48 protein-coding genes and 1 pseudogene (1 of these 49 running past the window's edge) are annotated in these 57,671 nt (G+C 42.9%); 31 read left to right on the forward strand and 18 right to left on the reverse strand.

Annotated elements, in window-relative coordinates; all coding sequences use genetic code 11:
* Positions 1-560 precede the first annotated feature (560 nt).
* The 9 genes from BCT34_RS24660 to BCT34_RS16850 all read left to right on the forward strand — a co-directional run bounded on the left by BCT34_RS24660 (position 561) and on the right by BCT34_RS16850 (position 9,164).
* Complete coding sequence (locus tag BCT34_RS24660) at positions 561-1,139, forward strand: hypothetical protein (protein WP_241902824.1); 579 nt, start codon at positions 561-563, stop codon at positions 1,137-1,139.
* A gap of 376 nt (positions 1,140-1,515) precedes the next feature.
* A complete protein-coding gene (locus BCT34_RS16820; protein ID WP_076651689.1) occupies positions 1,516-2,232 on the forward strand; it encodes a hypothetical protein in 717 nt (238 codons plus the stop codon).
* Positions 2,232-3,410, forward strand: coding sequence for a hypothetical protein (locus BCT34_RS16825; protein ID WP_076651690.1), 1,179 nt, complete (start codon positions 2,232-2,234; stop codon positions 3,408-3,410). Before BCT34_RS16820 ends, BCT34_RS16825 begins: the two co-directional genes overlap by 1 nt.
* Positions 3,392-4,792: a hypothetical protein gene (locus BCT34_RS16830; RefSeq protein WP_076651691.1), complete on the forward strand. Its 1,401-nt coding sequence runs from the start codon at positions 3,392-3,394 to the stop codon at positions 4,790-4,792. The genes BCT34_RS16825 and BCT34_RS16830 overlap by 19 nt, the downstream gene beginning before the upstream one ends.
* A gap of 147 nt (positions 4,793-4,939) precedes the next feature.
* Positions 4,940-5,551, forward strand: a complete 612-nt coding sequence (locus tag BCT34_RS16835; protein ID WP_076651692.1) for an LPP20 family lipoprotein — start codon at positions 4,940-4,942, stop codon at positions 5,549-5,551.
* 78 nt (positions 5,552-5,629) lie between these two features.
* Positions 5,630-7,084 carry a transglycosylase SLT domain-containing protein gene (locus tag BCT34_RS16840; RefSeq protein WP_076651693.1) on the forward strand — a complete coding sequence of 485 codons (1,455 nt, stop codon included), beginning with the start codon at positions 5,630-5,632 and terminating at the stop codon, positions 7,082-7,084.
* 64 nt (positions 7,085-7,148) lie between these two features.
* On the forward strand, positions 7,149-7,319 hold the full coding sequence (locus BCT34_RS24480; protein WP_086713668.1) for a hypothetical protein: 171 nt from the start codon (positions 7,149-7,151) through the stop codon (positions 7,317-7,319).
* On the forward strand, positions 7,319-8,128 hold the full coding sequence (locus BCT34_RS16845) for an ETEC_3214 domain-containing protein (protein ID WP_083702770.1): 810 nt from the start codon (positions 7,319-7,321) through the stop codon (positions 8,126-8,128). Before BCT34_RS24480 ends, BCT34_RS16845 begins: the two co-directional genes overlap by 1 nt.
* A 58-nt stretch (positions 8,129-8,186) precedes the next feature.
* Positions 8,187-9,164 carry a DHH family phosphoesterase gene (locus BCT34_RS16850; RefSeq protein WP_076651695.1) on the forward strand — a complete coding sequence of 326 codons (978 nt, stop codon included), beginning with the start codon at positions 8,187-8,189 and terminating at the stop codon, positions 9,162-9,164.
* Positions 9,165-9,214: 50 nt separating this feature from the next.
* On the opposite strand, the gene BCT34_RS16855 is transcribed toward BCT34_RS16850, so the two are convergent.
* Together BCT34_RS16855 and BCT34_RS16860 are read right to left on the reverse strand one after the other, a co-directional pair.
* Positions 9,215-9,967, reverse strand: a complete 753-nt coding sequence (locus BCT34_RS16855) for a DeoR/GlpR family DNA-binding transcription regulator (RefSeq protein WP_076651696.1) — start codon at positions 9,965-9,967, stop codon at positions 9,215-9,217.
* Between the two features lie 9 nt (positions 9,968-9,976).
* Positions 9,977-10,681 (reverse strand): glycerophosphodiester phosphodiesterase family protein, encoded by a 705-nt coding sequence (locus BCT34_RS16860; RefSeq protein ID WP_076651697.1) that lies wholly within the window; start codon positions 10,679-10,681, stop codon positions 9,977-9,979.
* A gap of 274 nt (positions 10,682-10,955) precedes the next feature.
* Between BCT34_RS16860 and BCT34_RS16865 the strand changes: the two genes are divergently transcribed.
* The 6 genes from BCT34_RS16865 to BCT34_RS16890 all read left to right on the forward strand — a co-directional run bounded on the left by BCT34_RS16865 (position 10,956) and on the right by BCT34_RS16890 (position 17,344).
* Complete coding sequence (locus BCT34_RS16865; RefSeq protein ID WP_076651698.1) at positions 10,956-11,969, forward strand: C4-dicarboxylate TRAP transporter substrate-binding protein; 1,014 nt, start codon at positions 10,956-10,958, stop codon at positions 11,967-11,969.
* Positions 11,970-12,076: 107 nt separating this feature from the next.
* The gene (locus BCT34_RS16870; RefSeq protein WP_076651699.1) at positions 12,077-12,541 is read left to right on the forward strand and encodes a TRAP transporter small permease; all 465 of its coding nucleotides are present in this window, start codon (positions 12,077-12,079) and stop codon (positions 12,539-12,541) included.
* A gap of 9 nt (positions 12,542-12,550) precedes the next feature.
* The gene (locus BCT34_RS16875; RefSeq protein WP_076651700.1) at positions 12,551-13,834 is read left to right on the forward strand and encodes a TRAP transporter large permease; all 1,284 of its coding nucleotides are present in this window, start codon (positions 12,551-12,553) and stop codon (positions 13,832-13,834) included.
* A 35-nt stretch (positions 13,835-13,869) separates the two neighbouring features.
* Positions 13,870-14,655: an HAD-IIB family hydrolase gene (locus tag BCT34_RS16880; protein WP_076651701.1), complete on the forward strand. Its 786-nt coding sequence runs from the start codon at positions 13,870-13,872 to the stop codon at positions 14,653-14,655.
* A 259-nt stretch (positions 14,656-14,914) separates the two neighbouring features.
* Positions 14,915-15,841: a LysR family transcriptional regulator gene (locus BCT34_RS16885; RefSeq protein WP_076651702.1), complete on the forward strand. Its 927-nt coding sequence runs from the start codon at positions 14,915-14,917 to the stop codon at positions 15,839-15,841.
* Positions 15,842-16,090: 249 nt separating this feature from the next.
* Complete coding sequence (locus BCT34_RS16890) at positions 16,091-17,344, forward strand: D-amino acid dehydrogenase (RefSeq protein WP_076651703.1); 1,254 nt, start codon at positions 16,091-16,093, stop codon at positions 17,342-17,344.
* Between the two features lie 117 nt (positions 17,345-17,461).
* On the opposite strand, the gene BCT34_RS16895 is transcribed toward BCT34_RS16890, so the two are convergent.
* Positions 17,462-18,241: an ABC transporter substrate-binding protein gene (locus tag BCT34_RS16895; protein WP_076651704.1), complete on the reverse strand. Its 780-nt coding sequence runs from the start codon at positions 18,239-18,241 to the stop codon at positions 17,462-17,464.
* A 500-nt stretch (positions 18,242-18,741) separates the two neighbouring features.
* On the opposite strand from BCT34_RS16895, the gene BCT34_RS16900 reads away from it, so the two are divergent.
* From BCT34_RS16900 to BCT34_RS16925, 6 genes are all read left to right on the forward strand, one after another.
* The gene (locus BCT34_RS16900) at positions 18,742-20,376 is read left to right on the forward strand and encodes an ABC transporter substrate-binding protein (RefSeq protein ID WP_076651705.1); all 1,635 of its coding nucleotides are present in this window, start codon (positions 18,742-18,744) and stop codon (positions 20,374-20,376) included.
* 55 nt (positions 20,377-20,431) lie between these two features.
* A complete protein-coding gene (locus BCT34_RS16905) occupies positions 20,432-21,406 on the forward strand; it encodes an ABC transporter permease (protein WP_017071753.1) in 975 nt (324 codons plus the stop codon).
* A gap of 8 nt (positions 21,407-21,414) precedes the next feature.
* Positions 21,415-22,404 (forward strand): ABC transporter permease, encoded by a 990-nt coding sequence (locus tag BCT34_RS16910; RefSeq protein ID WP_076651706.1) that lies wholly within the window; start codon positions 21,415-21,417, stop codon positions 22,402-22,404.
* Entirely contained in the window at positions 22,404-23,357 is a 954-nt protein-coding gene (locus BCT34_RS16915; protein WP_076651707.1) for an ABC transporter ATP-binding protein, read from the forward strand. The genes BCT34_RS16910 and BCT34_RS16915 overlap by 1 nt, the downstream gene beginning before the upstream one ends.
* 10 nt (positions 23,358-23,367) lie before the next feature.
* Entirely contained in the window at positions 23,368-24,357 is a 990-nt protein-coding gene (locus BCT34_RS16920; RefSeq protein ID WP_017071889.1) for an ABC transporter ATP-binding protein, read from the forward strand.
* Positions 24,358-24,431: 74 nt separating this feature from the next.
* Positions 24,432-27,875 carry a hypothetical protein gene (locus BCT34_RS16925; RefSeq protein ID WP_076651708.1) on the forward strand — a complete coding sequence of 1,148 codons (3,444 nt, stop codon included), beginning with the start codon at positions 24,432-24,434 and terminating at the stop codon, positions 27,873-27,875.
* Positions 27,876-27,965: 90 nt separating this feature from the next.
* Here BCT34_RS16925 and BCT34_RS16930 read toward each other — a convergent pair whose 3' ends face one another.
* Positions 27,966-28,961, reverse strand: coding sequence for a LacI family DNA-binding transcriptional regulator (locus BCT34_RS16930; RefSeq protein ID WP_019821076.1), 996 nt, complete (start codon positions 28,959-28,961; stop codon positions 27,966-27,968).
* A 546-nt stretch (positions 28,962-29,507) separates the two neighbouring features.
* On the opposite strand from BCT34_RS16930, the gene BCT34_RS16935 reads away from it, so the two are divergent.
* Positions 29,508-31,106 (forward strand): glycoside hydrolase family 16 protein, encoded by a 1,599-nt coding sequence (locus BCT34_RS16935; protein ID WP_076651709.1) that lies wholly within the window; start codon positions 29,508-29,510, stop codon positions 31,104-31,106.
* A gap of 455 nt (positions 31,107-31,561) precedes the next feature.
* Positions 31,562-32,893, forward strand: coding sequence for a carbohydrate porin (locus BCT34_RS16940; protein WP_076651710.1), 1,332 nt, complete (start codon positions 31,562-31,564; stop codon positions 32,891-32,893).
* Between the two features lie 273 nt (positions 32,894-33,166).
* Here the strand turns inward: BCT34_RS16940 and BCT34_RS16945 are convergent, their stop codons facing one another.
* The gene (locus BCT34_RS16945; protein ID WP_076651711.1) at positions 33,167-34,045 is read right to left on the reverse strand and encodes a helix-turn-helix domain-containing protein; all 879 of its coding nucleotides are present in this window, start codon (positions 34,043-34,045) and stop codon (positions 33,167-33,169) included.
* 142 nt (positions 34,046-34,187) lie between these two features.
* On the opposite strand from BCT34_RS16945, the gene BCT34_RS16950 reads away from it, so the two are divergent.
* Positions 34,188-37,001, forward strand: coding sequence for a glycoside hydrolase family 3 protein (locus tag BCT34_RS16950; RefSeq protein WP_076651712.1), 2,814 nt, complete (start codon positions 34,188-34,190; stop codon positions 36,999-37,001).
* 89 nt (positions 37,002-37,090) lie between these two features.
* Here the strand turns inward: BCT34_RS16950 and BCT34_RS16955 are convergent, their stop codons facing one another.
* From BCT34_RS16955 to BCT34_RS16975, 5 genes and pseudogenes are all read right to left on the reverse strand, one after another.
* The gene (locus BCT34_RS16955) at positions 37,091-37,996 is read right to left on the reverse strand and encodes a MalM family protein (RefSeq protein ID WP_076651713.1); all 906 of its coding nucleotides are present in this window, start codon (positions 37,994-37,996) and stop codon (positions 37,091-37,093) included.
* A 176-nt stretch (positions 37,997-38,172) separates the two neighbouring features.
* Positions 38,173-38,909, reverse strand: a pseudogene (locus BCT34_RS16960) (dienelactone hydrolase family protein).
* A gap of 258 nt (positions 38,910-39,167) precedes the next feature.
* The gene (locus tag BCT34_RS16965; protein WP_076651731.1) at positions 39,168-40,127 is read right to left on the reverse strand and encodes a pyridoxal-phosphate dependent enzyme; all 960 of its coding nucleotides are present in this window, start codon (positions 40,125-40,127) and stop codon (positions 39,168-39,170) included.
* Positions 40,128-40,254: 127 nt separating this feature from the next.
* Positions 40,255-41,592, reverse strand: a complete 1,338-nt coding sequence (locus BCT34_RS16970; protein WP_076651714.1) for a HAMP domain-containing sensor histidine kinase — start codon at positions 41,590-41,592, stop codon at positions 40,255-40,257.
* Positions 41,589-42,266, reverse strand: coding sequence for a response regulator transcription factor (locus BCT34_RS16975; protein ID WP_076651715.1), 678 nt, complete (start codon positions 42,264-42,266; stop codon positions 41,589-41,591). The genes BCT34_RS16970 and BCT34_RS16975 overlap by 4 nt, the downstream gene beginning before the upstream one ends.
* A 125-nt stretch (positions 42,267-42,391) precedes the next feature.
* Between BCT34_RS16975 and BCT34_RS16980 the strand changes: the two genes are divergently transcribed.
* The 3 genes from BCT34_RS16980 to BCT34_RS16990 are packed head-to-tail and all read left to right on the forward strand — an operon-like array spanning position 42,392 to position 45,328.
* Entirely contained in the window at positions 42,392-43,411 is a 1,020-nt protein-coding gene (locus BCT34_RS16980) for a glycosyltransferase family 2 protein (RefSeq protein ID WP_076651716.1), read from the forward strand.
* Positions 43,408-44,877 (forward strand): glycosyltransferase family 39 protein, encoded by a 1,470-nt coding sequence (locus BCT34_RS16985; RefSeq protein ID WP_076651717.1) that lies wholly within the window; start codon positions 43,408-43,410, stop codon positions 44,875-44,877. The genes BCT34_RS16980 and BCT34_RS16985 overlap by 4 nt, the downstream gene beginning before the upstream one ends.
* Positions 44,864-45,328, forward strand: coding sequence for a GtrA family protein (locus tag BCT34_RS16990; protein ID WP_076651718.1), 465 nt, complete (start codon positions 44,864-44,866; stop codon positions 45,326-45,328). Before BCT34_RS16985 ends, BCT34_RS16990 begins: the two co-directional genes overlap by 14 nt.
* A gap of 85 nt (positions 45,329-45,413) precedes the next feature.
* Here the strand turns inward: BCT34_RS16990 and BCT34_RS16995 are convergent, their stop codons facing one another.
* Positions 45,414-47,795 carry a YgiQ family radical SAM protein gene (locus BCT34_RS16995; protein ID WP_076651719.1) on the reverse strand — a complete coding sequence of 794 codons (2,382 nt, stop codon included), beginning with the start codon at positions 47,793-47,795 and terminating at the stop codon, positions 45,414-45,416.
* 237 nt (positions 47,796-48,032) lie between these two features.
* Between BCT34_RS16995 and BCT34_RS17000 the strand changes: the two genes are divergently transcribed.
* Together BCT34_RS17000 and BCT34_RS17005 are read left to right on the forward strand one after the other, a co-directional pair.
* Positions 48,033-48,713 carry a hypothetical protein gene (locus BCT34_RS17000; protein ID WP_076651720.1) on the forward strand — a complete coding sequence of 227 codons (681 nt, stop codon included), beginning with the start codon at positions 48,033-48,035 and terminating at the stop codon, positions 48,711-48,713.
* Between the two features lie 115 nt (positions 48,714-48,828).
* On the forward strand, positions 48,829-49,029 hold the full coding sequence (locus BCT34_RS17005; protein WP_004736508.1) for a DUF4250 domain-containing protein: 201 nt from the start codon (positions 48,829-48,831) through the stop codon (positions 49,027-49,029).
* Positions 49,030-49,166: 137 nt separating this feature from the next.
* Here BCT34_RS17005 and BCT34_RS17010 read toward each other — a convergent pair whose 3' ends face one another.
* Positions 49,167-50,078 carry a LysR substrate-binding domain-containing protein gene (locus BCT34_RS17010; RefSeq protein ID WP_076651721.1) on the reverse strand — a complete coding sequence of 304 codons (912 nt, stop codon included), beginning with the start codon at positions 50,076-50,078 and terminating at the stop codon, positions 49,167-49,169.
* Positions 50,079-50,357: 279 nt separating this feature from the next.
* Here BCT34_RS17010 and metE point away from each other — a divergent pair, with 279 nt between their 5' ends.
* Positions 50,358-52,727, forward strand: a complete 2,370-nt coding sequence (metE, locus tag BCT34_RS17015) for a 5-methyltetrahydropteroyltriglutamate--homocysteine S-methyltransferase (RefSeq protein ID WP_076651722.1) — start codon at positions 50,358-50,360, stop codon at positions 52,725-52,727.
* Positions 52,728-52,811: 84 nt separating this feature from the next.
* Here the strand turns inward: metE and BCT34_RS17020 are convergent, their stop codons facing one another.
* The 6 genes from BCT34_RS17020 to BCT34_RS17045 all read right to left on the reverse strand — a co-directional run bounded on the left by BCT34_RS17020 (position 52,812) and on the right by BCT34_RS17045 (position 56,409).
* Positions 52,812-53,207 carry a GspS/AspS pilotin family protein gene (locus BCT34_RS17020; RefSeq protein WP_076651723.1) on the reverse strand — a complete coding sequence of 132 codons (396 nt, stop codon included), beginning with the start codon at positions 53,205-53,207 and terminating at the stop codon, positions 52,812-52,814.
* Position 53,208: 1 nt separating this feature from the next.
* Entirely contained in the window at positions 53,209-53,505 is a 297-nt protein-coding gene (locus BCT34_RS17025) for a YciI family protein (protein ID WP_004741234.1), read from the reverse strand.
* A gap of 194 nt (positions 53,506-53,699) precedes the next feature.
* Entirely contained in the window at positions 53,700-54,098 is a 399-nt protein-coding gene (gene yciA / locus BCT34_RS17030) for an acyl-CoA thioester hydrolase YciA (RefSeq protein WP_017061510.1), read from the reverse strand.
* 188 nt (positions 54,099-54,286) lie between these two features.
* Entirely contained in the window at positions 54,287-54,853 is a 567-nt protein-coding gene (locus tag BCT34_RS17035) for a septation protein A (protein ID WP_076651724.1), read from the reverse strand.
* Between the two features lie 133 nt (positions 54,854-54,986).
* Complete coding sequence (locus BCT34_RS17040) at positions 54,987-55,235, reverse strand: hypothetical protein (RefSeq protein WP_017069991.1); 249 nt, start codon at positions 55,233-55,235, stop codon at positions 54,987-54,989.
* A 286-nt stretch (positions 55,236-55,521) separates the two neighbouring features.
* Positions 55,522-56,409 carry a LysR substrate-binding domain-containing protein gene (locus BCT34_RS17045; protein WP_076651725.1) on the reverse strand — a complete coding sequence of 296 codons (888 nt, stop codon included), beginning with the start codon at positions 56,407-56,409 and terminating at the stop codon, positions 55,522-55,524.
* 181 nt (positions 56,410-56,590) lie between these two features.
* Here BCT34_RS17045 and hisC point away from each other — a divergent pair, with 181 nt between their 5' ends.
* Positions 56,591-57,671, forward strand: the 5' portion of a protein-coding gene (hisC, locus tag BCT34_RS17050; protein ID WP_076651726.1) for a histidinol-phosphate transaminase. The gene runs 53 nt beyond the window's last position; 1,081 of the gene's 1,134 nt are visible here — the first part of the coding sequence; the start codon lies at positions 56,591-56,593; its stop codon lies off the right edge, out of view.

Consider the following 57,671-nt stretch of genomic DNA (forward strand, 5'->3'; position numbering starts at 1 on the left):
ATTTTATTATTTATGAGATCCCGTTTAACTATATTGACATCCTTGTCAATATAGTGTCTTTTTAGTTTAGTTCATCAAAGCGCTCTCTGTTTTTTTGTATGATTATCGAGCTTATTTGTCTTGATGATTGGAAAAGTTCAAGGTTAGAAGTCAGAGTTGGAGTATAAATATTACCCAATATATATGGGGATGATTAAATAAATTAGATTCGAAACCCATTACTTTCTCTACCTATAGATAATTGAAACAATATAGAAAGGCTTTAAAATGGGTATTAGCTCACAATTATGATAAATATTAACACTCAATATAACCTATATATTTTAGTAAATTGACGGTGTCATTATTTTGACTTCTAATCCAGAATTACCATCAGTAATAGCCCTTCAAGCATTGGGGTATATAGGAGTCGAAATGTTGACACTTGGAACTGATTTCACATTTTCCTACCTGAAATGATGGGAATGACGCACGTATCTGCAGTTCAACCATATGTATATCTTATTGATTGAAAAAAACTAATTTTGTACCATGCGACAACAAACTTTGGTGGACGTCACGTGAACACAAATAATATTACATTAAAACTGTTAATCACTTGTTGCTTCTTTTTCTTATCGAACCCAGCTTTCGCTCAATCTTATTGGGAAGTAGAAGGTATTGGTAAAAACAAATCAGAAGCAACGATCGATGCGAAAGAAAATCTAGCTTTTAGGGTAAACAGTACAGTGAAGGCATCTACGTTTAATTCCCAATTTTCCCAATCAACGATAGAAACAAAAAACGGAGAGGAGATTGGAACTCGCGGTAAAGTAGACAGTGTTTTCGGTACTACATCTGAAATCACTTCGATACCTATCAGCATTTCAAATATGGAAGTAATGACATCACAATGTGATGCTTCTGGGTGTAACTACCTATTTAGAGTTAATGTGGATTTGTGGGTTGATCAGTTGTCAATTGATATTGATAAGAATCACCGGCTCGCTCAACAATATTTAACTTCCCAAGAAAGCGACTGGAAAGGTGTTGTGTTCACGAACAAAGCTCATACCTTATTGAAGAGTAATAAAGAATCACTATTAGTGTTGTCATCGTTAGATCATGATGTTGCAAAAAATTCTATGAACCACAATTAATACTCGAGCGCAATGCGATTGACCGTTTTAAAAATATCAGTATTTCTATCCGTTCTGCTTCTGATATGTATTCCTCGAAAACAAAATCAATACTAGCCAGAAATGTAGCAACGACTTCTCAAGGCGATATCATTGTTTATATCAAAGGTAATGTAAGACAAGGTAAAAAAAATAACACTTACAAAGCCAAGCAAGACCTAATACTACAAGTCTTCGAAGCTAAGAGTCCCAATGTGGTGGTTAGTCAGAACATTTTATCAGAGATAGGAGAGTCTCCGATTAGTAAAGAGCTAGCACTTGATGACGCTCATAGAAAAATAACAGCAACACTTAATGAAAACTCAATTTATACACTCTTGAATTAAAGGCTTTTAAAATGCTTAAGAAAACAATCCTTGCAGGCTTAGTCGTATCAGTTATGGCTGGTTGTTCATCAATTCCGGGTATGGAATCAGCTACAGTAGACCGTGAAGCTACAAGCAAGGAACTTACTCAGAACTGTAAAGAACTAGGAACAGAGTTCACACCTGTATCATTCGCCGTTGATAAAGCATCAACAGTAATGGTGTCACTGCAAGAGCGCCAATGTTCAGTGTTTAATGATTACCGTACCCTTGCATCTAAACATGGTGATGTTGCTGGTTTCCTAGCAGTAAACGCAGACAAGTCTGATGAAGAACTTCGTGCTGCAATGAAGGAGTTCGATGAAGGCAAACCTGATCATAAAAAAATTACACCTCAAGTAGAAGCTTACAAAAAAGCCTCTGACGAAATCTTCCAGAAAAATCTAAAACTTGCAACAGACATTGCAGTTCAAGCGGCTGAACTAACTTACATTGCATCTCAACATGCATCGGCACTTGCGCATGATTCTGCTGGTGGTGCAATGGATAGCTTTTTTGCAGCTGTCTCAAGCGAGAAAGAAGGTGAAGCAAGCGAAGAAGAAACGGTACCCGTTGTTGAAGCTTACCATGAGATGGAAGCTCGCTCGATACTTGCATTAGATGCTAACTCACTTATTTCAATGGATAAAAACACTATCGAACAACTTGAGAACCTAGATAAAGTTGTTGCTGACAAAGTGAAATCATAATGAAATTTTCTCAAATTGCCGGTTTAGTTACTGCTGCAATTGCACTAATGGGTTGCCAGAGTAATCAAGGTAGTCAAACGTATTCAGTCGAAAGTAATGCGGGAAATTCATCGCTGATTATCGGCAAGTCAGCACACGAATTTAGCAGTGAAGATATTGAAGTACCAGCGTACTTCAATACCCAAGGTCTTCAATTCTGTACCTATGAAGCAGAAGAAAAAGACACTCGTTGTCCACTCGCGAAAAAAACAATTCGTTTGTATTTTGGTGATGTGAAAACGGATGTGAATGAAAATCTTCAGGGAAAATCTGCTGATGTTTTTAATTCCATGCATTCAAGCATCAGTAAATTCCAAACCAAAGCGTTAGAAAATACTTTAGAAAACCAGTTTGCGGGCGTTAACCGCTTCCGCATTTTGACCCGTGATACCGATGCTGTTAACACTGCGATGGAAGAAATTCTGGCAGATGAAGGCGCGGTAAACGTAGCTAAAAAAGCAGGCAGTCGCGGCAAGTTATCGACCGATTACATTATGAAAGTCGATGTACTCAAAACCGCTGACATGTTGTTTGGTTCAACCCAGTCTTTGTTTCAGACGTCAATGGAAATGACGACAGGTGTGATTGACCCATATACACGTGAAAAGTTGAGCTATCCGAATATCGGTAAGATACGTGTTTCTAACTTCGATGTGCGCGATAAAGACAGCTACACAACTGTGATAGCAAATGGCGATTATTATCGCGGTTTTAACTACACCAGTGGTAAAGATGTTGATGCCGTTCTTAATGAAATGTCCTCACGCGGCTTTGATATTATGTTAACGCGTTTGCTCAAAGAAATGCCGGCTACCGCTCAGGTTATCGGTATTAAAGGCGACCGAATTTCATTAGACCGTGGCCAAAATGCAGGCGTATTACCTAATGAGACCATGGTTATATTCGAATACAGCGCAGGTTTTGTTGAACCTATTGGTGTTGCTACTGTTAACCCTAGCCAACAAAGTGCGCAAGGGAAAATTGTTCGCTGGAAAGACAGCAGCATAGCCGATGAAGTGAAAGACATTGCTGAAGACGGGATTTATCGCCCTGATCGCCAACGTCGCATTTTCGCTGTAAGTGTTGGGGTTCCTATGGAATTCATGAAGGAGCGTAGTACATGGACGGCAAAAGGCTAAGTAAAAGCTTTGCCATGAGTACCTTATTTGTATGTATGTCCGTTCCTGCACTGGAATTAGATAAGAGTCAGCCTACGTTGGCTCTTATTGAACAAGGTTGTGCATATGGTCGAGGGGCAATGGCCATTGAGTCAGCAAAAGCTGACGGTTTAAATAATCTTCGGTTGTTTTTGCAAGGTAAAGTCCCTGTTTCTTTTTCAGCTGAAGATATTGCGTTGGTTGAGGATCAATTTGATCAAGAGAGCCGCGATTTATTGATATCAAGCATTGCTTCTGGTGATATCAATGCCGATTTTAGCTCGCCTGAAATTCAAGGGGATGATACTTGTGTAACAGTGCGCTTAGCACCAAAGCTTAGTACTGGCTTTAACAGCGCTGACGACGGTATCGAATGGGATGACACGCCGGTTATGTCTGTCGTGGTTGTCGGTGAAGGCCGTGAAAGTAAAAAATTGGCACTGAGTGCAAGGCAAGTGGCGGAAAAAGATGCCTTTAACCGCGCTATTAGCCAAGTATTAGGCGCTATGGTCAATTCTGGCTATATGCAAAAGTCTTACGATACCCTGTCGGGAACAGAAAGTAGCAATGATTTCGACTTACAAGAAATCGCAATGCAATCACTTTCGATGGAACCTCAAGGCATGATTTCCAGTTGGAATGAAATCTCTTATCAGGAAAAGCCTAACGGCTATGTAACGGTCACGCTTGATGTGTTTGTTGAACGACAGAAGGTGGAAGCGAAAATAGCAAGTTTGATAAAAAGCCTTGGCCAACCTTCAATCTATGTTGATGCAGAGCTCCCAGTCGTAAAAGATACATTTTCCAATGCACTCGCAGAGATGGGCTTTGATCTTGCTTCTAACCCGGAGCAGTCTAGTGTCATTCTTAATGTTCAAGAAACCCCAAAAGTGACCTCTTCTGGTCTTCAGCTTGAACTATCGGCAACCGTGGTCGATCGTGCTGGCAATCGTTATGGTAGTTGGCACAACGACCCGACTTTTATGACGCTACCGAACAAAGCGGGCATGCTCAATGAACTTGCAGCTGTTCACCTAGCTATTGAAGGTAACCAAATTGCCTTAAAGAGTGAACTTCAAGCGTCGGTGCAAATAATGGTAAGCCGCGGTGGGCCTATCCGAGAACTAATTTTTTCACAGCAAGCGGCAGGCAAACAGGGGCAACTTTATCGTTTGATTGGTGATATGAGCGGGGTTTCTGATATTAAACCAAGCCAACAGGGCAGCAATATCGTTATTCAGCTAAGGTCACTTAGCGGTGCAAGTGAACTAGTCCAAGATATTGAACCCATGTTGCGTACCCATCAACCAAACTATCGTTCGAAAGTTGATGTACTGAATGAATACCAAATCAGAGTGCTTTAAGCGTCACTCCTATAGGACTTGTTATATTTTAAAAATATGGTTTTTTAAAATAATAGGTAAGGTTGATGTACTAAATATCAAATGATTATTTGCAGATTTACTAATTGGAAATAATACACAAAAAACGTTATGGATAGCTTTTAAGATATGAAAAAACTAATTATTGCAACGTCACTAATTACCGCTCTCGTTGGCTGCCAAAGCAACAACGATACACTAGAACAAGCTCAAAATTTTGCGTCATGTACGTTCCCAGATGCACCGACTGTCGAAGCCCCTGGTTGGATCTGTGATGTGGTCCCTACTGATGTAGCTATTGGTGCAACAGGTTACGCGAAGAAAAGTGCAGCAGGTATGAGCGTCATGCGTAAAATCGCGATGAGCGATGCTCGTGTAAACCTTGCTTCGGCTTTTGAATCAGATGTGAGTAATCTATTTCAATCTGCTACTGATGGTGCTACGTCAACATCCGCTGGGGAAGGCGTAACGCTGGTAACGGAAAATGTTCAAGAGGCATTTGAAGACATTACTAAATCGGTAGTGAGTAAAAGACTTACAAATAGCCGAGTTTTAGTAAGCCAAACAAGTCCAGCTGGTGGGCTGTATGTATTAGTTGGTATGGACCAAGCAGCTTATGATGCAAATATGAATAAAATTATCGACGAAGTTGGTGGCGAAGACTCAGCTCTTTGGAATCAATTTAACGACGAAAAAGCTGCCGCAGAACTTGCTGCCGTATTCGATTCTTTGAAAAAATAATCGTTGCTTGACGATTAGTTAAATTGAAAAAGGCCACTATAGAGTGGCCTTTGTTTCTATACTCTCTCGGAGTTAGTTATGTATAAAACGATCACCAAGACAGGGCTGGCTATTGCAATTTCAGCAGCTGTTAGCTTTCCAACACACGCAGTGTCAGATAGCCAAAAACAACAACTTAATAATGCGGTTGTAAAAGCAAGTCAGTCCCAAGAAGAAAAACTTAAAGAATTTCATGCTTATGTAAATGCTTACTTGGACGAGTATGAACAATGGCGTGACGAATATACCAATAAACTTGATGAGCGCCGTACAGATCTTATTAAAAATTGGGGGGAAGGAGAGGTATCTTCTCAAACAAAACAGGTAGATTATTCACAAAACGATCAAGTTAAGACTGCAGTGGATTATGAAAGTAATACCGCTACGGTTTCTGTTTTAGTTGATGAAGACAGTAGCCCTGAAGAAATAGAAGCGCTTGTAAGAAAAATCCCTGTTGAAGTTGAGGGGAAAACGGTTGATCTAGCCAAACTGCAAGCGGACGACCATGCGGTTTTGTATTCTTTAGATAAAGAACAAGAAGAGAAGAACTTCGTAATTGAACAAACGCAAAGCCAAATGAATGTACTTGATGTTCAAGCTGAGCGATTGATTCAATCAGATACTGGTATCCCAGATTCCTTCATTTACCAACGCGCTCATGACAAGAAAATGGCACTGCTTACTAAAGCACAAGAGCGTATTGCTGCTCAAACTAAGCTTTACAGCGAAATGCGAACGAAACATGGCTTATCAGGAGAGCAATCAGAGGTTATTGACGAAAAAGTGCAAGAAGTTGCTAGCACAGAGTCAATACCAGTAAAAGCTTCTCCGCCTGTAGTTGAGAAAGTGGTACCTAAAACTCAAGCGGTGAAGCAAAAGCCTACTACGGAAGTAGTTTCTTCCTCGACGAAGCCTAAAAAAGTGGTCAGTTATAAAGTTAAGCTGCCAGAGAATAGTTTGAAATCTCGCGCGAGCAAATATACACCTCTCGCAGAGAAAGAAAGCAAGAACTGGGAAATAGATGCGGCATTGATTATGGCGATCATGCACTCTGAGTCTGCTTTCCGCCCTGACGCTAAATCTCACGTACCGGCATTTGGTCTTATGCAAGTGGTTCCAACCAGTGCGGGGCATGATGTTAACAAACAAGTTCGAAATATAGATGCGCCAATGAAAGCTTCAGATCTATATCAACCCGTCATTAACGTTGAAACTGGCACTGCTTACTTAGATATCTTGAATAGCAAATATTTACGTAAGATCGAGAATGATCAAAGTCGCTTGTATTGCATGATTGCGGCTTACAACACTGGTGCAGGAAACGTTGCTCGTGCGTTTAATAAAGACCGTTCAACTAGCATTGGTAAAGCATCTAAAGTTATCAATCAGATGACCCCGGAACAAGTGTATAACCAATTGGTTGCGAAGTTGCCATACGATGAAACAAAGAACTACTTGAAGAAAGTAAACAGCCGTATCGCACTATATAAATAATACTTGTAGTAAGCACATGGGAAGGCGTGTGCTTTAATTTCTTATAGAGTTTTTGAGAGTAACAATGTTTAAGATTTTTGCTTTATTTTTCATCGCCATTGGTATTTACCTAGGTCTTAATTACGACGATGAAATTAAAAATATAATGGATACAGATGCTTTTGAGCGAGTACAAGAACGAGCTGAAGACGGCAAAGAGGCATTGATGGATACAATAGACGATATTAAAGGTTGATGATGTCTGCAGAACAACAAAATGACGCTCCAAAAGAAATTCAAGATGAACTGAAAGAGCTCCAAGATAATCAAGAGTCGTTGTTAGAAGCCCAAAGTAAAGGAAACTTAGCGCGCACTATTGGTTTGTTGTCAGTCGTCTCAATTGCTTTGGGTGGTTTTAACGATAGTTTTGATGCGATCGAAAAGATGGTGGATTTTGGTCTTTCACAAATGACTGATATTCCATCACACAAAAAGCTTGAAAAAGTGTATATCCGCTCATCAGCTGAAATATTAGATCAGACATTTGGTGCCCCCGTTTATATTAAGCGTTCAAGTGGCGATGACGTTATCAAATACTACAAAGACGATAACTTTATACTCTCATCGATTACCAGAGATAATGCCATTGTTGCTTATCTTGTATTTCCAGATGAAGGCTTTGCCCCTGAAACATTAGAACATGCAGGTGGTTCGGAGTTTTTCAATCAACCTTTTAACGCCATTGAAAGTGTCAATGAAATTCGAGCGTCGTTCTCTAGAACTGGTAATTATTACATTGAAGAAAATAATGGCGGTGAGTTTGGCTATTTATATTCTTCAATCAGCGGAGCTAGTGAGTTCATTGCACCTATGACAAAAAACAACCGGAAATTGCTTTCCGACGTTGTTGACTCACTGACTATGGATGAGCACATCGTAAAGAGCGTACAGTCTTTACGTTTGAATGCGAAACCTAATTTCTATGGTTACAGTACGTTAGGTGTGGGGGCTTTAGAAGAAGCTATTTTGTCTAACACCGAATATCGTTTAATTCATAAGAGTTAACCATTAACAGATCAGTTCTAGCTTTTAATCAAGCTAGAACTTTATTAGCAGTGGGATTATGGCAAATTTAAAGTTCGAAAGCTTTCTAGAACGGCTTAAGGGTGATGACAGAATCATTATTCAAGCTCATGACTTCCCTGATCATGATGCGATTTCTTCTGCATACGCCTTAGCATACTTATTAAAAAGTAAAGGGTTGCGCCCATATATTACGTTTCATGGTTATATAGATCGAGTGTCACTCAGGAACTTGATAGATTGGCTCGATATTCCAATCTATCAGCCAAAAGATTTGAAACTACAACCGGATGACAAGATTATTGTTGTTGATGGCTGTATTGGTGAGAAAAATGTCATCGACTTTCCGGGGCTTGAGGTAGGAGTGATCGACCACCACCAAGTGAAAGCACCTGATTTTGTATGGTATTCCGATATACGTTCAAACTATGGTTCAACAGCAACCATAATGGTTGAGTATTATCGTTATTTTTCTCTGCAGATGCCCCCAAATATTGCGACAGCACTATTGGTTGGTTTGAGTTTTGATACCGCAAACTTTACCCGAGGGGTAGGGACGGTAGATCTAAAAGCACTGTTGTATCTTCAAGCGAAGGCCAATAATGATATGGTTAACAAAATTTGTCGTAATCAAGTAGAGTTCCATGAATTAAAACTATTCTATTCCATGCTCGATAGCTTACGTCGTGAAAAAAATGCAGCGTTTGCTGTGCTTCCTGAAGGTTGCCCTAAAAATATGCTTGGCGTATTAGGTGATTTCTTACTGAGCGTTGATGAGCTCGATATTGTTGTTCTCACTGCTAGAAACAGAGAGAAGACCTTTATCTCTCTCCGTTCTGAGTGTTCAAAAAACAATGTCGCGAAGATAGTTAGAAGCGCTCTTAATGAAAAAGGGGTTGGTTTTGGCGGCGGGCATCCTCATATGGCTGGCGGCATCATCAACAAACATTTTGAATTCAGTCGTGAACTTGCTTGTGTTTATGATTTAATTCGACCAAGCCTAGTACTTGACGCTTAAATTTACTTGCTTAGATTGCTTGGCATTTTGAAATAGTTAGCACTTTGTATCTAAGCATGAGTATCGTCCTTTACTAAGTGTATGTTTAGCTCCGAAGGTAACTGGCTGTTGTTAGTGTATATACGATCAAAATCACTCAGTGACGCTACCTTCAGAGCCGCAAAGCGTCCCCATTTACTGGAGTCTGCGACTAGCCAACTTTCACGACTGTTCTTTATGATTGATTTGGATAGGTCTGCCTCAACTTGTTCATGCTCCATGGCGAAATGACTGTCTGTTACTGAGCCACAACCACAGATGCCAATGTCAGCTTCAAAATCGGAAAAGAAGTGAACTACGCTACTTCCCACCATATCTTGGTGTTCTCGTCTGAATAAACCACCCGCCAAATACACTTCAATCTTCTCATTTGCCTCAAGGATGCGAGCCACTTGAAGGTTATTAGTGATCACTCGTAGCGCTGGCTTTGCCAATAAATACTGAGCAATGCGAGTGACGGTCGTACCAATGCCCATCATAACCGTTGAGCCTTCAGGTATCGCATCGGCAACCGCCATCGCAATACTGTCTTTTGTTTCAGACTCAACACCGGCACGGAATCGGTAGCTAGTATTAGTGAGCGTCGTGGGTAGGCTCACGCCCCCGTGTACTCTTCGCGCTAAGCCTTGTTCACACAGATGGTTTACGTCGCGACGGATGGTTTGAGTAGTGACAGAAAATAGCTCGGCTAAGTGGTCGATCTGTATGTCTTGGTTAGCCTTAAGCGTTGCGAGTATTTCTTTCTGACGGTGGTTCAGTTCCATAGAAGCTCACTAAAATTGGTTTGGTACGTCGGTGATGATGTTATCGACGCCAAGGTTGAAATATTGAGTCGCCAATTGTGGGTCGTTCAGTGTCCATATTTTAAGAACTGCGCCTGAAGCTTTGATTGCTTTCGCCGTTTTCTCATCAAGAATTCGGTGGTCAATATGAATACTGTAAAGGTCGAGTGATGCAAGCGACTCTAGGCTGAAATCATTCCACACTTCGCAGATAAAACCACGTCTAACCTCTGGCATCATCTGGTGGCAAAGGCTTAGTGCTTCTTTTTTGAAGCTTGAGATGAGCAGTTTTTCCATAGGGAACTGCTTTTGCTTAATCAGTGCGGCGACTTTCTCAACCAAAGGCTCAATAGCCTTATCGTCGTAAATTTTGATCTCAAGGTTCAAAGTAACATCGAGCTCTAGGCACTTGTCGAACGCTTCGCTCAATGTAGGAATAGTGGTCCCCGCGAACTCGTTACTAAACCAACTGCCAGCATCTAACTTCTTGAGTGTAGTTAAGTCTAAGTCAGCGATATTGCCCGTTCCGTTAGTACAACGATTTACCGTCTTGTCATGAAAAACCATAGGGATGCCATCAGCGCTCAACTGGGTATCAATTTCAATCCATTTAGCACCAGCTTTCGCTGCGCGTTCAATACTCACTAACGTATTTTCAGGTGCTAAAGAAGCGGCACCGCGGTGGCCTGTGATCATAATTCAATCTCGATGTTCATTTGAAAATTCAGGAAACAGTAGCTCTACTTTATTACAGATTTATTAACTCTCCACCATATTGCGCTGTTTTAATTGAGAATTGGTTAAAAAGAGTTGGATAGAGTTTGTACAATAGTGAGACCTTATACTCACTATGTTCAAGTCGATAAGATAAATGTTCATATGAATGTAATAATTCACTCACATACTCTACGAAAACTTTAATAACACCCTCTATATTTAGAAAACGATAGCCACATAAAGGTGATAAAAAATGAAAAAGCTATTAGGTACAGTAATTATGGCGGCAACGCTGCTTGTTGGTTGTGGTGAAGCTGACAAGGCTGGTTCTGAAGCTAAAGACGAGCCGATCAATATCAACATGAGCCTTGTGTTCACTCAAAATGAGCTGCTTACGCAAGAGCTAATCAAAGCGACTGACAAAATTCGAGAAAGAACCGATGGCTCGGTAAACATTAAAGTTTTCCCTGGTGGTCAATTGCCTGTTTACAAAGATAACTTGGAACAAGTGGTAAACGGTGCCAACTGGATTGCCGTAGAAGATTTGACTTATCTAGGTGATTACGTGCCTGACTTTGCTGCACTGGCAGGTCCAATGCTGTACAACACCTACGATGAATATTTAGCGATGATGGACACTGATTTCGTCGCTGGCCTTAAGGCTAAAGCGGAAGAGAAAGGCATCAAAGTATTGAATGCAGACTACATGTTTGGCTTCCGTCACATGATCACCAATAAAGAGATCGTGAACTCTGATGACATGAAAGGTATGCGTATTCGTGTTCCACAAAGTCAGCTGTTCATTAGCACACTTTCAGCAATGGGCGCAGCTCCAGCTTCTCTTCCATTCCCTGAGACCTACGCAGGTGTTCAACAAGGCGTTGTTGACGGTCTTGAAGGTTCTATCCTGACAATGTACTCAACCAAGATCTACGAAGTGGCAAAAAACATGTCTTTGACTAAGCACTTCCTAGGCACAGTGGGTATCTACATTTCACCAACGCTTTGGGACAAATTTACGCCAGAGCAACAACAGATCATCAATGAAGAGCTAGAAGCGGGCGCTGAATCTAACACTGCTGAACTCGTTAAACTGGATGTTGAATACACTCAGAAGCTTGAAGAGTTAGGCGTTACCTTCAATCAAGTGAATTCTGAAGAGTTCAACCAGTTGACTGCAGATGTGTACAACCAGTTCCCAAGCTGGAGTGAAGGTATACACGCGACGATCATGAAAGAGCTAGAAACGATCCGAGCAGCGCAGTAATCCCGTACACGTAGATTAATTAGTTAATGAATACGGCCTAAATATTTTTAGGCCGTTTTATTCCTGAAATACCCATGTCGTATTAGGTATTTCGTTGGAGAAGTCTTTTGTTTTTATTGAAAAATATTGAAGAAATCCTCGCTTCTATCGCTATTTCGATCACCGTTTTGGTTGTTATCGTTAACGTCGTCTTGCGTTATGGATTTGGCTTTGTTGTCCCATGGAGTGAAGAGCTGTCGGTTATTTGCTTCATCTGGGCTGTCTACTTAGGGATTAGCTCCTGTTACAAACACAAGCTTCACATGGGGGTCGATGTGGTGGTGGCCATGTTGCCAGAAAAAGCAAAAATCCCATTTAGGTTGTGTGTTTCTGTTTTCCTACTGGCTCTGAACATTTTAATGGCAGTTCTGAGTTATCAATATCTCATGCTATCTAACAAGGTAACGCCAGTCATGGGCGTGTCATATTTTGTTATCAATGGCGTGCTGTTGCTTTGTTTCTCATTGATGGCGATCCACACCGTTCGATTTATCTCGAACGATGTCGCTTCTCTAAAGCGCTCTTCTAAGTAGGTACGATTCATGGAAAGCTATCTTCCAATCCTTATTCTGTTTGTTCTGTTTCTTTTGAACATCCCCATCGCGTTTTCTCTGATCGCATCGGCGATGGTTTACTTTCTTTTTATCAATGACTCTATTCCAGTGAGCTTGGTAATGCAGCGCTTTATCAGCTCTGCCGAGTCCTTTCCGTTGTTGGCTATCCCGTTCTTTATCATGGTGGGTTCGGTGATGAACTATGCGGGGATCAGTAAGAGCTTGCTCGCCTTTGCCGACTCAATGATTGGCCATAAAACCGGTGGTTTGGCTCAAGTGAATGTCGCATTGAGTACTCTTATGGGCGGTATCTCTGGATCTGCAAATGCGGATGCGGCGATGCAATCAAAGATTCTAGCGCCAGAGATGACCAAGCGTGGTTATGACTTGCCATTCACGGCGGCTGTGACGGCTGCGTCTTCAAGCATTAGCCCAGTAATTCCACCGGGTATTAACTTAATCATCTATGCGTTGTTAGCGAATGTTTCTGTTCATCAAATGTTTATTGCGGGTTACGTTCCGGCATTTTTAATGGCGTTGTCGCTGATGGTGACGATCGCGTTCATCGCTCGCAAACGTCGTTACAAACCTTCTCGTTCTGAGCCGGCTTCTGCCAAAGAGCGTTTTCATTACTTCCTGAAAGCGATTCCGGCACTGTTGATCCCGTTCGGCATTATTCTGGGCATGCGTTTTGGCCTGTTTACGCCAACCGAAGCGGGGGCAATTGCTGTATTGCTTTGCGCGATTATTGGCATCTTCGTTTATCGTCAACTGGGTTTGAAACACATCCCGCTAATCATGCGTGAGACGGTGCAGGGCACCAGTAGCGTAATGTTCATCATTATCGGTGCTATGGTCTTTGGTTACTACATGACGCTAGAGCAGATTCCACACAATGTTGCTTCTGCTTTGATTGAGCTTACTGACAACAAGTTAGTTTTGCTGTTATTGATTAACGTACTGCTATTAGTGGTAGGTATGTTTATCGAAGGCGGTGCTGCGATGATTATACTGACGCCATTGCTGCTTCCTGCTGTGCTTAATCTAGGCGTTAACCCAGTTCACTTCGGCATTATCGTGATTGTGAATATCATGATTGGTGGTGTGACTCCGCCATTTGGCTCGATGATGTTTACGGTTTGCTCGATTTTAAAAGTTCGTATGGTCGACTTCGTAAAAGAAGTGGCTCCGTTGTTGCTAGCACTACTCACGGTTCTGATGTTGCTGACTTTCTCTGAAAGCTTAGTGATGTTTTTACCGAATTTGCTTTAACACTGTTTAGTGATTGATTATTTAGAGGTGTAGAAATGAATTCGGTATCGAATGAATTGAACCAAAATTGGAAAAAGATAGATTGGGTGTTAACCGATGTGGATGACACCTTAACGTGGCAAGGTCAATTGCCACCTGATACCTTGGTCGCGTTGAGCAAGCTTCGGGATTCCGGAAAGAAAGTGGTTGCGGTAACGGGCGCTTGTGCCGGGTGGTGTGATCATATTGCTCAGTTGTGGCCTGTCGATGCGGTTCTCGGCGAGAATGGCGCATTCATTATGGAAAAGAAAAATGGGTATCTGACATTGCGCTCAGATATTCCTTTGCCAGAAGTCAGTGCTAATCAGAGCAAACTGAAAGAACAAGTTTTAGCTATTTTGAGCGATTACCCAAAGCTCAGTTTAACGCTGGATCAATCTTACCGCCTGTGTGAAGTCGCGATCGATATCGGTCAAAACCGTCCAAAAGTTGATGATGCGATTATTGAAGAGATAGTCTCTAAGATTCACGCGTTAGGCGCTCACGCCACAGCAAGCTCTATTCACATTAATGCTTGGTATGGTGAGCACTCTAAGAAAGCAACATCGACCGCTTTTCTCAAAGAGAAGGGGTTATCTGACCAAGAGATAGTCGAACGTAGTTGTTATGTCGGTGATTCGATGAACGACCAATATATGTTTGAAATTTTACCAAACAGTGTTGGGGTCGCCAATATTCAACATTACTGGGAACGACTAGAGCATCATCCATCTGTGGTGATGAGTAAGCCGGGCGGGTACGGTTTCTCCGAGTTTGTCGATAAGTTGCTTACGTTAAAATAGCTCACGGTTGGCGACTTTTAACTGCCTATGATGAACATCAAACACAGCTCACTTCTTCGTTGGATTGAGCTGTGTTTTCGTATTATTAGGGGTAAATACTTACTTCTTCTATATCGCGTCTATCACTCTTCAAGGGCATGTGTTGGTGACTCAGCCCACAACTTGCAAACTTGCTAGGTCGGCATATCAATTCCTAGATGGGTAAATGAGAAAACTATGAGACGCTTGCCTTGTGCCAGCAGAATCACAAGGAAGTTACATGCACCATTTTAATCTCCGTGCGCTTGAATATCTGAATGCGTTATCAAAATATGGGTCACTACGTAAGGCATCTAAGATGATGAATGTTGACCCAGCGGCAATGAGTCGGATGCTAACGCAGTTAGAAGTGCAAGTGGAAATGAAAGTATGGGAGCGTAACAATCGCCAATCGCTGCTGACTGAGGCGGGTAACGAATTGTTGAATTACTACCGCTCCATTGTTCGCAGTGAAACGGCGGTACTGGCTCGTTTGACCAAGTTGAAAAACCTCAAGGGTGGTAATGTGAGCATTGCGATTGGGGAAGGGTTTATTACTAACTTGGTCTCTAAACCTATGCAAACCTTCATGGCTCGCTACCCTGATATCAATTTATCGATTGAGATTGCTGGTGCATTGGATGCCGTAAAAATGTTGGAAGACCAACAGATCGATTTCGCGATCACTTATGCTTCAGCTCCGCATCCTAAACTCCATTCACACGTCGAACGTAGCCACCCTCTAGAGCTTATTGCACCGAAAGGGCATGCACTGACGACGCAAGAAACACCAGTGACACTGCAAGATATTAAAGACGCTTCACTTGCTTTGATTGATAACTCGACAGGCATGGGGAGGCTAGTAAAGCAGGCGGAACAAAACTCTCACCTTATTTTACAACCAAAGCTTCAAACCAACTCGGTAACCGCATTGACTAACTTTGTGTCAGCAGGTCTGGGCGTCACTTTTATGCCCAAACTTACTGTGCTTGATGAGATCAAATCGGGGCAAATTGAAGTGGTTGCTACTGATCTAGACATGTATTCGAAAGCGACTGTGAAAGTTCAATCTCTTAAAGGCCGAGCTCTGACTCTGCAAGCCAAAACCTTTTTAGACTTCTTGCTCGAGAACGCAACTTTCTTGAGTCATGACGCTTACAATATTTAAATTGGAGTGGGCTGGTTTACGTAATCACCTCACTTTGTCATAGTTTCAACATTCCTACCCTTAATAAGCCCCAACATCACATTTCCAAAACTCATCTTCCTGATTTGCTACTTAATTGACTTTTTATCAACGCTGATTGAATTGTGAAGTCAACGCTTGATGAATAAGTTACAAATTATTAACGACAGTCGTTTTAAACAGGCAGCTATGCTCGACAGGTTCAGGTTGTGCGGGCATTAGGGGAAGAGAATGGAAGTTATTGTGATTGGCAGCGGTGTTATTGGCTTGACCAGTGCTTGGTATCTGGCGAAAGAGGGCCACTCGGTGACGGTTATTGATCGTCAAGATAGTAGTGGCAAGGAAACCAGCTTTGCGAATGCAGGGCAGATTTCTTACGGTTATTCTTCACCATGGGCGGCGCCTGGGATTCCGTTGAAAGCAATGAAATGGCTTACCCAAGAGCACGCTCCCTTAAAGGTGAAACCGTCAATTTCTCCGGAATTAGTGGCTTGGGCGACTAAGATGTTGGCCAACTGTAACGAAGCCAAGTACGCCGTGAATAAGTCACGCATGTTAAGAGTGGCAAACTTCAGTCGAGGGTGTCTCACTCATCTAAGAATCAGTGAAGATTTGGCTTATGAGGGCAGGCAGAAAGGCACCTTGCAAGTATTCCGAAGCGAGAAGCAACTCGATGCGATTCAGCAGGATATGAAGCTATTAACAGAGAGTGGAATCAAACACTCGCTGTTTGATGTTGAGCAGTGTCTGTCAGTGGAGTCGGGTTTAGCGGACGTTAAAGACAAGCTGGTGGGCGGCTTATATTTACCTCATGATGAAACCGGTGATTGTCATCAGTTCTGTTTAGCCTTGACCGAGAAAACCAAGGCGCTTGGTGTTCAGTTTGTGTTTGATACTGAAGTGCTCAAGTTGAACCATCAAAATCACGCAATTCAGAGCATTACCACAACTCAAGGTGAATTCAAAGCGGACGCTTATGTGGTGGCTTCGGGAAGCTACTCTCGTGAACTGCTCAAGCAAGTGGACTTATCGATTCCTGTTTATCCAGTGAAGGGATATTCTTTGACACTGCCAATTGTGAATGCAGATAAGTCACCTACATCAACCGTTATGGATGAAACCTACAAGGTAGCGATGACGAGGTTTGATGATCGTATTCGCATTGCAGGGACGGCAGAGCTTGCTGGCTTCAATTACCTGATTCCAGAAAAACGTAAAGCTACGATTGATATGGTGATAAAAGATCTTTTCCCACAGGCGGGGGATTTCTCTAAGGCAGAATACTGGACTGGATTAAGGCCAATGACGCCGGATGGTACGCCTATAATCGGCGAGACGCCTATCAAGAATCTATTTACCAATACAGGCCATGGAACTCTAGGTTGGACAATGGCATGTGGCTCTGGAAAGATCTTGGCAAGCGTGGTCAGTGGCTCTGCTAGTGATATAAAAACTGATGACTTGAGTATCCACCGATATATGTAAAAGCAAGCCGTTAGTTATCTTGCCTATGGCTTGATGATACCGACATTAGGAGCATAAAGCGGATGCTCCTAATGTTGTAAATCTAGGTGCATGGTTTTAAGTCTCCTCTATTTATAATCACGAGATGAATTGAGACTTAAATGACCTTAGCTCTGGCGGTAGCTCCTTATTTGCGAGGTTAATAGCTTTACGATGTTCTAACCCAATGGATCTCACTACGTTCCCAAAATGTTGGTTAAACAATAGCTCGAACTGACCACTGAGTTTGTATTCTTGCAGTTTGTCATCCAGTAATTGAGCTAATTGTGTTTTGTCTGGGTGGACATAGAAGACCAGTGGGAGAGGGTAATAAAGCATAATACTTTTTTCTATGACTAACCCATCCAGGGAATTGGTATGTTCTTGGTATATGCTTTCTACTTCATTGGCACCAAGTGACACATAATCACATTTTTTATCTGAGAGAAGTTTAAGAATCTCTGGTAACGTTCCTTGCTCTAGTACTCGATATCCATTTGCTCTAAACAGCTCAGCATCAGCCCATGTGGCAGGAATTCCAGCGATAAGTGATTTCAGTTTATTGCTGTTGATATTATGGAATGTGGGTTGATCTTGTTCCCTAATTATTAGGATACGGTGCCCTAGTAAGCCTTTACAAATTGGAGAGTTGAGTTTGATTGTATGCTTATCCGCAAATTTACAATTTCCCGCCACCGTGACTAGTACATCATAATTCTTGCGGAATATATTTCCTTCATCCTCAGCTCTTGGAAAGTCAGTATTATCGCTGTGAACGACAATAGGTTCGTTCGGATCCCAATTCAACAAGCTATGAATTAGCTCCAACTCATAGTGCTGTCTTTTACCTGATTTATTGCCATTCCAAAAGTTAAACATAGTTGTCCTAAAGGGGGAACTTACATTTCATGACTGGTATGCTGACATAGGTTTGGCATTCAAGAAAGCGCTTTCTTTTATTTTTGAGAGAATCATATATAGATACAGTTTATGAATGTTGAGAATCGTGACGGAAAGGCTATTTTAAAGAAAGCACATGATTTTATTGATGGGTGAGAGATTCGACGATTAGGGAAGACGATGGAGTACCATTGGTAGATTTTAACTTATTGTTTTTAATTTATTTTTCTTGTTAGTAAGCAATTAATGTGACGAATGGCACTGTTGTGTATTTCTATTCTCAATCTATTCTAAATTTGTGATCTATGGTTCGTTTCACCGAAATGTAAGTTGAAGAATCATTCTATCGGCTTATTATCCATCTAAAGAAAGCGGTTTCTTGATGCGAGTAACCGATAGTGAATACGAAAACACCCCCTTTTTTTAAAGTTAAAAGAAAGCGCTTTCTTTCTGGTTATTATCATTAAAAGGACAACGTGATGCACAAAAAGACATTGATTGCTTCGCTCGCCATTGGAGCTTTATTCGGAGCCTCTGTACAAGCAGATGAAGTTAAGCAGGGTGGTACACTAACGGTGCCAATTATCAATACTGGCTTTGTTGAAAACTTTAACCCTTATACAACCAAAGACTTACTGCATGGGGTAATGTTTGAGCCATTGGTCGTATTCAACAACATGACAGGTGATGTTGATTATCGCCTGGCTGAGTCGGTTGAGTATTCAACTGACCTGAAAACATTGACGCTTAAGTTACGAGAGAATTTGAAGTGGTCTGATGGTTCAAAGTTAACAGCAGACGACGTTGTTTTTAGCTTTATGTTGACTAAAGAGGCACCAGCTTTTGACCAGAAAGGTATTTGGTCTTCAGGTAATTTAAAAGAAATCAAATCTGTTGACGCGCGAACCGTCGTGTTTGAGCTGACGGAAGCGGATTCTACATTTGCTTGGAACTTAGAGCGTTACCATATTGTACCAAAGCATGTTTGGTCGAAAGTTGAAGAGCTGACAACGTTTACCAACCTTAACCCGGTAGGTAGTGGTCCAATGACGACGGTTAAATACATTAAACCGCAACAGATGGAGCTGTGCCGAAACCCAAATTACTATTTAGAAAATAGACCTTATTTAGATTGCATCAACTTCCGTTCTTACAATGACAACTCTCAGATCCAACCTGCCTTAATCAAAGGTGAGATTGATTGGGGTTCAAATTTTATTGCTGACGTTGAGTCAACATTTGTCGATATGGATAAAGAAAATAACCATTTTTGGTATCCAGCGAATGATGCTATCCACCTTTACGTAAATACCAAAGAAGCGCCATTTGATGACTTAAGAGTACGCCAAGCACTTTCTATGGCACTTGATCGTGAAACCATCGTTGATATTGCTGCCTACGGTTATCCGACCGCAAACTTCAATGTTGGTGGCATCGGTGAGCTATACGAAACGCACATTGATAAAAATGTATCTAAGAAATATGGCTATCTAACTAAGTACGATGTTGAAAGAGCAAACGCTTTACTTGATGAAGCGGGCTTAGTCGATAAAAACGGTGACGGATTCCGCGACAAAGCAAATGGGGAAACGGTTGAGTTTGATATTGAGGTGGTAAACGGTTGGACCGACTGGATCCAAGTGGTTCAGATGGTATCTGAATACTTTGAAGAAGTGGGTGTGAAAGCAAACGTTAAGACCGTGGATTGGGCGGTATATGACAGCAATTTGAAAGAAAGCAAATATACCATGTCAATTAACTGGTCAATGGTAGCGACAAACCCAATCTTGGCGTACCAAGAGTACTTCTCAACGTCTCGAATCGGAAAAACTTGGCATGCTGGCCACGGTGTTAATTCACCAGAAATCGACGCATTGATCGACAGCTTCGGCAAAATTGGTGATGCAGAGCAGCAAGAGAAAGTGTTGAGTGAACTTCAGGAGTTTACGGCTGAAAACCTGCCCTTTATCCCTCTATTTTCTAACCCAACTTGGTTCCAATACAGTACTAAACATATTGTTGGTTGGCCAAGTGAAAAAGACCCATACGTACAGCCAGTATGGTACGACGGTGGTAAGAGAGTAATTATTCTCAACAATCTACACCTTAAGTAAGTTATTTTTGAGAGGGCTACAGCTTAGGTTGTAGCCCCTAGGTTAAAAGATTTTTATGTCGTTTTTAATTCGCCGATTTGGCTTCTATTTTACCGCTTTCTTAATCGCTATCTCGTTTAATTTCATGTTGCCTCGCCTAATGCCAGGTGATCCTGTTGATGCTCTTTTCGCTGCAGCTCAAGGTCGAATGGATCCTGCTCAAATGGATGCTGTTCGAGAAATGTACGGTTTTGTTGATGGCAATGTTTTCGAACAGTACTTCGCTTATATGAAAAGCGTCTTTACTCTGGATTTGGGGCCATCAGTACTTATGTTTCCTGTAAGTGTCTCAGATGTCCTTGCTATGGCACTGCCGTGGACTATGTTTCTCGCGCTTGGTTCGCTGATTGTTGCTCTCATCATTGGTGTCAGTATTGGTACGTATGCATCGTATCGACGTGAAGGGCTATTTGGACAAATTGTTCCGCCAGTTTTGGCATTTATTAGTAACTTCCCGTATATCGTGACCGCGTTACTGTTGTTCTATTTCTTCGGTTTAAAACTCGAACTATTGCCTCTGGCATACACCTATGACCCATCGCTAGAGCCAGGTTTTACATGGGAGTTTATTTCTAGTGTGGCTAAACACGCTGTGTTGCCTATGGGCTCGATGGTCTTGGTTGGTATCGCAACATGGGTCTTCAATATGCGTAATGCGATGATCAATGTGTTGGGTGAGGATTACGTAACGATGGCTGAGGCCAAAGGCTTGAGTAGTTATCGTGTTATGTCTCGCTATGCTGGTCGAAATGCCATCCTTCCTGTTGCGACCGCTATTGCAATGGCAATCGGATTCTCATTCGCAGGTTCAATCATGACCGAAGTGGTTTTTAACTACCAAGGCTTGGGGAACATCCTTCTTAAAGGCATAGTTGCTCGTGATTACCCACTTATCCAAGCCATTCTTCTTATCTTGGTGACAGCGGTACTAACCGCTAACTTTATTGCCGACCTCCTATATGTCTGGCTTGACCCTAGAATCTCGAATTGAGGCGCATGATGGATAATTTAATGGACACTCAAAAAACCGCTAACCAGCCGAATATGCCAGTACGTGAGCCAAAATGGTCGCGGAAAAACGTAAAGAAAACTCTCGGTAAAGCTTACGCATTTTTCTACGGTAACCCTCCGGCCATTATAGGTACTTTTTTACTTACGATTGTCTTAGCCGGGGCGTTATTTGCACCTGTATTATCGACTCATAACCCAGAAAAGCGCGTAGCACGTCCACATGTTGCACCAAGCTCTGAGCATATTATGGGCACGACTCGTAGTGGACGTGATGTATATAGCCAGGTTCTATTTGGAGCAAGAAAGTCGCTTACTGTTGCGATCTCTGCGGGCGTAATAGCCATGACAATAGCAGTGCTAGTTGGGGTTTCATCTGGTTACTTTGGTGGAAAAGTCGATGAACGCTTGAACTTCATTACTAACGTATTTCTTGTGTTTCCACAATTACCCTTGCTGATTGTTCTCGCCGCATTCTTAGGGCAGGTCGGTTCGCTGGTTATTACCGTGTTGTTAGGAATAACCTCCTGGCCTTGGGGGGCTAGGGTGATTCGTGCACAGACCATGGCAATTAGAAGCAAAGAATTCATCATTTCTGCAGAGGTGATGGGCGAATCAAAAATCCGCATTATTTTAGTCGAGATCTTACCAAACTTAGTTTCGATTGTTTTTGGCGGCTTCCTAGGCACTGTTATCTACGCAATGGGCTCCGAAGCTGGTCTAGGTATTTTAGGTTTAGGTGATGCAACAGAAGTGAGTTGGGGCTCTATGTTGTATTGGGCACAGACCTCTTCATCGTTATATACCGGTGCATGGTGGGAAATGCTGGTTCCTGCACTAGCGTTAGCGATTACTGGTGGTGGACTCGCATTGATTAACATGTCTATTGACCAAGTGAGCAACCCTAAATTACGTACGGGCCCACACATCAAACTGTGGCACAAACTTAAAAAAGAAGCAGATAAACGCCGAGGCCTATAATGAGCAATCTATTAGAAATTAATAACCTGTGTGTTGATTACGTTTCTCCTAATGGCGTAGCAAGAGCCGTTAATGACGTTAGTATTTCCATTGCGCCCGGTGAAACGCTCGGTATTGCCGGTGAATCTGGTTGCGGTAAAAGTACATTGGCTTTTGCTATATCACGCTTACATAAAGCACCAGCGCTTATCTCTGAGGGTGAAATACTCTACAAAGGGCAGGATGTTTTAAAGATGAATAACAAGCAGTTACGTGACTTCCGTTGGAATGACGTTTCTATTGTTTTTCAAAGCGCAATGAATTCACTTAATCCCGTTATTACCATCGGTGAACAGCTAACGGACGTTATTCTAGCGCACAAAAAAATACCTTATAGACAGGCTCACGATCGTGCGGTCGAGCTTTTAGGAACGGTTGGGATTCATGGCGATAGAATGTCGAGCTTTCCCCATCAACTGAGTGGAGGGATGCGTCAGCGAGTTGTTATTGCGATTGCTTTGGCGCTGGAACCTAAGTTGATCATCATGGATGAGCCAACAACGGCGCTTGATGTGGTGGTTGAACGTGAAATCTTGAATGAACTGTATGAGCTTAAGAGTAAGTTTGGATTCTCTATTCTGTTTATTAGTCACGACTTAAGCCTAATGGGCGAAATTGCTGATCGAATTGGCGTGATGTATGCGGGTAACCTTATCGAATTAGGTGATGCGAAAACGGTATTTAGTGAACCTAAGCATCCTTATACAAAAGGGCTTATCTCTTCATTCCCGACTATTCATGGGCCAAAAGAACGTCTCTACGGGATCCCTGGGAATCCTGTCAACCTTTTGGATACACCTCAAGGGTGTAACTTCCAAGAGCGATGTGGCGAATGCATTTCAATGTGCATTAAAAGTGAGCCTCGTTTGGGCGCTATTGCGACCGGGCATCACGTATCTTGTCACCTAGTTTGAGCGAAAGATTATGAATACTTTAAAGAACGTTGATAAAAGCGAAGTTATCTTATCAGTTAAGAATTTGGTAAAAGATTTCCCACTTGGCCAGTCAGTCAAAAGCAATATGATGCGAGCCGTAAATGATGTTTCATTTGATCTTCGTAAAGGAGAAGCATTAGCGATTGTTGGCGAATCTGGCTCAGGGAAAAGCACAGGAGCTCGAATTCTTACCCGAATTTACGATAAGACGGCTGGAGATATTGAATTCAAAGGTGAGCCTCTGTCTGACTATATTGAAAAATATGGTGAGCTTGAATATGCACGCCAAGTACAAATGATTTTTCAAGACCCGTTTGGCTCGCTGAATCCTGTACACACGATTTACCACCATATTGCGCGACCTTTACTTATCCATAAACGAGCAGAAAAAGAAGCGATTCCGAACCTTGTTTATGAATTGCTTGAAATGGTTGGGCTTACACCAGTTAAAGAGACCGCAGAGAAGTATCCGCATGAGCTAAGTGGTGGACAACGACAGCGTGTCGCAATTGCACGTGCAATTGCTGTTAGCCCGGAAGTTATCCTAGCTGATGAACCCATCTCTATGCTTGATGTGTCTGTGCGATTAGGAATCCTAAACCTAATGGCTGACTTGAAAGATAAGCATGGTATTTCGTTCATGTACATCACTCATGACATTGCGACAGCGCGTTATTTTGCTGAGAAAACGGCGGTGATGTATGTAGGACATATGGTCGAATGGGGCAATAGCGACAACGTCACTCAGAACCCACAACATCCGTATTCTCAGTTGTTGTTGTCAGCAGTGCCAGAAGTCGGTAAATCGGGCAAGCGTGACATGAACGTGAAAAAAGGCGATATCCCTTCTTGGAAGCCAAGTAGCGTAGGTTGCCCGTTCGCAAGCCGTTGTATGAAAGCCGATAAACTTTGCACGCAATCAATACCAGAACCGACTCAAATTGCAGAAGAGCATTTTGCTCGTTGTCATCATTTGTAAACTTTAAATCCTTTTTGAAACGCAAAAGAAAGCGCTTTCAAAATTTAAGTGTAAGAATTTTTTGGAATTTTGATATGAAACAAGACTACAACTCAACACCAGAGGTCGATGGCAAGTTCGTTGATTTAGATGGTGAGCGTTACTACCAAATCTCTAATGTTGACCAAATGACGCCATTCTTTATTAGCGTTGTATCGTCGAGCGATCATTGGTTATTTATTTCATCAACAGGCAGCCTTTCAGCTGGACGCATTCGTCCGGAAAATGCGCTTTTTCCTTACAAGTCTGTTGACCATATTCATGAAAATGCGGAAAACACCGGCTCAAAATCCATCTTCCGTATTGAACATGGCGACAAGGTTGTACTTTGGGAACCGTTTAATACATTCCATGATGGTATTTTTGATGTTGAACGCAATCTTTATAAAAATACGATTGGAGACAAAATCGTATTTGAAGAGATAAACCATACTTTGCAACTACAGTTCCAATACAGCTGGAATACGAGTGAAAAATACGGCTTTATTCGTCGTTCAAAACTGACCAACTTAGCGAGCTTCGAGCGTAAAGTCGAAGCACTAGATGGCTTACAAAATATACTTCCTTCAGGCGCTCCGTTATCAGCTCTTCAAACAAGAAGTGCATTAGTTGATGCGTACAAGTGGAATGAACAAGTTGATGGTAGTTCATTAGCTCTGTTCAGCATGTACGCGAAATTGAGCGATAGAGCTGACCCTGCTGAATCTTTGCTAGCGACGACAGTCTTCAGCTTAGAAACGGAAAGCAGCCAAATTTTATTGACGAGTGCTCAAGTTAATGCGTTCAGAAAAGGTCAAGCGATCACAAGTGAAGCTTTAACGAAAGGGGTTAGAGGGAGCTATTTAGTTCATAAGTCTCTGACGCTGCGAGCACATCAAACCAAAGTTTGGTCGATTGTCGCTGATATAGACAAGACTCATTCCGATATCTGTCAGCTTCAATCTGAGCTCTCTGTTCCTGCTAACCTAGCACTAGCTTTAGAAAAGAGCGTTGCAGATAATCAAGATGAATTGATCACATTAATGTCTGGCGCGGATGCGTGGCAAATAACAGCTGAAGAAAATACCAGCGTTCACCATTATGCCAATGTGTTGTTCAATAACATGCGTGGTGGCGTGTTTGAAAACGGCTATATGTTAGAAAAGGCTGACGTAGTTAAAACTATGGAAAAGGCCAACTCTCAGGTAGCTGGCCGCCATCAAGAGTTTTTTGATCAGTTAGGGGATGTTTTCAGCCATTCTGAATTAGTTTCGCGCGCTAAAGCGACAGGGGATTCTCAATTAGTTCGATTGAGCTACGAGTATCTACCGCTTACTTTTGGACGTCGTCATGGTGACCCTAGTCGCCCTTGGAACCACTATGAGATTAAGCTCAAAGATGAAAATGGCGAACGCTTACTTTCTTATCAAGGCAACTGGCGTGATATTTTCCAAAACTGGGAAGCGATGGCTCTTAGTTATCCAGGGTTCATCAAATCATTCATCTCTAAGTTTGTTAATGCTTCAACGGTGGATGGTTACAATCCGTATCGAATTACTAAAGATGGTGTAGATTGGGAGCTGTTAGAGGCGGATGATCCTTGGAGTAACATTGGTTACTGGGGCGATCATCAAATCATTTATCTATTAAAATTCCTTGAGTTGGCAGACAAATTTGAGCAAAGCGATCTTATCGAATTACTAGAGAGTGACATTTTTAGTTATGCCAACGTGCCTTACGAGCTTTGTGGAGTTCAAGGCCTCTTTGATAACCCTAAAGATACCGTAGAGTTCAACCAAGACTTGCAGGAATTGACAGAGCAACGTGTAAAGAGCTTAGGCAGTGACGGGCGCTTGTTGATGACGGGTGATCAAGAAGTTTATATGGTCAACTTAATGGAGAAGATACTCGTCCCTTTATTGGCGAAATTGAGTAACTTAGTGCTTGATGGTGGTATTTGGCTCAATACACAACGTCCAGAATGGAATGATGCAAACAACGCTATCGTTGGCAACGGCCTCTCAATGGTAACCTTGTACTACATGCGTCGCTATGTTGCCTTTATGCAGCGCCTGTTAGAGAAGTCACCATCTTCATACAGTATTTCCAAAGAAGTGTTTGAGTGGATGTCTTCTGTTACACAGATTGTTTCAGAGGCAAATACAGAGATTCGTCAAGATACGGTCACTCGTCAAACTCGCAAAGCAATGCTGACTAAGCTGGCTAAATCTGCTGCTAACTATCGTGAGCGCGTGTACCGAATAAATGGATTCTCAGGGAAAACGAAAGTTGAGAAAGAAGCGATTGTTCAATTGATGGGCGCGAGCTTAAAAGTCCTAGATTCTACAATTACAAACAACTTGCGTGAAGACGGTTTATACAATGCGTATAACATCTTGAGTTGTTCTGGTGAGAGCTTAATGGTTGAAGAGCTTTACCCGATGCTAGAAGGGCAAGTTGCAGTATTAAGTTCGGGTCTTTTATCACCTAAACAAGCGGTTGAGTTGTTGGATAAATTGTTTGCCAGTGACATGTATCGTGCTGATCAAAACAGCTTCATGCTTTACCCTGACCGTGAGCTGGCTTCTTTTATGGACAAAAACTGTTTAGACGCTAAAGACATTGATCAGAGCAAATTGTTAAGCATGATGGTTGTTGCCAAAGATAACCGATTAGTAAACCAAGACAGCAAAGGTTCTTACCACTTCAATTCAAGTTTTGAAAACAAAGGTTTCCTTCAGGCTGTGATTGATGAAATTAAAGCCGATTACCCGTCAATTAGTGATGATGAATTTTGTCATGTATCTAGTTTGTATGAGCGTGTATTCAACCATAAAGCCTTTACTGGACGTTCGGGAACCATGTTTGGTTATGAAGGTTTAGGTTGTATCTATTGGCATATGGTTTCTAAGTTGCTGCTAGCTGTGCAAGAAAACTATCAGCATGCTTGGAGTATGGACTCTAATAGCCAGGAAACTCTTAAATTAGCGGAATACTATTACAAAGTGAGAGCTGGTATTGGTTTCAACAAAACGCCGGAAAACTACGGTGCGTTTCCGACGGATCCGTATTCTCATACGCCAAAGCACTCTGGAGCACAGCAGCCAGGTATGACAGGGCAAGTTAAGGAAGAAGTGATTACTCGTTTTGGCGAGCTCGGTCTAGAGGTCGTTGATGGCACAATTGTAATTAACCCATCACTTCTTAGTCCTAAAGAGTTTTTGCAAAAAGCGGCGACTTTTGACTGCCAAAATATTGAAGGACAAATGCAGAGCTTTATTGTTCAGGCTGGGCAACTGGCTTTTACTTACTGTCAGGTACCATTTATTTACCAACTCAATGATGAGCCAACACAGGGTATTGAAGTTCAGTTTAAAGACGGAACAAGTGAGGTATTTGCATCGTTAACGCTAAATAATGAAATGGCTTCACAGCTCTTTTCTCGTAGTGGTCTCATTGAGAAAGTCGTCGTCGTGTTGTCAACGCACCAGTTACTCTAATTCTAATTTAAAGTGAAATAAAAAGGCTCTAAGTGAATACTTAGAGCCTTTCTTTTAAGTGTAAAAAATGGGGTGCTTGATATACAAAAATCAAAGCTTAGCCACGGACTCTCTTACAATCAATGTCGGTGTTAGTTTGTGCTTCAATGGGTAGTCGCGTTTATTAATTAACGATAAAACACCTTTTGCAGCTTCTTCTCCCATCTCATGAACTGGAAAGTCGACCGTCGATAAGCGAGGACGAATATGCTGGCTATGAGTATCGTTATCGAAGCCTACGACTGAAAGGTCTCGCCCAATAATGAGGTTTCGCTCTGCTGCTACGTCATATACAGCAAGCGCGATGTTGTCATTTTGACAGAAAATCGCGGTGATCTCAGGGTCTCGGTCTAACAAGCGTCGCGCAGCTTCGTGGTTGCCTTGATGATCAAAGCGCCCCTCTACAAACAGCCCTGCGTCGTATTCGATACCGAACTCTAACAAGGCATTTCGATACCCTTGAAAGCGATCTCTACTATCAACTTTACTCAACTGGCCTGTGATACAAGCGACTTTTTTATGCCCGTTCTCAAGTAAGTGCTTCGTGGCAAGGTAGCCACCAAGCTCATTATCAATGTAAATACAGCGATCAGAAATCTCAGGAATAAAACGGTTGAGAACAATCATTGTTTCACTGTCTTTCGCTATTTTGATCAGTTCGTCATCACTGAGCTTGTCTGAGTGAACAATGAGGCCATCCACAAGTTTAGATTGCAAAAACTGGATAGAATCGAGCTCTTTGGTTCGTGATTCCTGGCCACTTGTAACGATTAAGTGAATGTTATTTTGGCGAACGGTATCTTCAGCTGTATGCATTAATGGTCCATAGAAAGGCCCATCAAGCGAACCAACTAGCATGCCAATGCTATTTGAACGACTGGAGGCTAGAGCTTGTGCAAACGCATTAGGCTTGTAGCCCAGTTGCTCAATAGCTTTAAATACTTTTTCGCGATTGGCTTCCTTTACCGTAGGGTGACCATTTAATGCTCGTGAGACGGTTGATTGAGAAACTTGAGCAAGTTCAGATACTTCTTTAATGGTGATCAATGGTAGTGGCCTTATCTCTACAAGGAGTGAACTAAGCTATATTACCTTCGTGATCAATAAGAGCCTAGTAATCCAATGATTAATATTTAAAAACTCTGAACTGCTTAACGCTAAATTTGAAGGTTAAGCATGCAAAGTAAGGTAACGAATATTTCCATATACTCGACTAAATATCAAGCAAGCGCTTTCTTTGTGTTGTGGTTAAAGTGAATCTGTTTTTCTGAATTTCGTTGTAAGCTATAAAAAATAGAAGCCCGAGAATAAAGGGGGCTAGGGTTTTATACAGATAATCAGGTCATAAAAACTCTTGGGAATCTACACAAACCACAACGAATTTTAGCAAAATGTGAAACTCAACAAGAAAGCGCTTTCTTAAGGTGAGCATTGTCTCTTTTTTGAACTATGCACTTTTATATACTCATTTTGAAACGGTCGTGCATGGGATATTGGGTCCATGCTCGCGGAGTTATTCATTTATCGACTTTCTGTTATGGGCTCCGATATTACGTGTCGCCTGCTTAGAAAGTCGTGATACAAGGAGTTGTAATGCAAGATCTAACCAATCAGGTAAAGATATTAACGTCTTTTATTTCTGCCGCTTTGATGTCTGGTTGCACGACGATAGAGCTGCCGGTATCCGAAAGTGCTGACTTAGCTCAAACTGAAAAACCGATCGTGCTATCCCATGATCCAGTTACGTTAAGTCCAGACTGGCAATTGGTGTGGGAAGACCAGTTTGAAGGCGAGCAAATAAATAAACGTAATTGGTCATTAGAAGTGAACTGTTGGGGAGGAGGGAACAATGAACAACAGTGCTACACGGATGATCCTAATAACGCATTTGTTAAAGATGGCTTTTTACACATTGTCGCGCTGAAGCAAAGTCATACTGGGCCTGACAATGCCGAAGGTACGATTGGCGGAGCAACTAAAACACTTCCTTATACTTCTGCGAGGCTAAGTACAAAAGACAAGCGTGACACTAAATATGGCCGTTATGAAATCAGAGCAAAGTTACCTGGTGGACAAGGTTCATGGCCCGCAATTTGGATGCTGCCAACCGACAATAAATACGGCACATGGGCAGCTTCTGGCGAAATCGATATTATGGAAGCGGTTAACCTAAACACACATTCAGATGTGGCGGGAGCGAAAAATGATGATCTAGAGAGCCGAGTCTACGGGACGTTACATTACGGACGAAATTGGCCAGACAATGTTTATAAAGGGCAGGCCGCGATATTGCCAAATGGTGTGAACCCTACTGATGGCTTCCATACATACGCGATTGAGTGGGAAGAAGGTGAAATTCGTTGGTATGTAGACAATATTCATTACGCGACTCAAACTCAAGAGGGCTGGTACAGCCAATATGAAGCGGAAGAAGGGAAACTCATTAATGCGAGTGGAGCAGCTCCGTTTGATGAAAAGTTTCATTTGTTATTGAACTTGGCTGTCGGTGGGGCGTGGTCAGCGAACGCAAATGATAAAGGCATCGACGAAGGTTTGTTTCCGAAAACAATGCTAGTTGATTCAGTAAAGGTATACCGTTGTAAGGTTGATCGTTGGAAAGGAAAAGGGTGTGCAAGTCGCTCTGAACATGCAATACAAGTGATAGGGCACGAAGCTCCGGAGATCTTAGCAACCGATGATAGTTATGCTGATGGACCAACATTGGAGATTTTTACCGAAACTCTTAACGCAAGCTTGGCTTATGCAAGTTATGACCCATTGGATATTGTTGACTATCAAGAAGTGACCGAACCAGATCGTGGAACAGTGCTACAAGTGAATAAGAAAGAAGGTTCAGGAAATATCTATTTTCGTTCTCCTGTAACAGATGTGACACATTGGCAAGAAACGGGTGAACTGGTCTTTGATTTGAAAGTTGAGAGTATGGCCGACGGGGTTGAACTATTGGTTAAGATGGACAGTGGCTGGCCGAAAACAAGTGACTATACCGTGCCGCTATCAGCAATGAATGAATGGAAGACGGTACGTATTCCAATCGCAGACATTTTAAAGAGAGAAAACCGTTTTGCTGGTGGGAATCAAGCTGATCCAACAATGATCACTAACCTTTTAGTGTTTGAGCCTCAAGGAGAAATGAGTTTTAAACTAGACAATATTCGATTTGAAAAGTAAGCCTGTTAACAAAAGAGCTTGAATAAAAGTCTGAATATAAAGGGAACATACAATGTATGTTCCCTTTTTATTTCGACGATTATTTGAGGAAGACAACCGATGGTGTATTTCGAAACTGGTTCTGAGTGATTGAACGGAGCAATTCGTCTTTAATATGTGAACAGTGACATTTTACTTGGTTCCATGATTGTTCAAATAAAATACTTAACATCTCTATTTTTGTGACTCACGCATAAGAAAGCGCTTTCTTTGGTGGGGTTGATCACGGTTTATATTCACGAGATCGATTTATACTCTTTCCATACCAACTGAGCGGTTAAAGCCAATAAGGTTAAGAGTTCATAGTGAATGTGGGCTTAGATTTGATCTTCTTTAAATCTGTTCGATTGGTTTTTTTAAGAAAAATAAAGAAAGCGCTTTCTTTGTGAAAGTATAATTTGGAACATGGAGTTATTATGAAACTTTCTAAGCTTACCCTTGCTTGTTTAGTCGCTACAGCTGGCTTGTCTACTGCACCTGCTGTACATGCCGAAAAATCGGATGGATTTGAATTTCACGGTTATTTCCGTGCTGGTGTTCTATTCAGTGAAAATGATGATTTTAAACGAGCAAAGTTCCCAGCATCTAAAGAGCGTTTAGGTCGATTGGGTGTTGAGTCGGATAGCCACTTTGAAGTTGCACTGCAGAAAAATTTTGAGAATGACGGTGGTCAGAAAATTCGAATCAAAACACGAGCAGCAGCCAACAATGCGGAATATGCAACCAACCAACTTGGTGCCAATGCCGATGCAACCAACAGCGAAATTGGTATGGCAGAAACTTTTGTCGAGTTTGAAGGTGTATCTGAAACCGGTGTTGTATGGGGTGGTAAGCGCTTTTATGGTAAAGATAATTACATCTTTATGACCGACTTTTTCTACACGGATATGTCAGGTACTGGTGTTGGTATTGAAGGTGTTGAGCTAGGTGGTAATAAGTGGGACTTTGCTTATATTGCAAGCGATGACTCTGGCGATACAAGTTTCTGGGGTGACAGCAACAACATCATGCATGCACTTCATGCTGGCGTGAACTTTGGCAGTGTTGAGCTTCACGCTATGGCTAAGTATATGCCAGACAATATGGTCGATTTAGGTTTTGGTAATGGCCCAGAAGCATTCGCTGAGAATGGCTATGAAATGACGGCAATTGTTCACACTGAGTCTGTCTTTGGGTTGTCAGATAAAGGCTTTACAAAATACATCGCGCAGGCTGGTAAAGGCTTAGGTTCGGGTAACCTTTTAGGCGGTACTCTTACGACTTACAACACGTATAAGCCTGGTAGCGACTATCAAAGTTGGTTAACGACAGGCACGGGCTGTGGTACGTCTTGTTTGAAGGCTGTTGATGAAAACGATGTATCACTACGTGCTTTAGCATGGGGTGGGTACTTTTTTGAAAATGGTGTGAATATTTTCCACTCTCTTCAAACCCAGTACAACGATTTTGACAATGGCGACACAGACGGCTGGGTATCAGCAATGGTGCGACCAACGTTCCCAATTTCAGAAAACTTCTTTATCGCTACCGAAGCTGGTTACATGTACAACTACGAAGACCGTAATGGTGAGTCAAAGAATTCTTATGATTACAAACTAACAGTAGCACCGACTCTCGTTGTGCACTCTGGCTTCGGTCCATCTCCAGAAATTCGCTTCATGGCATCTTACCTTGATGGTGAAATGCAAGACGGCACGGGTAAAGAGGGTGACTTTGTTGTAGGTATTCAAGCTTACATGTGGTGGTAGAATTTTTTACCTTCGGGTCTTAAGTGATATCGAGCATACCGGGGGAGTGGTATGACGGCCTTGTCTTTAGGGCGGGCAAGGCTCTCGATATCCCTATTTATTGCAATAGTTGAGCTCTTTCCTAGCAGCGTATAGGGGTTCATTTATATTGCTATGAGTCTTCCATATTTGAGTTTCATTTCAAATGTATTCTTGCCAAAGATACTCATCGACCGCTTCGAAAGAAGCGGTTTTTTTATGTGTGATATATCTAATCTTTCAAGGCTTAAGGGGTTATGAGTTATGGGAAGCATGTTGCTTTCTAAATTCGCGAGGGCTGCATCCATTTTGGGCCTTAAAACATTTAGAGAAATAGTTGCTGTCAGAAAAGCCGCAAGACTCAGCAATATGTTGGATGCTTTTGTTGTCGTTTAATAATAAGGTTGCCGAGTGTCGAATTTGAAGGTCTTTGACGTATTGGTTTGGAGATGTATTTAAAAACTGCCTGAATAACCTTTCTAGTTGCCGCTTGCTGATATACGCCGCTTGCGCAATGGTTTCTGTATCTAATCCTACTTCTTTGTAATGACGGTCAATATGTGCGAGAGCACGGCTCAATGCCAGGGTTGTTTTTGGTAAGCTATGGGTCTGCTCTTGATATCGCCGAGCAAGTTCTATCGCAAGTTGCTGCATTGTGCTCGTCAATATGATTTCAAACCCCTGTTCTGCGTTGTCGTATTCCGATTTGATTTGTTGTAGAAGTCCATTGATTCGTTTCAACTGAGAAAGTGATAACGTAAGCTTTGCTTGATATTCAGATGCTTGTCGAGCAATTGGTTCTACCTTGAAAAGCGCTTGATAACCTGGCATTTGACGCATTGAAGGGACCTCAAAAAAAGGCAATGCCGTATCAAACATCAAGTTTACAATCTTCAGTTTATTTACTTCACAAAATCCATGTTCAATATCCCCATTAATAACAAATACATCCCCTGTACTTAAAGGGTAAGTGTGGCTAGCTACCGTATGCTTTCCACTACCACTCACAACTAAGAAAAGTTCAGAAAAGTCATGGCTATGTACGTCAAAGTCGAAATCGTGATGACCATCGACATAAGCAAATTTTATCTGAGGATATCTCTGATGACTTTGGAGTCTAAACTTGGTTTTCATGTCGCTATTTTACCTATTTCTGTCGCTTATTTGGTAGTTACACGCCGTAGTTAAGATTACTATTTTTTGAACAAAGACAATATTAACTTTTAGAGCGAGAGGTCAAATTTTTGCTCTAAGTAAAAAAATAGTAGGACTTAAAATGAATACTGTGGAAATTCTCGAAGCACAGAAGCAGCTTGCACCCATAAGTCGACAAGCGGCTACTGAGGGCATTGTGCTACTAAAAAATAGTGATTCAATATTGCCATTGCAGGCTAGTGATACGGTGTCTCTTTTTGGTCGTTGTCAGATTGATACCTACCGAAGTGGCACAGGATCTGGTGGAGCGGTGAATGTCCCTTATTCCGTTAATGCATTACAGGGCTTGTATGAGAATCCAAACATCAATCTTAATCTCAGTTTGGTGGAGGTATACCAACGTTGGGTCAAGGACAACCCTTTCAATGACGGCGGTGGTGGTTGGGCAGCTGAACCTTGGTTTCAAGATGAAATGCCTCTTTCAACTTCTGTTGTGATGGATGCCGCCGCTAAATCTAACAAAGCCATTATTTTTATCGGTCGAACAGCGGGTGAGGATCAAGATAATGCACAGCAGCAAGGCAGTTACAATTTAACCGCGCTCGAAATGCAAATGTTGGAGAAAGTGACGGAACATTTTGATGATGTCATTGTGATACTGAACGTGACCAACATTATTGATATGTCATGGGTAAGCTCACTCAAAGATGCAAGGTCGATCAAGGCAATTTTGTATAGCTGGGCTGCAGGCATGGAAGGTGGGCATGCACTTGCGGATGTTTTATCAGGTGATGTTAGCCCGAGTGGACGTTTGACCGACACTATTGCGCACTCTTTATCTGATTACCCTTCCAGCGCTAGCTTCGGAAATAAAGAGCGTAATCTGTACCAAGAAGATATCTATGTCGGGTATCGGTATTTTGAAACTTTCAATCTTAAAGCTGTTCAATTTGAGTTTGGTTTTGGGCTGTCCTACACCCGCTTTTCCAATCAATTAAATGCGCTAACGATTCTTGGTTCTGACTCTGAACAAGAGTTGGTATTTGATATTGAAGTTAAAAACATAGGTGAGAAATACAGTGGCAAGGATGTTGTTCAATTATATGTTGAAGCGCCTCAAGGTCATCTTGGTAAGCCAACACGAGCACTGATCGGGTTTGTGAAAACACCGACCTTGGACCCGAAAGAAACGGTGTGTTTGACAATTTCATGTCCTCTATCTTCCTTCGCATCATTTGATGACTGCGGTAAAACGGGACACCCAAATAGTTACGTACTTGAAGCTGGAGAATATCACTTTTATCTAGGAGGAAGTGTTCGCCAAGCAAAGCTTGTTAGTGAGAGCGTTAAAATAGAAGAGCTGTTGGTTGTTGAGCAATTAACGGAAGCACTTGCTCCTGTCACCGGATTTAAGAGATTGCTCCCCAAAGGCAACGTGGAAAATGGTGTTTACAGTTACGATTACGAATCTGTGCCGCTACGAACTATAGATTTGAGTAAACGTATTCTGAGTGAGCTTCCAAGTTCTATTCCTCTTAGTGAAGATACGGGCATTCGTTTACTGGATGTTAAGCAGGGGCGAGCGGACATTGACGAATTCATCTCGCAAATGACCGTAAAGCAGTTAGCGACAATTGTTCGTGGTGAAGGTATGTGCAGTCCTAAGGTGACGCCTGGTACTGCTGCTGCTTTTGGTGGTATTTCGCCGAGCTTGTTTGATTTAGGCATCCCTGTCGTTGCAGCTGCAGATGGTCCGTCTGGTATCCGAATGGACAGCGGACATAAAGCATCTCAAGTCCCAATTGGTACATTATTAGGCTGTACATGGAACCCGGAGCTGAATGAGAAACTATTTCATTTAGTGGGGAATGAGATGCAAGCCAATCATATTGATACGTTGCTTGGTCCTGGGATTAACATCCACCGCCATCCTTTGAATGGTCGAAATTTTGAGTATTTCTCAGAAGACCCATTTCTCTCAGGGGTAATAGCTGCATCTCAAACTCTTGGCCTTAAAGCCGCAGGAGTGTCTGGCACAATCAAGCATTTGGTGGCGAATGATCAAGAAACGTCACGGTTTGATGTTGATAGTGTTGTATCACAGAGAGCGCTTCGTGAGATTCATCTGAAGCCTTTTGAAATGGCGGTAAAACAAGGAGGAGCTTCGAGTGTTATGACCTCCTACAATCCTATTAATGGTCACTGGGCTGCATCCAATTACGACCTCAATACTACGATTCTTCGTGGGGAGTGGGGTTATAAAGGGATAGTGATGACGGATTGGTGGGCAAAAATGAATGACCCAATCAAAGGTGGTTCTGAAAGTCGAAGTTACACATCCTTTATGCTTCGCTCTCAAAATGATCTGTATATGGTTGTTGATCATGATGGTGCGGAAAATAACGTGTCGAATGACGATACGTTACAGGCGCTTGAAAACGGAACGTTGAGCTTAGGGGAGTTGCAACGCAGCGCGATGAATATTTGTCGTTTTATTATGGACTCTCCAGCAATGGGGCGCCAATTAGTCGCTTTTGATCCAGTTAAGAGCTTTGAGGCGACTCAAAATCTTGATAAACAACATAGTAAAACTGATGGAGACTTTTGCTCTCTGACGGCAGAGCAACGTGCAATAGTATTACCACTTAATATCAGAGAAAACCGTAGCATTGTTTTGGAAGTTAAACAGGCTGGTGTATATCGATGTGCAGGTATTGTTAACTACGATAGCGGCACTTTGGCTCAATCTGCGTGTAGTTTAAGTCTCAATAACGTGTACGCGATGTCTCTATCAGTGAATGGTACTAATGGCGAGACAGTTTCAGTTGAGGGGCTTTCCGTTAAGCTTGATAAAGGCTTTTATTCTTTGGATATTGAATTCATCAAATTAGGCTTAGAATTAGAACAATTAGAATTCTTGTTTATGCCTGAATAGGGCTGAGGGATAACAGTCGTTTATTTAACTCTCGTTTGCTCAAAAAAGAGGTAAAGTGAGAGAAAATAAACGACTACTTTGAGGCTAAGTTATTGTGCTTTTTGATATTGCTTCATCGCGTCAACAAAGGAGTTTCGCATCCCTTCGATTCCTAATCGCTCAGATTCTTCAACGTACGTCAGTGCTGCACTAAAATCTCCAGATGAAACCGAGTTTTCTATAAGAGTTTGATAAACCTCTCTCTTATTCAGTGTATTTTCCGTTAGTAAATCTGATTGGGCTACGGTTGATTCTGGAATAATTTGTTGAACTCGCTTTTGACGGTTTTGTTCTTCAACAACGGTGGTTACCGCTGTGAATTTAAAATCAAAGGAGACTTTCCCGATTGCAGAGTGGGGGATGGCGTAGTCCGTGTTATGAGCGATGTTTGCCTGAATATCGCCAGAACGTATCGCCATATCACTTGGTTTTTCGACAGGAGTTGTTTCCGCGAGTGCTTCGCTAGTTGTGAATACGACCAAGTAAGCAGGAGCCTCGCCGTTTAAGTAACGTTCTTGCAGTTCTATTTGTGCGCCATATCGAGCACCATTAAGCAGGCTAAGTGGCTGGTACTTAATACTTTCATTGCCAATGACATCTAGCGGCTGGTAATTTTTGTCTAAGACCAAAAGTGACGGAACGAATGCTGAATAATTAGCATTTGAAGTCACTGAAAAACGAATAGCATCTAGTGTTGTAGGAAGCTTTAGCCCTCCAGCAAAGGATCGGCCAGATTTGAACTCGATTTTAGGGCTTGCTGTGGTGATCGAAACCGATATTTCTTCTGGGTTCGTAATGCTTTGATATTGAATGTTACTCAGGGTTTCGCAGCAGTTTTCGTTGTTTTGTAGCGACTCTAGCCCCGGAGAAGTTTTGTGATAGCTAACCGGTGACTCTGTCACTGTTGAGCAGGCGCTTAGTGCGAATACCGCTGGTAGTATTGCTAAATATTTCATAATTTCTCACAGTTAAAAAAGCATATCTGATTCAGAGTGCCTAATTGATAATAGATATACATTACAAGAAAGCGCTTTCTTTTTGAGTGACGAACGCCAAATTTAAAGAAATAGTCACTAATAATTAGTACGAATTAGGTAACAGGCTGCCGTTGAGCTGTTACTTAGATTGAAAGTTAACGAGATACCGAACTTAAAAACTGGGTAAATCGGTCCCACGATTTTTGGTCAGCTTCTTGTTGATAGTTGTTTGAGCCGAATACGGTAAAGGCATGTGGCGCACCACTGTAGGTGATCATTTCATGCGGAACCTTGGTTGTTTCAAGTTGATCGGCGAGGCTGCCAAAGTCTTCCATTGAGATCATGGAATCTGCTGTGCCATGGAACACGACGACAGGAGCTTTTGTTTGAGAGTAATTTTGCCCTTTTGGTGTCGATAAACCACCATGGAAGGTGACGTAAGCTTTCGAAGGGATGCCCGCACGTGCGGCTTCCAATACAGCAGCTCCGCCAAAGCAGTATCCCATCATTACGTTGTTATCTAAGTTGCCGCCTAGTCTCTTCGCTTCCATTGCTCCTGCATTAAGTAGCGCGCGCCTCTTTTCTCGGTCTTTATACAATTCGCCGGTGTGTTGCTTTTTATCTTTCACTTCGGTTGACGAATATCTTTACCAAATAAGTCGATGGCGAACACGTTGTAACCGAGTTCATTGAGCATCTCAGAACGTTTCTTTTCGTAATCGGTTAATCCATCCCAATCATGTACTAATAACACCAAAGGCGCTTGGTTGCTGGCTTCACTCCAATAACCTTCGTAATCCATACCATCGACTTGGTACGTGACGTTTTCTCCTGATATCACAGAGAAGGGCAGTAAAACTGAAAACAGGCCGAGCGTAGTGAGTGTTCGCATGAGTGATTCCTTTCGATGACCATTGACGTTTCACTCGAAAGTATAGATAACGCGATGATTCTCGCCAGATTTGTGTTTCTAATTTGAAGTGTGAGGGTGAAGGTAAAAAATATAAGTGAAGGTAAAAAATATAAGTGGAGGTGAAAATAAAGTTGAAGTGCACGAAACAGCGATCACGATGAAGTGCTATGGCTGTTTTGTGATGTTCTCAGCTTTCCAGGATTTGAATAGCTAAAACTGGGGAATAACGGGCAACATCTACCAAGATGCGTTGGTTTTGGTTTTGGTTTTGGTTTTGGTTTCGGTGTTACTGATACTCATCTCTGGGTATTTTCGCTGATAGCGTGGCAACATCGATTCATTACCTAAGATGCCACCTTGATGGATATAGATGATGGTTTTGGTCGGGTTGTCTTGTTGCCACTGTTTTAAGCACTGCCACATTAATGGGTCATAGAGCAGGTCGAATTCAACATCGGTTTGCTCTTGTAGGTCTAACCAAGTTTGATAATCCTGTTGATACAATTTACCAAAATGGTGTTTGGCTTTGAGCGGTAAGATCTGTGGGTGATCGATTTCGCCAAGTTCATTGAATTGCTGCGTTAAATACTCAATTCCACCAACACACGCACAGGTTAATACTGGGATACTATGGAGCTTTAAATGCTTATAAAGATAGAGAGCAGTACTGCCGGTACCTGCTGGTAGTGCAACCACGAAATCGCGTTTGTTTTCGAAGCGCGTCCAGCTAAGTATTTCCATCGCCAGTTGCTTCACGCCGTATTCAGATAGCTGAGAGCGCCCTCCCTCGGGTAACACAATGCACTCTGAGTTAGGTTGTCGTACTTGCTCGATATATTGTTGTGGATGAAGCTCTAAGCCTGTCTCTTTGACTGAAATAACCTTAGCGCCGAGGTCGATGGCACCTCGGTAGTTACCGATTGGACGTTCTTGTAGCCATTGAGGAATGTGGTCAACGTAAAACTCAAGCGTCCAGCCTTTAATTTTTGCGAGTGCGGAGAGTGAAAACAGAGAGTTCGCCTGCGCAGAACCATAGCTGATCAAGGTAGTGGTTTCTGGGTGCTCGTCTTCCAACAGCTTCATGAATTTACGGGCTTTATTGCCGCAAAAGTGGGAGTGGAGCTGATCATCACGCTTTAAAAAAAAGGTGTGGTCGTTGTATTGGTGCTGAGTTACAGGGCTATTATTTAGTTTCATCGCACTTAGACAAAATGCTGACTCAAGAGCCAGCATTTTTAAATCAAATAGGATTAGTGAGTATCTAGTAGCGAGTAGGTGCTGTAAACCAACTAAATCAAGTTTTCATTAGATATTGAGTACAACGCTACGAGTTAATTTGACCGTTATCTTGTTGATGTTGATGTTGATGTTGATGTTGATGTTTATATAGATGGGCTGAGTTTGTTTGAAAGGCGATTTTGGCTGTACACCCTCCAGAGTCGCGATTGATCAACTCAAAGTTCCAATCGAAGCGTTGACATAAGTCCTCGACAATCAATAACCCCAATCCATGACCATTCGGGTTGTATTGTTCCTGAAGACCTTCTCCTTGATCTTCGATCACAATACTCTCTTCGGACAAGGAGACCGTAACCGTGCCACTGTTGGTCGCTGCAATAGCATTTCTCAACAAGTTGCCGATCAACATGTTCATGATCGCACTGGTGGCCTGAATAATAGGCTCCGACTGGACGAGTAGGGATATTTCGACTGCTTTCTCATCTGCCTGCAACGTGTTTTTGGAAACGATTGCCTCTAATTCTTGCTGGCCAAAAAGTCGTAGTGGCGCATCGTCACTGTTTCGTTCATAACGCACTAAGCCAAGCAAGGCATCGACCATCTCTGACATCTGAACAATGGCGTCATCAATACGCTCAACCTGGCGAGATTGAAACTCGGTTGTTTTGCTTCTTAAGAGTAATTTATTCGCACCACGAGCAACCGTTAATGGCGTTCTTAACTCATGGCTGGAGTATCGAGCAAAGGCTTGTTCACGCTTTACTAAGGAATTGATTTCTCGACGATAGTGATTCAGTTGATCTGTTAGCTGACGAAATTCAACCGCCGCATCATCACTCACACCGAACTCTTCGTTGAGGTTGAGCTTATTCGACTCTAGCTGCTCAGACAGAGAGTTGAAAGGTTCAATCAGTCGTTTAGATAGTCGATAAAGCAGAGTACCGAAGCTAAAAATTAAGATGGAGAGTAACGTGAGTACAAAGGTGGTCGCGTACACCAGTTCAGAAACAGCAAATTCAACCCGATCTATTTCGGACAGTAGGATGATTGGATAAGTTTTTCCTTCGTGGGAATATTCGCCCACATAGACCATCCGTGACTCTGGGTCTTCGCCTATTTCCCCTATGAAGCTCTCTTTACCTTCAATGAGCTTATAATATTCTGGAGGTATGAATGACGGGTCGTTATAGGCGATCGTAAGGTCGTCAATTTTTAACTCACCACTTTCGCCGGCTTGGAATAGCTCGACGGCGTAATTGCGGTCAATCAAAATACGCCTTTCTCCGACTCGGTCTTCCGACATGTAGAGCGCAGCAACAAAAACGACATAGACGAATGCAGACACAATCACGGCCATTAACCCAAAGAAAACCGCTAGTCGTCCAGTTAGAGTTTTGGTGCTTGTCAGAAAATTTGAAATCAATTCGATGGCTCCAGACGGAACCCAACTTTAGGAACCGTAATCAACATCTGGCTGTCAAAAGGCTTGTCGAGTTGGTTTCGTAATTGATAGATGTGACTGCGCAGCACATCATTGTTGGGTTCGTCTTCCTCCCATAATTTGTAGGAGATATCTTCACGAGTCACCACTTCCGGTGCGTTTTGGCAAAGCATCTCAAGTATGGTGTAAGTCGTTGGATTAAGCGCGAGCAACTTATCTTGACGGTAGGCTTTACGCGTTTTTTGGTCGATGGTGAGTTCATCAAACTGCAGTTTAGAAGACGCCACTTTTCCGCGGTAACGACGAACGAGTGCGTTCATTCTTGCTTCTAAAATATCTAAATCGAAAGGCTTGGTCAGGTAATCATCGGCTCCGTGGTCAAAGCCTTTTAACATGTCTTCACGGCTATCTAGTGCGGTAAGCATAAGAATCGGGGTTGTATTACCTTGGTCTCTTAACTTATTACAAACCGTTAGGCCGTCCATTCTCGGCAGCATCAAATCTAATATGATGATATCAAAAGAGTTATCCATCGCGAGTTGTAGTCCAAGCTCACCGTTATCTGCGTAATCGAGCTCCATACCAATACACTCAAAGTAATCAAATAATACGCCCGCAATTTCGCGGTTATCTTCGACTAATAGCACTCGTTTCATTTTGATTCTCATACAGAAATAGACGGTAACATTATCCTGAGTGAGCGTGAAAAATATGTCAATAACATAACTTTCACTTATGAGGGGGTAGATTGGCTTCAGATTAAAAAATAGAAGAATGTATTATGTCTGAACTTCATATTAGCCGACCTAAAGTTTCCACATCGCGGATCAATCCTGCGGTTTCATTATCCATCATTGTGCCTTTTTACGATGAACAAGAAGTTTTAGGAGAATTTCATTCCCGCCTAACTAAAGTGCTGGATAGCTTACCCATCACTAGCGAGATCGTTTATGTCGATGATGGTAGCAAAGACAACAGCTTAGATTTAGTGAGTTCATTCACTTCAATCAATAGCTCAATTTCTGTGATTGGTTTAAGCCGCAACTTTGGTAAAGAGTCGGCGATGAGTGCAGGCTTAGAGCACTGCCGTGGGCAAGCGGTAATTCTTCTAGATGCTGATTTGCAAGATCCACCCGAACTGATTCCTCAAATGATAGCGAAATGGCGCGAAGGTTATGACGTCGTCAACATGCAGCGTAGCCAACGTGACGGTGAAACTTGGTTTAAGAAGTTCTCAGCAGCAAGCTTTTACAAAGTCATGAATGTGGCGGCAAAGATTGATGTGCCAGAAAATGTTGGTGACTTCAGACTGTTGAGCCGAGAGGTTGTTGACCATATCAATCAACTTCCTGAACGTAATCGCTACATGAAAGGCATTTTTTCATGGCCGGGCTTTAGGCAAGCAACCATTCAGTTTAAGCGCGACGCTCGCTTCTGTGGCGAGACCAAGTGGAACTACTTGAAGCTTATCGGATTGGCGATGGATGGCATTACCTCGTTCTCTATCCGACCATTGCGCATTGCGACGGCCGTTGGTGGTTTAGTCGCGCTTACTGCCTTCGTTTATGGTGTCTTCATCGTGTTCAAAACCATGATGTTTGGTGAGCCTATTACCGGCTACCCATCAATGATGGTTGTCCAACTTGCCCTAGGTGGCATTCAACTTTTGAGTATTGGTTTAATGGGGGAGTACATAGGTCGTATTTTCATTGAAACCAAGAATCGTCCTCTGTATCTGATCCAATCTGTGGTCGATACACCTGCACTAAAAACACATTTTAAATTAGAGGAGTCAGCATGAGCCTGAACCGAACGCACCTGTGGTATTTGTTGGCTTTTGCATTGGTTTTAAGGCTTTTATCGCTGGCGACATATCCTTTAATGGACACTACGGAAGCGCGCTATGGAGAAATGGCTCGTTTGATGGTGGAAACAGGTAATTGGTTAACCCCTCAATTTGATTACGGTATTCCTTTTTGGGGTAAGCCACCATTGTTCACGTGGATGAGCGCAGCCGGCATCGAGTTGTTTGGCTTGAGCGAGTTTGCTGTGCGTGCGCCACACTGGTTAGCAGGATTCATCACGATTTTATTGGTTACGTACATGGCTAAGCGCACCGGACAAAGTGCCTTGGTGGCAGCCGTGGTATTAGCAACATGTGGAATTTTTTCTATCGCTGCAGGTGCTGTGATGACCGACATGGCGTTAACGTTAGCCATGACCATTGCGATGCTAGGTTTTTACTTGTGTTGGAAAGGAGAAGGAAGTGAAAGAATCAATAAAACATGGGGTTACGTTGGGTTTGTAGGTTTGGCATTGGGTCTGCTAGCTAAAGGACCTGTTGCGATTGTCATTATGGGTATCGCAGTGTTCCCTTGGTTAGTATTACAACATGGTTTCTTCGGCGCTTTCAAAGCGTTATGGCAACGTTTTCCACTGTTGTCTGGTGTAGGTGTCATGCTGGCTATTGCCTTACCTTGGTACATCATGGCAGAGATGGCAACACCGGGCTTTATTGATTACTTCATTGTTGGTGAGCACTTTAAGCGTTTTGTGGTAAGTGGTTGGGAAGGGGACCTTTACGGTTCGGCCCATGATGAAACAAGAGGAATGATTTGGGTTTTCTGGATTCAAGCGGCTGCGCCTTGGTCGATTGTGTTGCCTATTTTGACTTTCGTACGCCGTAAGAAAATTGCAGAAGTTAACGCTGAACATGGGGGGCTGTTTTCATTCCTTGTGTGTTGGTTGGTCTCACCTCTGATTCTTTTTACCATGGCGGGTAATATTCTTCCTGCGTATGTGTTGCCAGGCATTCCAGCCCTTGGCTTACTGGTAGCGATGCTTGTAGTAGAAAAAGATAAGAAGTGGTTCTCGAGCGTGGCTTTAGTGCTGCCTGTGTTGCTAATGATTGCGATGGTCTACCTTAACCTAGGCAAAGCGAACGAGAAAAGTGACCGTATTATCTTTGAACAAATTACGGATGAAGCGCCGAGTTTTTACGTCGGTAAACGACCTTTCTCAGGACAGTTTTATAGTCATGGGCAAGCAAAAAAGCTACTCGATGTTGAACAGCTAGATGGTATCGATAAGTTCTATCTAATTGGTAAAAAAATGGAAGTTGAAACCAAGATCAAAGACAACGCGTTGACTTGTATTTTAGAGCCGACGGTGAAACTAAAGCGTGCTCTGTTTAGTTGCCACAACCAAAGTATTAAACCAAACCTGTCGTTGAGCCATATTCGAAGTGATGGCGATGTCCAGTTTTAACTCGTTATCGAGACTGTTTAGCGATAAGTTCGACACGTTGAACCAAAAATTACAACCTCACCATAAGATGATTAAATTCGCTATGGTGGGGGCGGGTGGCTTTGTTGTTGATTGTACGGTTTTTGCGTTGCTTCATTACGTGATTGGACTGCCGTTGATGAGTGCTCGAATCGGCGCTTTTATTATTGCAGCAACGACAACGTGGTTTGGTAATCGAGTGCTGACCTTTGAGTTCAAAGAGCAGGGCGGTTGGTTAGATAAGTTGATTCAGTGGCAAAAATTCATGCTCTCAGCATCGATATCAGCGATACCCAACTTGCTGTGTTTTAAGTTGATGACCGAGCTACTTCCTACATTCACTGGTGCTGTGTTTATTGCTATGGCAGTTGGTATCTTAGTGGGGATGATAAGCAACTACTTACTGAGTCAGTACTGGGTATTTGCCCGTTAGGCTCCCTAGTAACAGGTACAAAAAAGCGCAGCTAAATAGCTGCGCTTTGTGTTTTTACGATGGCGAGGTAAATGGGTTCGCGATATTAGCGTTGTGCTGCGCGTTGGCGATTCTTACCGTTACTCGCAGGTTTACCACCTTGGCCATTACTCGCTTTGTTGCGGTTTGGCTTGCCGTTTCCGCCGCCATTACCTTGCGACTGGTGACCTCCAGGACCTTTCTTAATGAAGCCTGTCGCTGGTTTGCGAGAATTGCCATTACCGCCACCGTTTTGCTTTCCGTTACCTTGGCCAGCGCCACCTTGATTGCCGTTACCACCAGATTTCTTACCTGAGTGGTTACGTGGTTTCTCGCCGCCCAACCCTGGTTGAGATTTGCTGTGCTTAGTCGCAAAGCGCTGTGAGCCGTGACGACCTGACTTACGACGTTGTGCAGGTGTTTGTGCATCAAAGTCTTCTGCGGGTACTAGGCAGTTTGCCTTGTCGCCAATTAAGTGTTGTTTGCCCATGCTGATCAGCGCTTCACGGATGATCTTCCAGTTCTCAGGATCGTGGTAACGAAGTAGTGCTTTGTGCAGACGACGCTGACGATCACCTTTAGGTACAGGAACATCTTCGCGCTTCTTATATTTCACGCGTTTCAGAGGGTTAGTCTCTGAGTAGTACATCGACGTTGCATTACACATCGGTGATGGGTAGAAGTTCTGTACTTGGTCACACTCGTAGTTGTGCTTTTTAAGCCACATTGCAAGGTTAAGCATGTCTTCATCTTCTGTACCTGGGTGAGCCGAGATGAAGTAAGGAATTAGGTACTGCTTCTTGCCGGCTTCAGCGCTGTACTTTTCGAACATCTCTTTGAAACGATCGTAAGTGCCCATACCCGGTTTCATCATCAGGTCCAGTGGGCCTTTTTCAGTATGCTCTGGCGCAATCTTCAAGTAACCACCCACGTGATGAGTTACAAGCTCACGCACGTATTCTGGAGATTCAATCGCTAAGTCGTAACGAACACCAGAAGCGATCATGATCTTCTTGACGCCCGGTACTTTTCTCGCAGAGCGGTACAGGTCGATGGTGTGTTTGTGGTCTGTGTTTAGCTTTTCACAGATTTTTGGGAACACACATGATGGACGACGACAGTTCACTTCTGCTTTAGGATCTGAACAACCTAAACGGAACATGTTCGCCGTAGGCCCACCCAAGTCAGAAATAGTTCCGGTAAAGCCAGGTACTTTATCTTTGATGTCTTCAATCTCGTCCAAGATAGATTCTTTTGAACGGTTCTGAATGATGCGGCCTTCGTGTTCTGTGATTGAACAGAAAGAACAACCACCAAAACAACCGCGCATGATGTTAACCGAGGTTTTGATCATGTCGTATGCCGGGATTTTCGCTTTGCCGTACATTGGGTGCGGAACACGCTTGTAAGCAAGGCCAAACACATAGTCCATTTCTTCTGTCGTTAGTGGAATTGGTGCTTGGTTAACCCAAAGCTCGCGATCACCGTGACGTTGAATCAGAGCACGACCTGAGTACGGGTTTGTCTCTAGGTGCAGAATACGGCTAGCGTGAGCGTAAAGAATACGGTCATTGTTTAGCTTTTCGTAACCTGGGATTCGAACTGCTGTTGTTTTTGCATCGTGACGAGACGGACGAATCGTAATTGGCTGCGCTTTTGGTTCTTCATCTTTTTTGGTATCGCATTGCGTTTCAACTTCGTACGGGTTTACCGGCACGTACGCTTTGTTCGGCTTTTCGATACGAGAAGAGTCAATGATCTTGAAGCCTTCAGGGGCAGCAGGCAGGTTGATAGCTGTACCGCGAATGTTAGTCAGCGTAGACATGTCTTCGCCGTCAGCAATACGGTGTGCTACTTCAACCAGTGCACGTTCAGCATTACCAAAAAGAAGGATGTCAGCTTTTGCATCAAACAATACCGAGCGACGAACTTTATCCGACCAGTAGTCGTAGTGAGCCACACGACGCAAGCTCGCTTCAATACCACCAAGCACGATTGGCGTACCTTTGTAGGCTTCACGACAACGTTGAGAATAAACCAGAGTTGCACGGTCTGGGCGTTTGCCACCTTCATTGTTAGGTGTGTAAGCATCATCGTGACGTAATTTGCGATCAGAGGTGTAGCGGTTGATCATGGAGTCCATGTTACCCGCAGTGATACCGAAAAATAGGTTAGGTTTGCCTAGCTTCATGAAGGCGTCTTTATTGTCCCACTTAGGTTGAGCAATAATGCCCACGCGGAAACCTTGAGCTTCAAGCAAACGGCCAATGATAGCCATACCAAAGCTCGGGTGATCGACATACGCGTCACCAGTTACAATAATAATGTCACAGCTATCCCATCCAAGAGCATCCATCTCCTTTCTACTGGTAGGCAAAAAGGGTGCAGTTCCGTAGCACTCGGCCCAGTATTTTTTGTGTTCATGAATAGGAGTGATATCGCTGTACATATTTCGACCTCTGATTTTTGAGGCGGGAATTATAGCGGCATGCGCCCTGACTAGCCAGTAGAACATGCCCCTGTTAGTTCTGGTGTCTTTCATCACTTTGTTGATAAATACAACAAAAGAGCCATACAACAGCATAGTTGAAGGCTTGAATAACGTCGCTAATTTATGATTTTGATTAGTGTTCGCAGCAGTTTTTGATATTATTCGCGAAAATAAGTCTTAAGAAGTAGATCCACAATGGTCGAAACGTTACTAACACAATTTGCTCCGATGCTTTTGGGAGCCCAACTGATCTTAACTCTCATCTTGGTGAAAGGGGATATTTGTCCGGGACAACGTGGTCGTATCCACAAAATGTTACCTGCAATCGGCGTGCTGTGGCTGGCCATAGCTTCAGTAAAAATTGAAGCTTTTCTTGTCGTGTTCGCTATCTTTTATTTCTATTCTCAAGTTCAAACCAAGAAGACTCGTGATTCTGGCCCTATCTGGGTGATGTATCTTGCTTGCGGTTTAGCGCTGTCATACGTTGCAATTCAAGCGACTGAGCAAGCAACCACAGTCGGCATCATTACGACTCTGCTGTTGGTCGTATTGTTAGGTGCTGCGTTTGGTCATTTACTGCTGACGATCGCAAGAACGCGTTTGCAAGCTTTCCACCGTGTTTTGCCAGTGGTGGGTGTATTGGCGGGTATGCTAGTGGTTTTGGCGACGGTGGTGAGTGTTTATTCCCTTTCTGAAGCTCAACTAGAACCCGTGATTTCGACGCTGCTGTTCAGCTTTGCGTTGCTAATTTCATCTATCGTGGTGTGGTGCTGGCATCTACTGTTTGTTAAAACCCCTGAAAAGCTTCAGCTGACGATTTCGTTGTTGATGTTATTGGCGGCTGCTGTTGGTTTAACGCCAGTTTGGGCACTTTAGTCACGCACTTTCATTAATCACGTATTCTCTTTAAGAAGTGTGATCAGTTTTTTAGCATGGCGTTGGTAAGCGTTCTAAACTTAAATCTAGTCGGTGTGTTCGTAAGGAGTACGAGATGGATTTAAGCAACGTCAAAGGTTTCGATAGCATTATTTTGCTGGGAATCGTGAATGAAAAACTTCGCCTAGAGTGCGATAGCTTTGAAGAGCTGATTAGTATGTATGAAATGGATATAGAAAGTGTCGTTGGCAAGCTCGATATGCTTGGCTATCAATACGACCCACTGACTAACCAGTTTAAGTCTTATCCAAGATAGTCTATTTTCGCGAATCAACAGATATCGACAATCATCGGTACTGAAACTAAAAAGTCACAGATTATCTGTGACTTTTTTTGTTTCTGGCGTTTGTCTTTTGTGCTTTGTATAAGCAGAGTGACTGACGACAACTATCGTTAAACGACCTCAATGCCATCAAGGTGACTCTTACTTTGCTGCCTTGCTGTACTAAAGAAAGCTTGCAGGTAACGTTTATCTTTTTCTGAGTTTCTTACCGCTGCAAATAGCCTTCTTGAAAGCCCTTTACCTAGTGGCTTGCTGGCTATCAAACCTTGTCTTGAAAACTCACTGATCGCCCAGTTTGGTAATGCCGCGACCCCTAAACCCGCCGATACCATTTGCACCAACATCAAGGTGTTGTCTGCTTGCTTCCACTTCTTAGGTTCTACACCTGCAGGTTGCAAAAAGTGCTTCACGACATCTAAACGCTGTTTTTGAACTGGATAGGAGAGCATGGTGAGATCGCTAAGATCTTGCGGTTCAATACTTGTTTTTTCTGCTAAAGGTGAGTTGATTGCCGTGATCAAACGCATCTCGAAATCAAAGAGTGGCTCATAGTGAACTTCAGAACGAGGCTGTATGTCAGAGGTAATCACTAAGTCGAGCTCACCCGCCATTAGCGCAGGCAGCGGCTCAAAACCAAACCCTGATGAGAAATCTAGGGTCACGCTTGGCCAAGCGACTTGGTATTCCTTCAAAGCGGGCATTAGCCATTGGAAGCATGAGTGACACTCAATCGCCATGTGCAATCGACCATTTACATCCTCTTTAAGGCTCGCGAGTTCGTTCTCAGCTTTGGCGACTCTTGGCTGAATCTCATCCGCGAGCTTAAGCAAGATCTCACCCTCAGAGGTGAATTTCACTGGCCTAGTTTTACGCAGGAAAAGCTGACCACCAATACGTGCCTCAAGGTCTTTCAACTGGTGAGAGAGTGCTGACTGAGTCAGGTGAAGAGAGGTTGCGGTAGCTGTTAGCGAGCCGCTGTCTCTCAAAGTAGTCAATGTTCGAAGGTGTTTAAGCTCTATCATGAGTTTTCCTCATATTCCCTAAGCCAATTCAATATTTCTTAATAATTACCCTACGGGGTTTTCTCTTACTTGTAAACGTCTAGATGTCCAGATGGATTTAATTGTTTCAACTTTAGATTGTTTAAGATGAATATTTTTAATAAACAAGATGAATATTTGGACGTTGTTCATCGAGCAGATTGGGTAGATAGTTTAGCCATCCAGACGCCTTTGTGGAAGTGCAAAACATGACAGGCCGTTTGAACAGATACTAACAATTATTGAATAAGGAGCAGGTTCATGACTACAACAACGCATATTCTTGGCTACCCACGCATCGGTGAAAAACGCGAACTGAAATTTACATTGGAGAAGTACTGGCGCGGCGAGATTGACCAATCTGAGCTTAAGCAGCTCGGCATCGAACTGAGAAATCGTAACTGGAATGTACAAGCTGACGCGAATCTAAGCTTTGCAACTGCGGGTGACTTCGCATGGTATGACCATGTATTAACAACGACTTTACTTTTAGGTCATGTGCCAAAACGTCACGCTGGTGGTAGCGAAGATGAAAAAACCTTCCCAGATTTAGATACTTTACTTCGCGTTGGTCGTGGACAATCTCAGACGCAAATTCAATCTCAAAAGCAGCCAACTTGCTGTGGCGGGAAACATGGTTCAGAAAGTGCCAAAGATGGTGCTGCAGCATCAGATATGACCAAGTGGTTCAACACCAATTACCACTACATTGTTCCTGAGTTCAGCAAAAATGACTCTTTTGAAGTAAGTTGGCCACAACTGTTTGATGAAGTGAATGAAGCGATTAAAGCGGGGCATAACGTGAAGCCGGTTCTTCTAGGTCCTCTGTCTTACTTATATCTCGGCAAAGAAGTGGAAGAGGGCTTTGACCGCTTAACCTTACTTCCACGTTTGCTCACTGCTTACCAAGCGATTCTGGCAAAACTTGCTAAGTTGGGTGTTGAGTGGGTGCAAATCGATGAGCCTATCCTTTCTCTGGAACTTGAATCTAAGTGGGCAGATTCATTCAAATTGGCGTATCAAGTGATTCAAGGCGATGTAAAACTACTACTTACCACTTACTTTGATTCGGTAACGGACACGTTAGATAAAATTGTAGAACTGCCTGTCAACGGTCTACATATTGACTTAGCAGCAGCGCCGCAACAACTTGATGAAGTAGTGGATAAGTTGCCTGAAGAGTGGGTGCTTTCTGCGGGTGCAATCAATGGGCGCAACGTTTGGCGAGCAGACTTGGCTACCCAGCTAGCTAAACTGCAACCGGTGAAGGAGAAGCTAGGCGATAAGCTGTGGGTGGCAAGTTCATGTTCGCTGCTTCACAGCCCAGTAGATTTAGAGTTAGAAGATTCACTCAGTGAAGAGATGAAGAGCTGGTTTGCTTTTGCGAAACAGAAAGTCACGGAGGTGAGTTTATTGGGTGCGGCGCTAGACGGCGATCAAAATGCCATTTTAGCGTGTGAAACGTATAGCCAGCCGATTGTTGCCCGTAAGAGTGCGACTCACGTAAACAAGCCGCAAGTTCAAGCTCGTATTAACACCATTACCAAAGCGTTAACGGAGCGCAGTGCACCTTACGCGGAGCGTGCCGCGCATCAGTCTGAAGTGTTAGGTTTACCGTTATTGCCAACCACTACCATTGGTTCGTTCCCACAAACTGGAGAAATCCGTGTTCAGCGCAGCGCTTATCGCAGTGGGAAATTGAGTGAAGCGGAATACACGACTGCATTAAAAGGCCATATCGCTGATGCCGTTAAGCGTCAGGAAGCACTTGATTTAGACGTGTTGGTTCATGGTGAGGCGGAACGTAACGACATGGTCGAGTACTTTGCAGAAAACCTAGCAGGCTTTCAGACCACCAAATTTGGTTGGGTGCAAAGTTACGGCTCTCGCTGTGTGAAACCGGCGATTGTGGTCGCGGACATTGAGCGTGAAAAACCGATGACGGTGGAGTGGTCGACCTACGCCCAATCTCTAACTTCAAAGCAGATGAAAGGTATGCTAACTGGGCCTGTTACCATCTTATGTTGGACATTCCCACGTGAAGACATTTCGCGTAAAGAGATCACTAACCAATTGGCGTTTGCTCTGAGAGATGAGGTGTCTGATCTGCAAGACGCAGGCATCAACATTATTCAAATTGATGAACCTGCCATTCGTGAAGGTTTGCCGCTGAAAAAACGTGACCACACAGAATACCTAGAGTGGGCAGTCGATGCCTTTAAGATCTCGGCGGCGAGTGCTAAACCAGAAACTCAGATCCATACCCATATGTGTTACAGCGAGTTCAACGAAATCCTTGAGTCAGTGGCCGCATTAGACGCTGATGTGATTACTATTGAGACGTCTCGCTCGAACATGGAATTGCTAAAAGCGTTTGAAGAGTTCAACTACCCGAATGCGATTGGACCTGGTGTTTATGATATTCACTCACCAAACATCCCTTCACAAGAGTGGATCGTTGATTTACTTAAGAAAGCGGCAGAGAAAATTCCGGCAGAACGTTTATGGGCAAACCCGGACTGTGGACTAAAAACGCGTAACTGGGCAGAGACAGAAGCGGCTCTAACCAACTTAGTTTCGGCGACTAAGGCACTGCGCAAAGAGTGGGAAGCTGCAGAAGCTCAAGCATAGCTAAAATTAAGGTTTGATTACTCCAAAAACAAAGGCCTCGCAAATGCGAGGCCTTCTAGTTTTATGTTTGTTCGAATCTCGAATCTAGCTGCTGCTCTGGCATGTATCTTTGCTGATCAGCTTCTCAACCATCAATTGCCCGCGAGTGTTGCGAATCTTGATGTTGTAAGCCAAGCCCATGTCGAGGTTTGCTCTTACTTCAGAGTTGGTGCAGTAGCTATTCACACTCATATCTACAACTTGGTTTAAAGGCTTAGCACCTTTTGCGTCTTGGTTGTAGATCATCATGATTTCGATAACCGTGTTTTTTGCTAGCACGCGCATGACCGATAGTGGGCCATATTCAATCGGTAGGCCAGCAGATAAAACGCCTGCACGGTGCTGCGCCATCATCTCTAGCTGTCTTTGTTCGTCTTGCTCACTTGAAGCACAGCCTGCAAGCAGAGCTAAAGCCAGTGAGCCAATAATCCATTTTTTCACGTTAAAATACTTTCTTGAATGGTTTTACAATCACGTTTTGGTAAACGCCTGCGTCAATGTACGGGTCAGCGTCTGCCCATGCTTGAGCGTCTTCTAAAGAGTTAAATTCAGCAATGACAGTTGAACCTGTGAAGCCCGCTTCGCCCGGATTATCTGAGTCAATTGCTGGCATAGGACCTGCTGTTAACAGTCGGCCTTCATCGTGAAGTGTTTGTAGGCGTTCTAGATGTTGTGGGCGAACACTTAGGCGCTTTTCTAATGAATTTTCGACGTCTTGAGAAAAAATCACGTACCACATATTGAGATATCCTTATTTTACTTCACTAAATTGGGGCATTTAAATTCGCTATCTTGCTAATTTACGCGAACTAATTGGTATTGGAAGGGCTAATGATAAGAAATTGTGAATTGGTGCGAGAGAGTTGTATGGTCTTTAGCAATTTCATTTATATAAACTAAAGACCATCGATACAAAACGCTGACTAAAAAGTGTTATTTGTTGATTGGGCGAGGTTTACCACTTTCATCAACCGCAACGTAGTTGAATGTCGCGCCACATACCTTGTAGCGGTCGCCGATACCGTGATCAAGTACAGGCTTAACCCATACTTCTAGGTCGATATTCATCGAGCTGCGGCCAATCTTAGTGCAGTCACCGTAAACACAAACAACATCCCCTACAGAAACCGGCTGTTTGAACTCGATACTCGATACGGAAACAGTGACTATCTTGCCGTTAGAGATCTCTTTTGCCAGTATGCCGCCGGCAAGGTCAAGTTGAGACATTATCCAACCACCGAAAATCTGGCCTGCTGCGTTTGTATCAGAAGGCATCGCTAATGTGCGAAGAAGTAAAGAACCAATCGGGTTCAAAGTTGATTGAATAGTCATTGTCGTACTCTTAATGGTATTGATTTTCTAAAAATTAAAATAGATGTGCTAACGAGACTCGCGGTGGTCGAGTTTTAACGTCTTCACCGAACACAAATAATAAGTGGCCAATGATCACGAGTATCATTGGCCAATCGCATATTGATAATAATTGTATCAAATAGGGTATGAGGACTCATCCCTAAGGGTTACTTCTCGTCGGTATTTTTATCCGTTAACTCTTTCTGCTGGTCTTTTGGCAAATGCTTATAGATGTATACACCGGTCAATAATGTGAATAACAAGGTAGCGATGAGTAAGCCAAACACCTTGAAGTTCACCCAAACATCCAACGGTAGGCTGAAAGCAACGTAAACGTTGAGAACGGCACACAGAGTAAAGAATAGAGTCCAAGCCCAGTTGATCTTGCCCCATACCGCATCAGGCAGTGTGATCTCTTTACCTAACATCCCTTTGATCGCCGATTTGCCCATGATGTGACTGACCGTCAAACCAATCGCAAACAATGCGTAAACGATGGTGACTTTCCATTTTATGAAATTGTCATCGTGCAAGAAGATGGTCATTCCACCAAATACAGCAACCATTAAAAACGTAATGATCTGCATTTTTTCTACTTTTTTGTAGATGACGTATGTCAAAATAATTTGAATTGCAGATGCAACGATCAAAGCACCCGTTGCCGTATAGATGTCGTACATCTTATAAAGCGCAAAGAAAATAATGAGAGGAATGAAATCAAGAATTTGTTTCATGAGACACTGACTATCCAGTTGGTTGAGTTGCTGACAGTCTAGCGAAAACTGTCTCGATGCTAAATAGCCCGAGACAATTGGGTGCCAATTAATTCAATCTAACCGCTCATCGTGTTTGAAGGGTTTATGTAGGTTAACGCATTGATGAGGTTTGGTAGCGAGGTATTAGCTTCTTGATGTCTTCAAGATAACCTTCGCTTTTCAGACTGTCTAAGGTGTTTTCGAGTTCCTGTTCGCTCATAGCAAAACACGTCGATTTTCCAGTCGTTAAGTCCAAGTACTCGTGATATTCACGTTCTGTGAAGTGGCCAATTCTGTCCATTAATAGAGTTTTAATTCCATGGTGAATCAAGCCGTAATACGTATGTCTTTGTAAGGTCATAGCCTATCCTCCGTGACAAGCTGCAGCGAAAATAATGCAACCTGCTGTATATTGGTTGGGTTATCTATGACAAAGCAATTCGAATGCCATTTTATCCAATTGAACAGAACAAGTTTCCTACAAAATAGAATTGAATTTCTTTTCAAATAGTTAAAGGGAGGTGCGTTCTATTCTATGACAGCCAATACGTCACAGAGATAAAATAGTTTCATTTTGAGAATGTTGAAATTCTCAAAATGACGCTCGACTATCGCTTATAGTACGTGCCTATCAATGGTGAATGCCGTTAATCAACAAGCCAATCTACCAGAGTGGATAATGACGCATTTTGACGATTCTTGGGTTGCAGCAAGAAGTAACCATTTCCTGAGAAGACGCTGCCTTCACTCACTTTCACCAACCTGCCTAAGTCGATATCTTGCTTCGCTAGCGTGATATCGCCTATGGCTATCCCAAACCCTTGAATGGCAGCATTCATGGCTTGATCGAGCGTGGCAAACTGCTGGTTATTCTTGCTTGAAAGGTCGTGGCTGCCGATGTGTTCTAGCCAAAGTCGCCAATCACTCTGCTCATTGTTGGCGTGTAGCCAAGTGTATTGGGCAAGCTTGTGTGGCTTGATGATGGTCGATGCGTCGTCGACAAGATGGCTCTGCGTAATGCTTTGTGCTTGGCAAACGGGCGCTAGCTGCTCGTTAAACAATAATTGGCTGATAATCGATTGCTGGTTTGGCTTCTTACCATAGGTAATTACGGCGTCAAACGGGTCAAAGCTTGGTTCAAAGACGTGCTTGATGGTCGACGTGAGTTCGACATCAATTTCGGGATAGGCTTGCTGAAAAGACATCAACTTAGGTAGTAGCCAAGAGGTAATACAACTCGGAGCATTGAGTTTAATTTTAGAGGGAGAGCTAGCCACTTGGTTAAGGGCGGACTGCAGTTGATGAATCGTTCCTTGTATCAAGGGAACCAGTTCTTCTCCTTTCGGCGTTAAAGACAATCCTCGAGCATGGCGATAGAAAAGGTCGCAGCCAAGGCTTTCTTCAAACGAGAGTACCTGACGACTTACTGCACCTTGCGTGACATTGAGCTCATGTGCCGCGCGCGTAAAGTTAAGATGCCTTGCTGTAGACAGGAATGCGAGCAAGGTTTTAGTTGAAGGGAGCGTGTTGTTCATATCTTTACCTATGACTTTTTATCATGGCTATTATGTGATTATTTCGATTCATTTATCAACAGTGTTTTGTTTGAATGTAAATACTTAGTCATCATTTGTGATTCAATATGTGTATATGGCGCATATTTTGAATGTGAAGGCAGTGGTGAAGACATTTTGATTATGTGAAAGGGATAGCTTTTTGACATCTTTTATTGATAGCTTAGTGCCTCAGGCTGTAAAAAAATTAATGCCTTATCAATCAGCAAGAAGAATTGGTGGTGATGGATGTGTCTGGTTAAACGCAAATGAATTGGAAAGCGCTCTGTTTCAAGGAGAAGCCAGCCATAATCGTTACCCAGACTTTTTACCACAAGACATTGCCAAGGCTTATCAAGCTTATTGTGGAACTGATACTGCAACCGTTGCGGTGCGTGGTGCCGATGAAGCGATTGACTTACTGATCAGAACATTCTGTAAACCCGCTCAAGATAATATCCTTATCTGTTCACCAACGTATGCTATGTATGAGTTTTGCGCTGATGCATTAGCGATTGAAACGCTCGACTCTCCTTTGCAGGAAGATTTCAGCTTAGACGTTGCTGACATCGTGAATAAAGCTGAGTTGGCCAATATCGTTTTCCTTTGTTCACCGAATAACCCAACCGGCAATGTGATTCCGAAATCGGATCTGATTCAGGTGCTTGAGGGGACTCAGGGTAAATCTTTAGTTGTGGTGGATGAAGCTTATATTGAGTTTGAACCACAAACTTCAGCCGTTAGCCTTATTGAGCGTTATCCGCACTTGGTTGTGATTCGCACTTTGTCTAAGGCATTCGGCTTGGCTGCAGTTCGTTGTGGTTTTATCTTAGCGAGCCAAAATGTGATGCAGTATGTTGCTAAGCTCATTCCGCCATACCCTATGCCAGATTGCTCATCGCAAATCGTGTTAGACGCTTTGTCTGATGAACGAGTCTCAGTGATGCAAGACGCGACGCAAAAGCTCGTCGAACTACGTAATTGGTTTGCTTGTGAGTTAACGCAGTTTGATTTCGTTGAGTCTGTTTACTCTTCATCAACAAACTTCATTTTGCTGCGTCAAAAACCTGGGCACCAATTGTTCGACGTTTTGGCGAAGGATGGCATTGTGACAAGAAATCAAAACCATGAACCCGCTTTGCGTAACTGTGTTCGAATCAGTATTGGTAGCCAAGAGAGCATGCTGGAAGTGATAGCGTCACTTTCAAGTTACCAAACCGAATTAGAAAACAAGCAACAAACTC

The sequence above is a fragment of the Vibrio sp. 10N.261.45.E2 genome (assembly GCF_002875705.1).
Lineage (GTDB): Bacteria > Pseudomonadota > Gammaproteobacteria > Enterobacterales > Vibrionaceae > Vibrio.

Coding starts and splice junctions, on each gene's coding strand:
- BCT34_RS16820 (WP_076651689.1), top strand. CDS start 1,516: ATGCTTAAGAAAACAATCCTTGCAGGCTTAGTCGTATCAGTTATGGCT.
- BCT34_RS16825 (WP_076651690.1), top strand. CDS start 2,232: ATGAAATTTTCTCAAATTGCCGGTTTAGTTACTGCTGCAATTGCACTA.
- BCT34_RS16830 (WP_076651691.1), top strand. CDS start 3,392: ATGGACGGCAAAAGGCTAAGTAAAAGCTTTGCCATGAGTACCTTATTT.
- BCT34_RS16835 (WP_076651692.1), top strand. CDS start 4,940: ATGAAAAAACTAATTATTGCAACGTCACTAATTACCGCTCTCGTTGGC.
- BCT34_RS16840 (WP_076651693.1), top strand. CDS start 5,630: ATGTATAAAACGATCACCAAGACAGGGCTGGCTATTGCAATTTCAGCA.
- BCT34_RS24480 (WP_086713668.1), top strand. CDS start 7,149: ATGTTTAAGATTTTTGCTTTATTTTTCATCGCCATTGGTATTTACCTA.
- BCT34_RS16845 (WP_083702770.1), top strand. CDS start 7,319: ATGATGTCTGCAGAACAACAAAATGACGCTCCAAAAGAAATTCAAGAT.
- BCT34_RS16850 (WP_076651695.1), top strand. CDS start 8,187: ATGGCAAATTTAAAGTTCGAAAGCTTTCTAGAACGGCTTAAGGGTGAT.
- BCT34_RS16855 (WP_076651696.1), bottom strand. CDS start 9,967: ATGGAACTGAACCACCGTCAGAAAGAAATACTCGCAACGCTTAAGGCT.
- BCT34_RS16860 (WP_076651697.1), bottom strand. CDS start 10,681: ATGATCACAGGCCACCGCGGTGCCGCTTCTTTAGCACCTGAAAATACG.
- BCT34_RS16865 (WP_076651698.1), top strand. CDS start 10,956: ATGAAAAAGCTATTAGGTACAGTAATTATGGCGGCAACGCTGCTTGTT.
- BCT34_RS16875 (WP_076651700.1), top strand. CDS start 12,551: ATGGAAAGCTATCTTCCAATCCTTATTCTGTTTGTTCTGTTTCTTTTG.
- BCT34_RS16880 (WP_076651701.1), top strand. CDS start 13,870: ATGAATTCGGTATCGAATGAATTGAACCAAAATTGGAAAAAGATAGAT.
- BCT34_RS16885 (WP_076651702.1), top strand. CDS start 14,915: ATGCACCATTTTAATCTCCGTGCGCTTGAATATCTGAATGCGTTATCA.
- BCT34_RS16890 (WP_076651703.1), top strand. CDS start 16,091: ATGGAAGTTATTGTGATTGGCAGCGGTGTTATTGGCTTGACCAGTGCT.
- BCT34_RS16895 (WP_076651704.1), bottom strand. CDS start 18,241: ATGTTTAACTTTTGGAATGGCAATAAATCAGGTAAAAGACAGCACTAT.
- BCT34_RS16900 (WP_076651705.1), top strand. CDS start 18,742: ATGCACAAAAAGACATTGATTGCTTCGCTCGCCATTGGAGCTTTATTC.
- BCT34_RS16905 (WP_017071753.1), top strand. CDS start 20,432: ATGTCGTTTTTAATTCGCCGATTTGGCTTCTATTTTACCGCTTTCTTA.
- BCT34_RS16910 (WP_076651706.1), top strand. CDS start 21,415: ATGGATAATTTAATGGACACTCAAAAAACCGCTAACCAGCCGAATATG.
- BCT34_RS16915 (WP_076651707.1), top strand. CDS start 22,404: ATGAGCAATCTATTAGAAATTAATAACCTGTGTGTTGATTACGTTTCT.
- BCT34_RS16920 (WP_017071889.1), top strand. CDS start 23,368: ATGAATACTTTAAAGAACGTTGATAAAAGCGAAGTTATCTTATCAGTT.
- BCT34_RS16925 (WP_076651708.1), top strand. CDS start 24,432: ATGAAACAAGACTACAACTCAACACCAGAGGTCGATGGCAAGTTCGTT.
- BCT34_RS16935 (WP_076651709.1), top strand. CDS start 29,508: ATGCAAGATCTAACCAATCAGGTAAAGATATTAACGTCTTTTATTTCT.
- BCT34_RS16940 (WP_076651710.1), top strand. CDS start 31,562: ATGAAACTTTCTAAGCTTACCCTTGCTTGTTTAGTCGCTACAGCTGGC.
- BCT34_RS16945 (WP_076651711.1), bottom strand. CDS start 34,045: ATGAAAACCAAGTTTAGACTCCAAAGTCATCAGAGATATCCTCAGATA.
- BCT34_RS16950 (WP_076651712.1), top strand. CDS start 34,188: ATGAATACTGTGGAAATTCTCGAAGCACAGAAGCAGCTTGCACCCATA.
- BCT34_RS16955 (WP_076651713.1), bottom strand. CDS start 37,996: ATGAAATATTTAGCAATACTACCAGCGGTATTCGCACTAAGCGCCTGC.
- BCT34_RS16965 (WP_076651731.1), bottom strand. CDS start 40,127: ATGAAACTAAATAATAGCCCTGTAACTCAGCACCAATACAACGACCAC.
- BCT34_RS16975 (WP_076651715.1), bottom strand. CDS start 42,266: ATGAAACGAGTGCTATTAGTCGAAGATAACCGCGAAATTGCGGGCGTA.
- BCT34_RS16980 (WP_076651716.1), top strand. CDS start 42,392: ATGTCTGAACTTCATATTAGCCGACCTAAAGTTTCCACATCGCGGATC.
- BCT34_RS16985 (WP_076651717.1), top strand. CDS start 43,408: ATGAGCCTGAACCGAACGCACCTGTGGTATTTGTTGGCTTTTGCATTG.
- BCT34_RS16990 (WP_076651718.1), top strand. CDS start 44,864: ATGTCCAGTTTTAACTCGTTATCGAGACTGTTTAGCGATAAGTTCGAC.
- BCT34_RS16995 (WP_076651719.1), bottom strand. CDS start 47,795: ATGTACAGCGATATCACTCCTATTCATGAACACAAAAAATACTGGGCC.
- BCT34_RS17000 (WP_076651720.1), top strand. CDS start 48,033: ATGGTCGAAACGTTACTAACACAATTTGCTCCGATGCTTTTGGGAGCC.
- BCT34_RS17005 (WP_004736508.1), top strand. CDS start 48,829: ATGGATTTAAGCAACGTCAAAGGTTTCGATAGCATTATTTTGCTGGGA.
- BCT34_RS17010 (WP_076651721.1), bottom strand. CDS start 50,078: ATGATAGAGCTTAAACACCTTCGAACATTGACTACTTTGAGAGACAGC.
- metE (WP_076651722.1), top strand. CDS start 50,358: ATGACTACAACAACGCATATTCTTGGCTACCCACGCATCGGTGAAAAA.
- BCT34_RS17025 (WP_004741234.1), bottom strand. CDS start 53,505: ATGTGGTACGTGATTTTTTCTCAAGACGTCGAAAATTCATTAGAAAAG.
- yciA (WP_017061510.1), bottom strand. CDS start 54,098: ATGACTATTCAATCAACTTTGAACCCGATTGGTTCTTTACTTCTTCGC.
- BCT34_RS17035 (WP_076651724.1), bottom strand. CDS start 54,853: ATGAAACAAATTCTTGATTTCATTCCTCTCATTATTTTCTTTGCGCTT.
- BCT34_RS17040 (WP_017069991.1), bottom strand. CDS start 55,235: ATGACCTTACAAAGACATACGTATTACGGCTTGATTCACCATGGAATT.
- BCT34_RS17045 (WP_076651725.1), bottom strand. CDS start 56,409: ATGAACAACACGCTCCCTTCAACTAAAACCTTGCTCGCATTCCTGTCT.